We start from the raw sequence: 57,239 nt of genomic DNA on the forward strand, positions 1-57,239 counted from the left end.
TTCACGGTGAACGAGGTGGTGTCCGCGGCGCTGACGCTGACCCCGGCGATCGTCGGCACGCCCACCGTGCGGGGGTTGGCGGTGGCCGGGGCGCCCGGGCCGGCCTCGTTGACCGCCCGCACCTGGACGGCGATCGCCGTCCCGTCCGGCAGACCGCTGACCCTGGCCTTGGCCTCGGTCACCTCGACGTCCTTGCCACCGGCCTTGACCAGGTACTTGGTGATCGGCCGGCCGTTGTCGGCGGGTGCGGCCCAGGTCAGGTCGATGGTGCCCCGGGCGTTACGCACGGTGCTGGCGTTGAGGTCGACCGGAATGCCCGGCGTGGTGAACGGCACCACCGTGCCGCTGACCGGGGAGGCGGCCGAGCCGGCGCCCTTCTCGTTGATCGAGACGACGGTGAAGGCGTACTGGCTGCCGTAGGTGAGTTCACCGGCGGGGATGACCAGCTCGGTGCCGGTCGCCTCGCCGGCCGGTGCGTTCGCTCCGGCGGAGATGGCGGTGACAGCGTACTTGTTGATCTTGTAGCCCTGGCCGTTCGCCGCCGGCCACTTCACCACCACCGTGCCGTCCGGACGCGCCTCGGCGGTGACGCTGGCCGGCGGGTCCGGCACCTCGGAGGTCGGCGTCACCGGATTGCTCCTCCGGGACGGACCGGCACCCTTCGAGTTCACCGCGTGCACCGAGAACCGGTAGGTCTCGCCGTTGGTCAGGCCGGTGACCTCCAGCGACCGCTGGTCGGCGCCGACCTGGAAGGTCTTGCCAGCCCCCTCGACGACGTACCGGGTGATCGGGGCGCCGTTCGGTGCGGCCGGACGCCAGCTCACCCGGGCCTGCGCGTTGCCGGCGGAGGCGGTCACCGCGCGCGGCGCGCCCGGCTTGCTGACCACCGGCTTCTTCGGCGGCGGAGGCGGCGGCGGGGCCGGTGGCGGGTCCCCGCCGAGGATGTCGTTGGCGTACTTGTTGACGTCCCGGACCTGGTGGTGGTCGTCGATCACCTTGGCCCGGTCGGAGTTCGGCGCGTTGACGAAGAGGTGGTTCTCCCGGACCTCCAGCTCCAGCGGCCCGTTCGCGCCCGGCACCTCGATCGTCTCCAGCAGCTTGCCCGCCTCGTCGAACGAGTAGACCTTTCCGGTCTCCTCCTCCGCGCAGTAGAACCGGCCGGCCCAGGCGACCGCCGGACTGAGCTGGGTCCCCTCACCGGGGACGGTGAACCGCTGCCCGACGGCGGCGTCGACGCTCACCACGACGTTGCGGTCGTCGACCACCGTCACCGGGATCTGCTCGCCGGTGGTCCGGGTCGGCAGCGCACCCGGACCGGTGAGCGGCAGCGTGACCGGTTGCGGCGCGGCCTCGCCCTCCAGCGTGGTGAGCGTGTTGGTGGTCCGGTTCAGCACCGCGATGCCGTCGTCGAGGGTCGAAACCCTCAGGTCGTGGCTCGGCTCGGCGACCGCCTCGCTGCGGATCTGCTTGGGGCTGATCCCGCCGGTGGTGCCGCCGCCCTGGACGGCGTTGGCGTTGGCGTTCTCGGGAAGCTCCGCCGGGGTGATCGCGGAGACGGTGCCCTGGCTCGGTACGGCGACCCAGAGCTTGCCGGTGCCGTCGAAGGCGCCGCCGGTGATCCCCGGCGGATAGTTGATCTGCTCGCCGACCGGGGTGAGCGACCGGGGGTCGAGCTGGCGCACGATGCCCTGCACCGCGTCGACGACAAACGCGGAGTTCTCGTGCAGCGCGATGTTGACGCCGATCCCGGCGGTGCTCTTCGTGGTGGCCATGACCTGGAGGGTGGCGAGGTCGAGCGAGCTGATCGTGCCGGTGTTCAGGTCCCGCAGGATGAGCAGCCGGTCGGTCTGGACGACCTGCATCTGGTGGCCACGGCCGTCCGGCACCTGCATCCGGGTGTCGACCCGGCCGGTCACCCCGTTGACCCGGGCCAGCTCGCTCTTGGCCGCGCTCCACAGCCAGGAGCTGGCGTCGTAACCCGCCACCGCGTTGTCCGCCGCACCCAGACCGAGCACGGTCAGCCCCATCGCGGCGGCGAGCGCCGCCACGGTGGCGACGGTGACGAGCCCGCCCCGGAGCCGGCGGGACCGCCGACGTGCGGTGGGACCGCCCGGCGCGACCACGGCCGTCCCTCCGGCATTACCGTCACTGCCTGTGAAGCCGTTGCCTGTGGTGACCACAGCCGGCTGACCTCCCCATCGTGGCGGTGCTGTCTCCGACCGCCGTCGTCAGCGAATCTCCCCGAAACCGGGTGCCATCATATGGCCCGCCCTCTTCGGCCGGGTACCCGGAACGTGCCGTTGTGGACAGAGCCCGCGCGAATTGTGGACAAGCCTTCCGGCCACGGTTGTTTGGGCAGGTCAGCGGCGTGAAGCTGGTGTCGAATCGTGATCAGTTCGGGCTTGCGCCGGCGCCCCGGGTGGTACACACGAGATCCGACGGGGCGAATTCACTCGTCGAATACACCGCGAGCACGGTGAAGCAGTATTCGAGTCGGGGATTCAGCGCGTTCACCGTGAAACTCGTCGGATCGCCGGCACTGACCCGTCCCATCGCCTGCGCCTCCTTGTTGCGCTGCGCACCGGTGACCAGGAACGGCACCGTGCCGCCGCTGGGGTCCGCCCAGGTGATCGTGATCGCGGTTCCCTCGTCGAGCAGCTTCACCCCGGTCGGCGGTTCGCCGGAGATGACCACGCCGCCGGGCTCGTCCTGCGTGGCGGGCGGCGGCGGGGCGTCCTTGTCGGCCACCACGGCGACCACCACCACGATCGCGGCGATGACCGCGGCGGCCGCCGCGACCGCCGCCGCCACCGTGGACCCCCGGCCGGAGGACTGCGGTGCCGGTTCCGGGACGGGCGTCGGGGCCGCCACCGGCGCCGGCATGGTGACCACCGGGTACGTCTCCGGCGACGCCGACGACTGTGCCGAGTACGGCGGGTACGTCGCCGGTTCGTAGCCGGACCGGGCGGCGGTGGTCGACGGGGAACCCACGCCACTGGTGGGGTACGGGCTCCCGCTGGTCGGGAAGCCCGCCCCGCTCGACGGGTACGGCGTGGCACTGGCCGGCGTCGCCGACACCGGCATGCCGACCGGCGCCGACACCGGGTGCGGCGCGTGTGGTGCCGGGACTGGATGCGTTGTCGGCGCGTGTGGTGCCGAGACCGGGTGCGTTGTCGGGGCGTGTGGTGCCGAGACCGGGTTCGGGACGTGGGGTGCCGAGACCGGTGCCGGGGCGTACGGCCCCGACACCGGTTGTGCCTGCGGCCTGCTCGGCGGCTGCGCGTGCGGAGCCACCGGTGCGGGCATGGTCGGCGGTGGCTGGGCCGGCGCGGGGGCGGGCGTGGCCGCCTCCGGGGTCCCCGTGGCCGAGGGCGGGTCACCGAGATAGTCCCGGGCCGCCCGGACCTGCCAGTGGTCGCCGCCGAGCACTCCTGGACCGAGCGTCGCGACCCGGGTGAAGTTGCGGCGTGCCTCGTGCCGGTTGCCGAGATCCTCGGCGACGGCGCCGAGTTCGAAGGAGAGGGCGAGCATCAACGGATCGGCGTCGCCCCAGCGGTGCTGGCCGTCGGTCAGCGCCTCCTCCAGGGCCCGCCTCGCCGCCGCCGGGTCGTCGACCTGCCGGTGCCACTGCGCCAGCAGGAGCGCGGTGGAGAGCACCTCGGGGTGGTCGTTGCCGTACGCGGGTCGTGCCGCGTCGAGGGCCTGGCCGAGGAGGCGGCGGGCGCCCGCGATGTCGCCGGCACCGTGCAGCGCCCGGGCGCGGTCCTGGACGGCGGCGAGCTGTGGAGGCTGGGACACGCCCGTCATGCTGCCCTCTGTCGGGGGTGCCGCGCTAGCCGGGTCTCAGGTCGGTGAGGTGTCATGTCGTACCGTCACGCCCGGGTCCGGGCGCGTACCCGCGTCGCGGGAGCGCGCCCGGCCTCGGTGTGCGACTCCCGGGTCAGCGGGCCTGCAGCGCGTCCAGGGCGACGGCCATCGCGATGACCAGCCGGCGGTCGAGCTGCGGCTGGTGGACGGTGACGACGTACCGGTCGCGCAGGCCCCACTTCTTCACGACCTCGAACGCCGGCTGGCCGTTGATGGTGAAGTCGAAGTGGTAGGGCAGCCAGGAGAGCGACTCGATGAAGCGGCGCAGCAGCGCGACGGGAAGGCTGCGCTCCTGACCGGTGGCCTGGCCGAGGCCGGGCTGCTCCACGTGCCAGGTCGAGCGGAGCAGGGACGCCTTGAAGTCCTTGCGGAAGAGGCCGATCGGGTTGCCGGCGGCGTCGGTCACGTCGTACGTGGCACCGAGGTCGATCACCGCGCGGGCCTTGAAGCCGAGCACCGGCTGCTGCTTGGTGTCGTCGGTGTAGAGGGTCACCTGCTCCTTGAAGGCCATCCGCTTCTGCTGGGCGAAGGCGAGCAGTCCACCCTCGGAGCCGTCCGGGTTGACCGCGAGGACCTCGTACTGGTTGACCATCAGCCGGACCCGCTGCCGGATGTGGAACTGGGCCTGGGCCTGGAGCACGTCGGGTTGCATATTCGGGGGTTTCCTTCTGTGTCTGCGGCCTGCCCACGTCACTGGCGTACGGGCACGACCTGGGGATTTTCGTCCGTTGACGCAGCTAGGGAGTCTTGCACAGCGATGCGACACCCGGGGGACCTGCCGCTGTCGACCGGAGCGGCGTCTCCGCCCGGATGGGCCGACCCGGGCGAGCGGGCCGGGTGACCTCAGTTTGGGACATACATGGAGCCTTGCCGATGCTGGCGGGATGTCCCAGGCTGCCCGGAGGTGCGGTAAGCGTCATCATTTGGAGGAGCCGTTGAAAAGACAGATTCTCGCGTCCGGGTTGGCCCTGGTGGCGGCCGTCGGCACCGTCACCGTGCCGGCGGCCCCGGCCCATGCGGCCACCGAGGTCACCGTGATGAGCTGGAACATCGCCGGTGCCGTGGTCAACGCCGGCGCCGACAAGTGGGCCTCCCACATCAACCACAGCCTCGGCGAGGTGGTCGGCCTGCAGGAGGTCTGCGAAGGCCAGGTCCCGGAGATCGAGGCGGCGCTGGAGGAGCACATCGGCGGGGACTGGGTCTCCTTCTACGGCGCGGCCGAGACCTTCTCCTGGAGTTGCCCCGGACTCGACGGCTTCGGCCAGGCGACGTTCGTGCCGAGCAGCCTCAATCCGCGCAATCCGCTGCGCCAGCAGTACTCCCGGGAGAACTGCGACGGGGATCCGGAGGACCGGGCCTTCCTGGCGGTCACCGTCACACTCGGGTCCCGGAACGTCCGCGTCTTCAACACCCACATGAGTACCCGCAACACCGGGGCGGACTCCGCGTGCCAGGCGCCGCAGCTGGTGGCGGCCGCCCAGGGGTGGCCGAACGCGATCGTGATGGGTGACTTCAACGCGACGCCGGTCGACCCGGCTCCGGCGGTCCTGCGGAACGCCGGCTTCGTCGACGGCCATCCGGCCGACTACCTGACGGTCTCCAACGACCACGAGGACTGCAACGTGCAGCCCACGCTGAAGTTCGACTACATCTTCTTCCGGGGCGCCGTACGACCGGATCCCGATCCGCTGGTGCCGATGTGCAACGACGCGTCCGACCACCGCGCGCTGGTGAGCAGCGTCACGGTCTCGTAGGCGCGACCCAGAACCTCCGGTACGTGTTGGACGGCGGCATCACCCGCCGTCCGTCACGACGGCGCCCGCGCCCCCGGTTGGTCGCTACATCCCGGTACGAGGGGCGTTGAGCATCTTCTCAGCGGTCGACCGGCCGGCGGAGTCGGTGGTGGTCAGGGCAACGACGTAAATGTTCTGTTGCCCCCGGGCGGACTCACGCCGGCGGCAGCACGGGACCTGATGTCCGCGTGGTTGGCGTCGACCATGATCGTCGTACCGCGCGGCGCAAGGCCGGCCCTGCCGGGCAGCACCGAGGACTCGTGTTCCCGGACCCGTCACGTTCTCTCGGGCGAGGTGTTCTGGCCACCGTTGTTCAAGCGGCGCCGCAACCGGGGGATTTTGATCATCGGTGTGGACGCCGTTTCGGATGTGGACGGTGACGGGAACGTGCACACGCTGCCGCTCTCCGACGCGATGGTGGTCGAACGGGACGGCACCCTGTGGCTCGCCCACACCGGTCACGGGTGCCTGACCGACATCACGGACTTCTCCGGCGTGGCCGACAAGCTCCGGTCCGTCCTGCCGCCGCGACGGTACCGCCGGGCCTTCGGGTTGCCCTGACCCGCCGTCGTTGGCAGCCGTATCTGCGGCGCGAACGAGGACCACCCGGAGGCCGTGCCTCCGCGATGGCGCGTCCAGGCAGAGTCGCAGTCGTTTGGAAGGGCGCGATTGCCGTGGCGGGACGCCCGTTACGGAGTCGGCTAGGTGCCGACGTCTCGACGAGCACCAGCCGTACCCGACGTAATCCGGAAGTGGATCGTCCGCAATAGCTCGTACCATGGCTCGCATGGCCATCGCTCGCTTCCCCAGCATCGTGATCGACTGTCCCGATCCTGGTGCGCTCGCAGAGTTCTACGGCGCCATGTTGGATTGGAAGGTCGACGTCTCCTCCGACTGGGCGGAAGTTCGCGCGGAGTACGGTCAGTGCATTTCGTTCCAACAGGTGGACGGGTACACGCCACCGGTGTGGCCGGGGCAGGCGCTGCCTCAGCAGATGCACCTCGATGTGGTCGTCGACGACCTCGATGCCGCCGAGGCGGCAGTGCTCGATCTCGGGGCGACAAAACACCCGCACCAGCCCGGTACGTCGTTCCGGGTTTTCCTCGACCCGGCGGGGCACCCCTTCTGCCTCTGCGTGAACTGATCCGGACGGGCGTGTGGGACCCGCCGGCCCGATGGCGATACACCTACTGGCATACCCACCTGGCATTCCTCGCCGAATGCCGACCGAGGCGATCATGCCCGGTAGCTGACTTCTGAGCCGGGCAGTAGATTCGGATGCCGTACGGGGGACGGGACATTGGGATCATGATCGGTGACCGGTGGGGCGTGACGGACAGCGAGATGCTGCTGTCGTATCCGTGCGATGACTTCGTCGTGTCACCCGCGCTGCAGGCGTGGCGCGGAGTGGGAATCGAGGCGCCCGTCGCAGCGGTGTGGCCGTGGGTCGTCCAGGTGAGACTCGCGCCGTACGCCTATGACTGGATCGACAACCTCGGCCGGCGTTCACCTCAACAGCTTCGCGGGCTTCCCGAGCCTGAAGTCGGAGAGGCGTTCACCAGTGCGGGCGGACGGAAGTTGGGCAGGATCGTCTCGGTCGACTCCGGGGTACAGCTGACAGGCGCGATCATGGGTGGGTTCATGTCGTACGTCCTTGTGCCCCAGCAGAACGACACGACGCGCCTGCTGCTCAAGGTCGTCATGCAGACGACCCGCTGGGTGGCCCTCGGTCTGTCAGTCGGTGACCTGATCATGGCTCGACGGCAGCTACTCAACTTCAAGCAACTCGCCGAGCGTCAACAACGCCAGGGCACGGCCACGGACTGAAGTTCAGGGCGAGCCGCGGCCGTCCTCGTGAAGCGGTATGTCCGTTACGGCTACCGGGATGGGGAGTCCAGGCTGCAGTTGTGCAACTCGTCGTCGGTGAGGTTCTCGTTGGCGAGGATGCGGTACGACACGATCGTCCGGAGCTGGCCATAGTCTCCGGGGCCATGGTCAGCTGTACGGACTGTTCGAACACAGCTTTTGATCAGAGACTCCACGCTCGCAGCGTCGATCGGCGCGGATTTGTCAACGGTCTCGGCCCGCAGATCGGCTACGAACCTGATCACCTCGGCTTCGTCGTACCTGCCCTGGAAGCGCCTCTCGACGGCGAGGAAGAAGAGTGCGCTCAAGAAGGATGGCCAACCGTCCCAGCCTTCGGCGTCGAGCTTCGCTTCGTAGCGGTCGTTGGCCTCGAAGTCACCTCGGATCAAGGTATGGGCGAACTCGACAACATCACTCTTGATCGTCATTCTTTTCCTTTTGCTGAGTCGCTTCTTGATGTAGTCGATGCCGGCCCTACCGACCAGGGCGGCGCCGAGAACGGTGACCACCAACGCGGAGGCCACCTCGTGGGCGGGTGCTGGACCGGCGCAGGCTGGGTGCGAGAGTTGCTAGTTGTCAAGGCGGGACCGCGACCCGCTCCACCGTCACCCTTGATCTGCCGCAACGCAACCTTGGTGCCTTCCTCGACAGCCTTGGTCACCCCCGTGGCGGTGTCGTTGACGTCGTCGGCGCGTCTTGCGGTGCGGTCCAGGAAGCTGGTTGCCCGCCTGCGTCGGTTCATCGCCTCCGACGTGATGCGATCGCCGTCCGGCATCGCCTCGGGCGCCGACGATCGCGGGGCGACGGTTCCCGGCGCGATGGTGTTCACGTACGTCGTGAAATGCTCGGCAGCCTCGGCCAGCAGGGGTGCCGTCTTGCCCGCCCTTCTCTCCGGCGGTTCGGCAGTCCACCACGGCCTTGCGCACTGCCTGCTGACTCGGTCTGCGGTCAGCCGAGGACGCTGACGTACTCGCGGGCCGCGGCGGCGCTGCCCTGGATCATGGTGGCTGCTTCGGCGAGGCGCTGCTTCGTTTGCTCGGCGCGCTGGATGGCCTCGGCGACCTTGGGGTGGCCCGTACCGGCGGCGACAGCCCGGAGACGAGTGAGGACCTGCTCGGTTTGCTCGGCGGCGGCGCGAATCTGGTTCAGACTGTTCGATCCCTGTTCGGCGGCTTGCATGAGCGCCGCCTTGACTTCTTCGATGCTGGCCATGCGGTCCTCCCCGGTTACCGGCCATGCTGACGGCACAGCGGTGTCGACGCGCTTGTCCACGCCGCAAGGCATTGTCAGTGCGTGGTTGGTCGGACACTATCCGAGATGGCCACGGCGTGCAGCCCCTGGTTGGCGCAAACGGAGCGTCGCGGAGACCGGTCCGGGCGGCGTGCTGTTCAGCGCAACGAGAGGACGATGATGCGAGCATGGCGTTGTCGACGGAGTTCACGGAGTTGTTCGGGATACGGCATCCGATCGTTCTGGCCCCGATGGGCGGGTCGGCCGGTGGCGCCCTGGCGGCGGCCGTCTCCAGCAACGGCGGCCTCGGAATGCTTGGCGCGGCTTTCGGGGATCGGGAGTGGCTGGACCGTGAGGCGCGGATCGTTGCGTCGCGTACCGATCAGCCGTGGGGCGTCGGCTTTCTGACCTGGGGAATCGACGCCGCTGCGGTGGAGCGTGCCTTGGAGTACGGTCCCTGCGCGGTCATGTTGTCATTCGGCGACCCGAGCCCGTACGTGGAACTCGTCCGCGAGGCGGGGGCCGTCCTGATCATCCAGGTCACCGATCTGGAGGAGGCCAGGCAGGCCGTGGACCTGGGCGCTGACGTCATCGTGGCACAGGGCACCGAAGCCGGTGGTCATGGTGCCCGTCGGGGTCGGTCCACGCTGCCGTTCGTACCCGTGGTGGTGGATCTCGCGGCCTCGGTGCCGGTGCCGGTGCTGGCGGCCGGCGGCATCGCCGACGGGCGCGGCCTCGCCGCAGCCCTGGCCCTAGGCGCTGCCGGCGCCATGATCGGCAGCCGATTCCAGGCCACCACCGAAGCCCTGGTCGACCCCGCGATCACCAAGGCGATCATCGAAGGACGGGGGGAGGACACCGAGCGCAGCAGCGTGCTCGACATTGCGCGCGGCTCCCGATGGCCGTCGAAGTACCCCGCGCGCACCCTCGGTCACCTCTACCTCGACCGGTGGCGCGGCCGTGAGGCCGAACTCGTCGAAGACCCTCAGGTGAGAGAGGACTACCAGGCCGATGTGGCACGAGGCGTGATACCCCCACTGCCGGTCTGGGCCGGCGAAGCCGTCGACCTCATCACCGACCTGCCGTCGGCAGCCGATCTCGTCACCACCCTGGCCAACCAGGCGGAGATCGCCCTGGCCAGAGCCGGAAGACGCTGACCGAGGGCTAGGTCAAACGGGTACGGCTGGCGGCCCGCACTCTCGATCGAGCGGTGCTGGGTTTGGACTACCCGTCGGCCCGGCGGACGTAGGTGCCGCGCTGGGGTACGACGTACAACACGCCTTGCTCGACCAGAAGCGCTATCGCACGCCGGACGGTCGCGCGGGCGATGCCGTACTGCTGGACGAGTTGCTGTTCGCTCGGGATGGCGCGGTCGGGCTGCCAGTCTCCGCGCTTGATCCGGGCGGTGAGGATCGCCGCGAGCTGCTTGTACGGCGCGAGCGGGGCGCCGTGATCGATCTCGTCGTCCGGGCCGAGGTCCATAGCGCTGACGTTAGAAGTCTCCAGATAGCGCGAAACGTCCTTCTACGTATGCAGACGTAGGTAGACCAGTTGAGGTACCGTCCTCCCGGCGGGGACGTTCGGCTTGTACGGGTTGTCCGTCCCGGCCCCGAGTAACGCCCTGCTGCCGTGCGCGCCGCTGCTGGCTGCGGTGGTGGGGCGGGGTGCCCCCGGCCCGGAGCGTCCCCTCCAGGTTCCGGGCCGGGGCACCCGTCCATGTCCTGATCCACGACGCGGAAGTTGGTGAAGGTTGTGCGGGTGCTGCTGTTACGACGACTGAGGAGGGACCGGCGGCGACTCGGGTCGGCGTACCGGTCGGAGACGTACCGGCCGTTGTGGCCGTCGCAGGTGCGGGCCCGCCGGTTCACCCCGGTCGGCTTCGGGCGGCGGGGAGTCGACCCGGACGAGGTCGCCCAGTTCCTCGACCAGGTCGCCGGTGACCTGGCGCGGGCGTACACCGAGTTGGCGGGTGTCCGGGAGCAGAACGCCCGGATCAAGGAGGCGTTGCGACGCTGGCAGTCCCGGCAGGCGCCGACCGCCCACGATCTGGCGGGGCGCTGATGACGGACCGGTACGTCGTACACGTGCCCTTCACCGCGTCGAATCCGACCGCGGCCCGGCGGTTCGCCCGGACGGCGGCCCGGACCCTCGACCGACTGCCCCGGGTGGATGTTGCCGAGGCGACCGTCTCGGCGGAGGACAACCAGGGTGTGCAGTCCCGACTCTTCTGCGACCGACTCCTGTCCGGCGGCCGACGCTGCGTGCTGCGCGCCGAACACGAGACACCCTGCGGCACCGTCGAGTCGGAGGCGGATACGGAGGCGGTGTCGTGACCGCCACCGTTCCCGACGGCCCACCGGTGATGCTGTGCCGCGAGTGTGACGGGATGACGTTCACCCTCGTCGCGTGCCGCTGCACCTACTACGGCAACACCCTGCTGGTCAGCGACGAGGACCGGGCGCCGGGGGAGCCGTACCACAACTGCCTGGAGTGCGACGGGGTCGGCACCGTCGGACGGCCGTGCCACGACTGCCGGCAGACCGGCCGGCGACGCGCCCAGCTTGTCCTGACCGTGGCGAACCTCGACACCGGGGCGGTGGCCTCGGCGAACGTCGTACCCGGAGTGGTGGAACCGGCGCGCGGACCCGACGCCGACCCGGGCTGGTATCTGCGGCTCGCCCCGCTGCTGCGCGACCTGGCCGCCCGGGTCGGCGCCACCTCCTGGACCGACGTGAACGGGGCCGGCTCGCCGGACGGCCCGCTGGTCATGTTGCCGAAGCAGTGGCGGCCGGAGCTGCCCGCCTCCGACCGGAAGGTGCTGGAGGCGGACGCGATCGCGCGGTGCTCCCACGACCCGTGGCGGCTCTACCTCGGCCGGACGACGAGTGAACCGCCCCGCGACCCGGCCGCCGAGCTGGCCCGACTCTGCCGGCTCGCCGACCTGCTCTGCCTCGACCTGGTCATCGAGGCCCGCCGTGTCGAGGCCCGCCGTGTCGAGGCCCGCACTGTCGGGGCCCGCACTGTCGGGGCCCGCCGGGTCGATGGCCGTCCCGTCGACGCCGGCCAAGTGTGGACCGTCGACGACCTGACCTGGCACCTGCGGTACGAGGTCTCCGGCGGACCCGTCCCGACCGAGGCGCGCTGCCGCGCCGAGAATCTCACCACCGCGATCACCGGCACCAGCGACCTGGACGCCTTCTACGGCTTGGAGGAACGGGGCCGGACCGCACCCGCCCACCATCTGACCATTGGCTACCGGCCACCGGCCGAACCCCCGGACATCGACCTCGACCAGCTCGAACGGCGGATCCTCGCCGACTGCGTCGACGTCTCCACCGGCACGCCGACCTTCGGCGCGCAGGCGATCTGGCGCGACGACCGCTGGTGGCACACCAGCCTCCAGGTCGCCGACACCACCGAAACGCTCAGCGAATCGTCGACCGGGCAGATCCACCAGCGCCGCGGGATTGTCCTGCGGCGCGGTTGGCAGCCGCCGGCCCCGTCGTGGCAGGGCGAAGCGATTTCGTACCTCGAATGTCCCGACTGCGACCCGACGAGTCGGCTCCGCCGCTGCTACTGCCGAATCGGCACCGGCGTCGCCGCCCCCGACTGTCCACGGTGTGCCGGTGCTGGCCGTGCCCCGTCACCATTGCGCTGCGACACCTGCCGGGGCAGCCGTCGGCTGTACCAGGACGTGACGATAACCCTCACCGATTTGACCAGCCGGGTCGTCCACCTGAGCTGGCGAGTCGACGCGGCCGGCTGGTTGACCAGCGAACTCAGCTGGCAGGTGGACGATTCGAGGCAGCCTGTGGGAGAGCAGACCTGGCGGCTCGGCGATCGGGTACCGGCACCGCACGTCGGCACCCACCCGGGCGGCAAGCCGCTGCACCAGCTCCCCGCCCGGTTCCGGCTGGGGGAGCGGGCCCGCGACTTCGGCGTACGCCCCGACGACCTGACCGAGCTCGACGGCGGCGGCGACCTCGACCACAACCTGCGGTACGGCACCGTCACCCTGCACCGGGTCGGAGACGACCCGCTCACCGAGTACGTCCGCAGCGCCGCCCGGGGCCGGCCCGGTGCCCGGCTGTTCGTGCTGGCCCGCCGACCCGACGTACCGCCGCTGGCCGACCTGATCCGGCTCGCCCTCGGACTGCGGCTGGCCGTCACGGTCACGATTGTCGACCACGTACGGAACGCCGGTGACCTGCGGCTGATCCAGGATGAGTGCTGGGACGTCAGCGTCGGTGCACGCGGCGGGACGGTCGTTCCGGCCGATCCGCCGGCCCGGTCCACCCCGGAGGCCGCGACCGCCTTCTGCCTCGACTACCTCGAACTGGTCATCGCCGGTGCCGTACCCGACGATCCGATCGCGCCGATCCCGGTACTGCAGTGCCCGACCCCGACCGTCGTCGACGACCCGGTGCCGCTGCTCCGCCGACTCGCCCGCCACCACGCCGGCCAGCCCGTCGCCGCCCATTACACCGGCGACACCTGCCAGCTGCTGCTCCGCGAGCGGGACAGCGTACGCCCCCTCGCCACCGCCCCCACCCTTCCCGCCGCCGTCACCGTCCTTGGTCTCTTGTCTGGGCATGGCGATAGTGACGAGTAGACCAGGGGCCGAGCCGGCTTGCCGGAGGGCCTCCGGGGCCGCATTGACGAACGACGTCGTAGCCTCCAAACAGGCGCTCAGCCCGTGGGAAGCTTTCGTGGGGCGCAGTCCATGGGCTGTGGTGAGATCGCTTGACCACAGGAGTGCGCCAAGATGCGGGTGCTGCTTGACGAGGCCGACTTCAACGACGACGACCGGCTCACCTATCGTGGCGAACTCTTTACTGGCGTCGCCGCCGAGGTCGACTCGGAGGGGGTGCTCCTGGCAGAGTCCACCTATCGCAACGGTGTGCAGGACGGCCCCGAGCGCACCTTCCGCGACGACGGTAGCGTCCGGACGGAGGACACGTACCGCTTCGGCATTCTCGTCGAGTCCCGAGAGTGGCACCGCAACGGGCGGCTCGCCTACGAGTTGCGAAACGACGAGTTCGGCCGCCGGTTGAGCGAACAGAGGTGGAGGGAGACGGTACTCCCGAGGGTTGAGATGCCGGTAGGCGTATCCGGGGCCAAGGGATCGCGCCCGTAGGACTCCTTCCGCCGCCACGCGATCCAGCCCGTCGTCGCCCACCACATGGGTGACACCCGTCAGCTCGTGCTCCGCGAGCGGGACGGCGTACATCCATTCGCCACCGGGTCCGGGTTACCGGGTCCGACCGGGCTTGGACCACCTCGGCGGCAGCGTGTATACCGGTAACAACCGTGTCGAGGATCGGTGGACGTACCGACACGGATCCCCCTGGGAGCACCGGTGACACTACTGTTCGCCAGGCAACGCCGGTCGCCGCCGGCGACACTGAGGCCCACCGGGAGCGGGACGCCGTGACGGGTCGGTGGTGGTCGTGGCCGTCACCGTTGGCGCTCCGGCCGGCACCGGCAGATCTTCCGGCTGTCGGAGAGTCGGGTGCCACCGAGGACGGGTTGCGCCGGCTCGGTCGCCGGTATGCCGTCCTCGTACGTACGGCGGTGCTGCTCTGCGCGAGCGGTGCGGCGCTGGTCCAGGCGGCTCCCGACCGTCGGACGCTGGTCGCGGTGGTGGTCGTGGCGCTCGCCGCGTGGAGTGTGGTGTACACGCGCTTCGGATCCGGTGGCTGGCTGCTCCTGGTGGACACCGCCGTGATCATGCTGCTGGGTCTGACCCAGCGGTGGACGGTGCCGCCGGACGCGCTCGGCGACAGTACGAACTGGGTCCTCGCCGTCGTGACGATCACGGTCGTCGCACACCAGTGGCTCACCAGCGCGGCCCTGGGCGCGCTGCTCACCACGGCGATCGTGGCCGCACACCTGACCGGGAACGTGCTCGCTGCGGCCGATCCGCCGGCCGGGTCCGTTCCACTCGGCCTGTGGACCTTCGCCGAGGCCGGACTGTCCCGGGTGTTGTACCTGCTCGTCCGGACCGGTGCCCGACAGGCCGACCTGGCTGTCGCGGTCAACGAACAGGCCCGGCGCGAGGCGGCGGTCGCGGCCGCCCGGCGCGCGGAGGAGCGGGAACACCTGGCGGTGCTGCACGACACGGCGGCGAGCACGCTGCTCGCGGTCGGCTCGGGTCTGGTCGACGGCACGGAACCGTGGCTCGTCGAGCAGGCCGCCCGCGACCTGGAGATCCTCGCCGCACGACCGGACCCCGACGGCGGTGACACCGACCTGGTACGGCTGCTGCAGCAGGTGGTGCGGCAGGCGCCGATCGCGGTGGAGGTGTGCGCGCCGCCGGCGGTGCCGATGCCGGCCTTCCGGGCCACGGCGGTCAGCGCGGCCGTCCGGGAGGCGCTGACCAACGTGGTGCGGCATGCCGGGACCAATGCGGCCGATCTGACGGTACGGCGCACCGGAGGGTGGACCGTGGTGGAGGTCGCCGACCGGGGCAGGGGCTTCACGCCGGAGCGGGTGCCGGTGCAGCGGCGCGGACTGTCGCACTCGATCGCGCAGCGTATGACCAGGGTGGGTGGGCGGGCGGTCGTGACGTCCCGTCCCGGCCACGGCACCCGGGTGAGTCTGGAGGTGCCGGATGGGTGAACCGACGTCGTACGTGATGGCGAGCCGGCTGATGCGGGGCCTGCGGTTGGCGACGTTGGCCATCACGGTCGCCGTGTTGTTCGGCTTCGCCCTGCCGTTGCTGCTCGGCAGTCCGGAGACCTACCGCAGCCTGGCACAGCAGGTGGTGGCCTTCACGCTGTTGACGGCGGTCGCCGTGGTGGCGGGTGTGCAGATCCTGCGGGACAGGCCGCTCGGCCGGCCACGCTGGGTGATGGTGGCGGCGGTGTGCGCGGCGGCGGTACTGGCGACCACCGGGATTCCGCCGGCCGAACTGATGTCGGAGGAGGAGTGGTCCTACGGTGTGATCGGCTGGTTCGGCCTGCTGGTGCTGATGGATTACAGCACCAGGGCCGCGGCCGTGTTCCTCGGGGCGCACACCGTCGCGAGTTTCGGGCAGTTGGCGCTGGTCGGGCAGGGGCACGAGACCGCCGACCTGGTTGTCGTCGCCGCCATCGTGCTCGGCGGCGAGCTGCCGGTCCTGGCCGGTGCCATGGCGCTGCGCGGCCTGGTCGAGACCGCGTCGACGGCCGCCGCCGCCGCGGAGCGGGTGCGTACCGCCGAGGCCGTCGCGGAACACGTGCACGCGGACCGCCGGGGGCGGTACGCCGAGCTCGCCACGACCTCCGTACCGCTGCTGGCCGCCCTGGCGGCCGGTTCGGCTGACCTGGCCGACGAGCGGGTCCGGGCCGACTACGCCGTGGCCGCCGCACGGTTGCGCCGACTGTTCGCCGAGCACGACGAGGTGTCCGACCCGTTGGTGCACGAGCTGCGCGCGTGTCTCGACCTCGCGGAACGCAACGGGGTGGCGGTCCACCTCGGCACCTGCGGCGAGTGGCCGACGCCACCGTTGGCGGTACGGCGCGCACTGACCGAACCGGCGTTGCGGATTCTGTCGGTCGCTGTCTCCCGGGCACGGGTCACGGTGCGCGGATCGCCGACCAGCGTGACAGTCAGTGTTCTCGCCGACGCTAGGATCGGTGGGTCGGCCGGTTATGCCGCGGAGTCCACGGCAGTCGACCGCGGCGGGGTCGTCGTGACCAGGCTCGTGGACGGGCCGAAGGTGTGGGTAGAGGCCACGTGGCAAGCGAGGGACTGAACACGGTGGTGGTCATTGACGACCACCCGGCGATCGTCTCCGGGATCGCGGCCTGGTGCGCGGCGGCCGACCCGCCGGTCCGGGTCGTCGACTCCGGCCGCACCCCGGCGGTGGCGTGGGTCGATCCCGGCCTCTCCGCCGACGTGGTCGTGTTCGACCTCCTGCTCGGCGGGCAGGTTCCGGCCTACCCCGACCTGCGACGACTGGTCGACTCGGGCCGGCAGGTGATCGTCTACACCATGCGCGAGGACCGGGAGACCATCCTCACCTGCCTCGACCTCGGCGCGTTCGCCTGCCTCGCCAAGTCCGAGGGGCCGGAACACCTGGTCCACGCGATCCACGCGGCGAGCCGAAAGCTGCCCTACACGTCCCCCGCCATGGCCGGTGCGATCAGTACGGACACCCGGCCGGACCGTCCCCGTCTGACTCCCCGCGAACTCGACGTGCTGGCCAACTGGTTCGCCTGCGAGTCCAAGGAGATGGTGGCCCGCAAGCTGGGGCTCTCCGTCCGTACCGTCAACAGCTACATCGACCGGGTCCGCATCAGGTACGCCGAGGCCGGCCGCCCGGCCTCGACGAAGGCAGCGCTGGTCGCCCGGGCCATTCAGGACGGCCTGGTCCGGCTGGACGAGCTGTAGCCGCACCCGACCGGGCGTGTGGGGCGAACGACCGTCACGGCGACACCCGTCCCCGCCCTAGCGTGGGTGGCAGGTACCGAGCGAAGGCGGAACGAGGAAACGGCCCGTCGGCAGGCACGACCGATTGCCGATATCGGTGGTGGGGGCTTTGTGTGGTGCCCGGGCAATCTGGCGTTCACCGACCGCGCTCGTTCGAACTCGTGGGAAGGACCATCCGATGCGAAGGAAATCTGCGTACGCGGCGGCACTGGTCTTCGCCGCGATCCTGGCACTGACCGGCTGCACCGGAGAGGGCGAGCAGGGCGGATCCCGAGACGCGCAGCGGATGACCGACGAGTCCGGCCCGCCGCCCGGGGTGCCGAGCCGCTCCGGCCAACTGGGAGCCGTGGTCGCCACACGGCAGGGATCGGTGTCCGGCACCAACTGGTCCAAACCGATCCGGGTAGAACTCTACGAACTCCGACGTGACCAGGGCTTCGTCACGGTCAACGTCCGGATCACCGACACGACTCCGGAGGGCGGCGGGGGCGTCTTCGGCTGGCGCGCGGCGGACTTCTTCAGCGTCGAAGGCTCGGCCGGGGCCGACGGCTTCGACAGCGTCTATCTGCTCGACCGGAAGAACCGTAAGAAGTACCTGGTCGCCCGGGACGCGCAGAAAGTGTGCCTGTGCTCCACCAAGCTGGGACTTCACGTGCAACCCCAGCAGACGATCGGCCTCTACGCCACCTTCGGGGCCCCGCCGGACGACGTGACCGTTGTCGATGTCTACGTGCCGCAGGTGGAGGCGTTCGAAAATGTTCCGCTCGGCTAGCCGCGAGCGTCCCCTGCCACGCGCCTCGGCGGCCGTCGTCGGACTGCTCGTTCCGCTGGGGCTGTTCGGCGTGACGCCGACCGAAGCAGGTGCCGCACCGACCCCGACTCCGGTTCCGGCGGAATCGGTGCTCGAGTTGACCGGGGAACCTCCCGTCGGTCCGATCACCACACCCGTGGTCGAGATAGCGGCTCCGACGCTCGACGTGTTCTCGGTGATCGGGACGGTGCAGGGGGACGAGAGCGAGGCCGACTCCACCCGGGAGGTCGAACTGACCCTCGCCGCCGACGTGCTCTTCGCCTTCGGCAAGGCGCAACTGACCCGCGCCGCCCGTCTACGGCTGGATCGGGCCGCCGAGCGGCTGCGTACCCAGGCGGCGGGGGTGGTGTACATCGCCGGCCACACCGATTCGATCGGCAGCGAAGCCGGCAACCTGGCGCTGTCCCGAGCCCGGGCCGAGGCCGTCCGGGTCCACCTCGCCGACCTGCTGGCCGATACGCCGCTCACCTTCGAGGTCACCGGCCACGGGGAGAGCCGGCCGGTCGCCGCGAACGTCACGGCGAACGGTGCGGACAACCCGTCGGGCCGAGCCAAGAACCGACGGGTGGAAATCCGCTACCAGAAATGAGCGGCGTCCGGTCCGGCCGCCACCCTCGGCGCCCTCGACCTCCTGTCCCGGCACGGCGAGAGTGACGAGCGGGGCAAGGGCTGAGCCAGCTCGCCGGATGGCGTACGCGACGGCACCGACACCGAGGATGTTCCCGCCTCCACATTCTCCGGGCTCCGTGAACGCCGTAGCCCACGGCGTGAACTCCGCGAGACGAGTTCGGTCGGGTGTTGTGTCCGGCTGCTGCTGTTGCGACGTACGCTGGCGGGGTGACTGTCGCGGCCGGCCGGATGTCTCCGAGGCTGCTGCTGCGCTGGCTGCTGGTCGTCGGGGCGCTGACCGCCGTTACGTTGTTCGGCGGTGCCTCATCCGGTGACGGAAACCTCTCGCCCGTGTCGGCGGTCGGGCACAGCGCCTGCCCGAACGTGATCCTGCAGGCCTCGTTGCCGGGCGCGCTGGTGGCCGGGACCGGTGCTCACACACCGGACGGCGGGCACGGTCCGAGCGAGGCTGTCGCGGGCGCGTGCCTGTTCGTGGTGGTGGCGCTGGCGGGGCTGGCCATGGCCGGACTGGTTCGCCGGCCGCTGCTGGTGCACCTGGCGTACTGGTGGGCACGGCTGCGCGACCCGCTGCCCTGGTCGCCGGTGTCCGGTCTGACCCAGCCGGACGTGCTGCGCATATAGGCGCGGCGTAAGACTCTTGTCGCGGTAGCCCTTCCGGGGCGCGTCCGGCGCCTTTCCGTCGCCGGACCCTCGGTGGCTCCCGCATATCCACCCAACCGTTGATCGCGCGCAGGCGTATCCGGTGGGTTCGCCTGCTGCTACCCGGTACCGGTCCGGCACCTGGCCGGGGTATCGGCCTGTGCCGCAACCAGTACCGCCACATCTGAGCTGTGAGAGAGGAAATGACCGTGCCACCGCACAAGACGAGAACGAATCGTGGTTCAGCGGGCAGGCGACGCCCCGGACGCGGGTCCGGCGGCTCTAGGCCCGCTGGCCCAGCCAACCCGCAACTGAAGGCCGCCGGAAAGGCGGTACGCAAGGTACGGCAGGGCGGGATGAGCACCAATCTGAAGGTGACACTGAGCATTGTCGCGGTCGCGCTTGCCGCGCTGGTTGTCGCCGTGGTGGTCAACCGTTCCGGTGAGGGCGACGTTCCGGCCGGCGAGGTGGCGCAGACGGTGGTCCGGGCGGACAGCCACCGTCTCTCTACCGCCGTGGACGGAAAGGTGACGGTGGTCGAGTTCCTGGACTTCGAGTGCGAGGCGTGCGGCGCCGCGTACCCGGGGGTGGAGCGGCTCCGTGCCGAGTACCGCGACCGGATCACGTACGTGGTGCGGTACTTCCCGATCACCAGCCACCCGAACGCGTTGAACGCCGCCCACGCCGCGGAGGCGGCCGCGCGGCAGGGCAGGTTCGAGCAGATGTACGTCAAGATGTTCGACAACCAGGCCGCGTGGAGCCACAAGCGGCAGTCCCAGGCAGAGACGTTTGTCGGGTACGCCAGCGAGCTGGGCCTGGACGTGGCCAGGTTCCGCGCCGACATGGCCAGCCCGGAGGTGGCCGCCCGGGTCCGCGCGGATGCGGAGGACGGCCAGCGACTCGGCGTCCAGGGCACACCCACGTTTTTTGTCAACGGCGCACGGTACGAGCAGGACCCGACGTACGAGGCGCTGAAGAAGACCGTCGACGACGCCTTGGCGCAGTGAGGAAACCGCCGTGTCCAGCACCATCGTCACCCGAACCGACCCTGGCGACGGCGCCGCGCCGAACCTGGGCAACCCGATCAGCGACCGGCTGGTCGGCTGGGTCCTGAGCGTCGGCGGGCTGCTCGGCGGCGTCGCCGCGTTCGTCCTGGTCGTGGAGAAGATCGCGCTGCTCCGTGATCCCGACTACACGCCCAGCTGCTCGATCAATCCGATCCTGTCCTGCGGCTCGGTGATGAACACGCCGCAGGCCGAGGTGTTCGGCTTTCCCAACCCGCTGCTCGGGGTGGCCGTGTTTCCGCTGGTGGTAGCCACCGGTGTTGCTCTCCTCGGTGGGATCCGGCTTCCCCGCTGGTGGTGGCTGGGCCTGCAGGCCGGCACGATCTTCGGAATCGGGTTGGTGCACTGGCTGTTCTTCCAGAGCGTCTACCGGATCGGTGCGCTGTGCCCGTACTGCATGGTGGTGTGGGTGGTCACGATCACCGTGTTCAGCTACACCACGTTGTACAACCTCGACCGCGGACACCTTCGCGTCCCGGCCGCCTGGCGACGGGCGGTTGCGGTGGCCACCCGTGTGCACACCGCGGTCCCGGTGGCGTGGCTGCTCGTCCTGACCCTGCTGATCGGCGAGGCGTTCTGGACGTACTGGCGCACCTTGCTGTGACGGCGAACGTCCGTTGACCCGGCTCGGTCATGGTCACATGGCCGAGCCGGGCCACTACTGGGCTGAATCGGCGGTGAGAGAGGGGTTCGTCAGGTGTGAGTTTTCTGGTTGGGGTTTCCTCAGGTGTCACGTCGCGTGGTGTAGGTGCCGGAGTCGACTCCGGTGGCGGACGCGGGCGCTCGACGCCCTTCACCGACCGAGGGTCAGCCGTCCGGGTTTCGGACGTTGACGGGGGACTGGGCGTCAGTTCTGGCCACGACGTCGGCGGCGGGCCGAACGCGCGACGACCAGCCCGCACCGCCAGAGTAGCGAGGGCGGCGTTGGCGCCACCACCAATCACGGCGCCGATACCGAACGGTGCCACTCGACCGAGAACGATGATTCCCTGCTTGGTCCCGTACTTCGTGATGAAGTGTTTACCCAGGATCTTGTTGATCTGGCGCAACGTCTGGAGGGGCACCTTGGCGACGACCTGACGCCCCCAGTGCTGCCCCGTACGCTCGGCGACCTTGGTAATGGTGGCGGCGCCGGAGCCACCGAGCATGATGCCCATCACGATCGTTCGGCGGCGCTCGACCTCGTCGATTCGGACCCCGTGGACTTCGGCGAGCGAGAGCGCGAAGAGGGCGCTCAGCTGGAGAGAGGTGAGCGCTTCGCCTCCCGTCAGCGCCAGTGCGACGCCCGTGCCGACGCCGGGTGCCGCCGCAGCTCCGCCAACCGCCGCACCCGTCCCGGTCAGGGCGCTGACGTACATCCGCTCCAGGTTGCGGATCACCTGTGCCGGCGTCGCCTCGGGGTTGCGCTGGCGGGCCCGGGCGATGTTCTTGCGTACCAGTGGGCTCTGAAGGGCGATTGCCTTGTCCAGGAGGTCGAGGACTCGCTGCCCAGGCACGGCTGTTTCCGGAAGCGGTTCGTCGAAGTCATCTGGTGCCATGCCTCAAGCTCCTTAGGTCGTCACGTCCCAACTGAGTCCCCGCATGGTCCTTAGCTCGACGGGCCTGCGCCATGAGAGGGGCCGAGTTTTGTCCACGTGGGATCGCGGCCGGACGGGTTACGTCGTGGTAGGCGGTCCTCGTCAGATCTGAAGTGGCATCCAAACCGTGCCGACGACCACGTGGCAACCACTGATCGGCCTGCCTGTACCACCGGCCGGGTCATCTTGTCGGAGGCGGCGGATACGGTGCGACCGTCGATGCGCCGGTGACCGGCGTCGACCATCTACGACCCCTCGCCGGAAGGTTCCGCCGATGCCTCAGGAGACGACCTACCTCGAACTGTCCGAAGAGGACGGTAGTGCGCACAAGTTCTACGAGGTGACCGTCGACGACGCCCAGTTGACCATCCGGTACGGCCGGATCGGCGACGCCGGCCAGGTCAAGAGCAAGGCGTTCCCGGACAACCAGCGGGCCCGGGCCGAGGCGTCCAAGAAGATCGGCGAAAAGGTCCGCAAGGGGTACGCCCCGGCCGTGCCCGGCGTACGGCAGAAGCGCAGTGTCTCCCGGCGGCAGATCGTCAGTACCCGGTCCACCGCGCGTACCGCGCCGGTGCTGTGGCGGTACAACTCCGGTGCCCCGGCGTTCGGCATCTTCGTCGACGACGACCGCTGCATGGTCGGCAACGAGAGCGGGCTGATCACCAACCTGAGTCACGACGGTCAGGTGATGCAGCAGTTCGGCCTGCCGGACGGGGTGAAGTGCATCGTCGCCGACGACGACTGGCTCTACGCCGGCTGCGACGACGGCAACGTCTACGACCTGTCCGGCAAGGTGCCCCAGTTGGCGTACCGGATCGCCCCGGACATCGACATCTACTGGCTGGACATCCACGACGGCGTACTGGGCGTCTCCGACGCGGGCGGCGGCATCGCCGCGATCGACCACGAGGACGAGTTCCTCTGGCGGCGGCGGGGCAACGGCACCTCGGGCTGGATGGTCCGCTGCGACGCCGACGCCGTACACCACGGTCACTCGCGCGGGGTGACCAGCTACGACTGGCGTACCGGGCGGGAGGTCTGGCACCAGCCGACCGGCGCGGTGCTGTTCGGCTGGCAGGAGCCCGGCATGCTGTACGCCGGTACGGCCACCCGCCAGGTCGTCCGGCTGGGCAAGGACGGCCGGTCGGAGCGGGTCTACCGGTGCGACGCCCCGGTCTACTCCTGTGCCACCGCCGAGAACGGTCGGTACGTCTTCGCCGGGGACAGCCACTCCTCGGTGTACTGCTTCGACGCGGCCGGCAACCGGCTCTGGAAGCTCGGTACCGGTTGCGGCTCCGCGTACTCGATGCAGTACCACCAGCAGCGGCTCTACATCGTCACCACCGACGGCTCGCTCGCCTGCATCGACGCCAGCGAGGCGGCGATCCGCGCCGCCGAGCAGGGCACCGTTCCCGACGTGGTCGACGTCAAGGCGCCGCCGATGCGGACCGTCGTCCCGTCCACGACGGTGGAGGTGACCAGCGACCGGGGGAGCGGCGTCGTGGTCGAGTGCGTCGAGCTCGGTGGCCGGCTGCGAGTGCACGTGGTCTCGGGCGGCTACCGGCAGGACTGGTCGGTGCAGTTCCCGAAGGGCATTCGGGAGCCGGGGGTGCGGTACCTGGTGACCGAGGTACGCGAGGCCGGGCGGGGCGGCTTCTACCGGGCGTACGGTGACATCCGCCGCCTGGTCTGAACCGGTCCACGCCGCGCGACCGGCCCCGTCCCTCCCGTCACCCGGTCCCTCGCCCGGCCCGGCCTCCGGTCGGACGGTGGCCGGACGACGACGTCACGGTCGTCGGCGATCGCCCCGGCCAGGGGCTGGGACGCGCACTGCGCGATGCCAACGGTGAGCCGTCGTTCATCTCGCCGCACGCAGGCGTTCGACGGCCTTCGCGGCCAGTAGTCGGAGCTCGGGCTCGCTGCCGCCGGCGTTCTCCCAGCCCAGGTCGGCGACGACGGTGACATGGTCACCAACCCGGGCGATCACGGCCGGAGTGGTCACGACGTGGACGTCGTCTCCGTAGTTGAACCGTTCGGAGACCCGGAGAAGCAGCGACTCGTCGCCGGCCACCCCGGTCCCGGCCACCTCCCACCGCTGCTGTCCGGTGCCGAGGCTGCCGGGACACTGTCGTACCGCATCGACGATCTCGTCGAACGCCGTCTCCGCGTGCCCGGGATGCAGACCGACGTACTGCAGCACCACGTGTGACGTGTAGCCGTCGCCCTGGCTGACGTACGCCCGCATCGCCACGGCGGCGGTCCGGGTCCTGTCGCTCGGATACCGCGCGTCACAGGGCCGGGCCGGCCGCAGGTGCGCGCTTTCACCGTCCGGTACCGGCTCGAGCCTCGCCCCGTTGAGATCCTCGGGTTGCAGCAGCGCCGATCCGGCGATCACGTCCGTTGTGCCCGGTGACGGGGAGGGAGTCGACGAGCTGGGTGATGTCGCGGCGGCAGCGGGGGTGGCGGGTGTCGTCGACGGGCCACCCGTGGCGGCGGGGCCGACGCCGCTGTCGGTCGTACAGCCGGCGAGCATGATGAGGCCCAACGCCACGGCGACCGGGGCTTGCAGACGAGTACGGCGCACCGCGTCCTCCGGGCTAATTCGGACCCTTTGCCGCAAACTACCCTACGGATCGCGTCGGTGACCGTCACCCGGACGGGTGGATGTGCCGGTGGCACTGTCGACGAGAGGTGTACGAGAAAATCACTCCTGCTCGGTCCTGCGCCGGTCGAGATTGCGCGGGCGGCGGTGGAATGAGGACTGCGGCCCACGGTTGAGCCTTCGGCGTGCGGGCCGCCGACCTCGGGCAAGCCGGACGATCATCCCTGCGCGCGCAGGCGTTCGACGGCCTTCGTCGCGAGCCGGCGGACATCGGACTCGTCGCCGTCGGAGTTCTCCCAGCCCAGATCGGCGACGACCGTGACGTGGTCACCGACCCGGGCGACCACGGCGGGGGTGGTCACGACGCTGGTGTCGCCGTAGGTGACGCGTTCGGAGATCCGGACGAGCAGCGACTCGTCGCCGGCCACCCCGGTCCCGGCCACCTCCCACCGGTGCTGTCCGGCCTTCAGGCTGCCCGGACACCCGCGTACCGCGTCGGAGATCTCGTCGAACGCCGTTTCCGCCTGCCCGGGGTGCAGTCCGACGTACTGCAGTATCACCTGGGGCGTCTGGCCGGCGCCCGGGCTGACGTACGCCCGCATGGCGACGGCGGCGGTCCGGGTCGTGTCGCTCGGATACCGCGCCTCACACGGCCGTAGCGGCCGCAGGTGCGCGCTGTCGCCCTCCGGGACAGGTTCCAGGCGTACGCCGTTCAGATCCTCGGGTTGCAGCAGCGCCGACGCGGGAATCGTGTCCGCCGTACCCAGTGACGGTGACCCGGTCGGTCGTCCGGTCGACGCTGTCCCGGTGGTGTCAGCTGATGCCGTCGTCGAAGGACCGTCCGTGGCGACGGGGTCTGGGTCGCCGTTGCTGGTGCAACCGCTCAGCACGATGAGGCCCAGCGTCAGCATCGCGGGGACCTGCAGAGGAGTACGACGCATGGTGTCCTCCGTCGGAATTCGGACCCTTCGCCTCGAACTGCCCAATCGTCGCGGCAGGCAAACGTCGCGGGCTCGGCGCACCGGCTCAGGTGTTGAGCTGCCAGATGGTGAAGTTGAGCGCGGCGGCGAAGGTGACCCAGGCCCAGTAGGGCAGGAGCAGCCACGCGGCCGGTCCGGAGCGTCGGCGGAACAGTACGACGGTCAGCCCGATGAGCAGCCACAGCACGACGATGTCGGCGAAGGCGAGCCCGTACCGGCCGGCGCCGAAGAAGAGCGGGGTCCAGATCGCGTTCAACACCAACTGCGCCGCGTAGACCAGCAGCGCCCGGTCGAAACCGGCCCGGCGCCAGTAGAGCCAGCCGGAGATCGCAATGAGCACGTAGAGCACCGTCCAGACCGGGCCGAACAGCCAGGACGGCGGAGCCCAGGCCGGCTGCCGGAGGTTCTGGTACTCCTCGCCGGTGCCCTGCACCGCGAGCCCGCCGATCGCGGCGGTGATCGCCACCGCGACCAGGAACCCGAGCAGGACCAGCCAGGTCCGGGCTCCCGGTTGGCGCTGGGGCTGGACGCGGGTCGTCATCCGGCAGGTGTTCCCGACAGTGGCAACGGACAAACCGCGTAGCACGACAAATGGTGCATGTTCCGGTCGCCAACGGGGCGGCGGGTCGTCTCGCCGGGGAGACTCCGGGGTGGGCGCTCGCCGGGGAGGGACGCCGGGGTGTGCGATGGTGGGCGCCATGACCACGCTGGCCCAGCTCCGCAAGACCGCGTTGTCCTATCCGGAGACCGTCGAGCGGGGCGGCCTCCCCGGCGTGGCCGCCTTCGCGGTCGGCGACACGGAGTTCGCCTCGGTCGACGCCGAGCACCGGGTCTGCCTGCAGCTTCCGAAGGCCGACGCGGACCAGGTCCTCGCGGAGCATCCGACCGCCGAGCGCCTGACCCGGGGCGCGACCGCGATCGGCGTCCGTGTCCCTTTGCGGGACATCAACGGTCAGCAGCTCAACCACTGGGTACGGCGTGCCTGGCTCGCGTACGCCCCCGAGCCGCTCGCCGCGCGGGTGGCCGCCGCCGAGACCGCGATCCCGGGCCAGGTCGGTGACCTGCCGAGAGCCATCGGTGGACCCGCCACCCGGGCTCTGGCCGGTGCGGGCATCACCAGTCTCGCCCAGGTCGCCGAACTGACCGGGGCCGAGTTGGCGGCACTGCACGGTGTCGGCCCGAAGGCGGTACGCATTCTCCGCGAGGCGCTCGGCGCGACCGGCCGTACGCTCCGGGACTGACCGGTACCGCCGCCGGCACCACGCCATCCTCCGGCACCGCCGATCCGACACCCGTCGGACCGTGCCGGTCAGCGACGGTCGGACAACTGGCCGCTGACGTGATCCGGCTTGTTGTCGTGTGCCGATACGACCCGGCACAGCAGGGCCGCGACGGCGCCGGTGACCACGCCGACGAAGGTGCCGGTGACGAGGCTGGACAGCACGGCGGCGGTACGCATGATGCCCTCCCGCGCCCCGGAGTCGAGGTCGGTGAGGTTGCCGCCGAGCGCCGGTGTGCTCCCGTCGAAGGCCGCGTCCCAGAGCAGTTGGTGGCCGACCGCGAGGAACACGCCGTAGAGCGCGCCGATGAGCAGCACCGTCAGGAACGGGCGTGGCGGACGTCGCCACAACACGGCCGCGATCCAGCACAGCGGTGGCAGGAAGACGAGCAGGCCGTTGACGAGGCTGCCCTCCTCGACGACACCGAGGTCGTGGACCACCACCCGGGGTGCGGCCAGCGCGGCGAGCCCGACCAGCACCGGCCACGGAAACCCGAACGTCCGGACGGCCCGGCTCATCGCCCCGCCCCCGTGTCCACCCCTGCGGCCGTCACCGCGCCCGTCTCGACAGCCGTGGGCACCGGTTCCGCCGCCACCGTCCCGGGCGCCGGTTCCGCCGCCACCGTCCCGGGCGCCGGTTCGGCCGCCACCGTCCCGGGCGCCGGCTCGCGGGCGAACCGCAGCAGCGCGGTGAACGCGAGCACCGCCGTCACCAGGCCGCCGGCGAGGCGTACCCGGTGTCCGGCGACGAACTCGCCGGCGACCTGGCGCAGGTACCCCGGAGAGTGGGTGCCGACCGGGTCGACGAACATGATCTCGTTGCGCGGCCAGAAGAAGAGTACGGAGAACAGGAACTCGCAGGCGACGAAGACACCGGCCGCGCCGGCGACCCACCATCGCAACCGACGGTCGCGCCAGGTGAGCACCGTGGCGGCGAGGCTGCTCAGCACCACGGTGGCGCCGAGCGGCGGGAAGTAGTCGCTCGGGCCTCCGGCGACCAGGAATTCGCGTGCCCGGTCCAGCGACGCGGGCGCGTCACCGAAGATGTTCGGATAGAGCATCACGGTCTCGGCGGCCACGCCGCCGAAGGACATCATCGATGTCCAGACCAAGGCGATAAGTACAGTCCATGTCAGTCTGGCGCGTAACACTACAAAAGTCCTCTCTGAGGGTGCAGGGCAGGGGGTTCGTCGAGTCGCCATCGACGCTAGGGAGCCGTGCGTCGACCGTCTGCCGCACAGCGGCGTGATCCGGGGTCGCCTCTCGACGTACGCGGCGGCCCCGGCCTGTCGCCCGTCGGCGACAGCGGGTCCACCCGGGGCCGGCCTAGGCTCGGCCACGTGCAGGTCACACCACCCACCCGGACCGACGCGCTGCTCGCCGCGGCCACCTTCTGCCTGGTAGCAGCGGCCGTGGCGACCGACGGCGGCCCACCCGGACGGGCCGCCCTCGCCTACTGCTTCGGGGTCGGGTTCGGCGTGCTGCTGCTCTGCGCCCGGGGATGGCCGGTGCCCGCGCTGCTGGCGACGGCGGTCGGCATCGTCGGGTACTACATGCTGGACCTGCCGCCGATCGGGCTGGCCGCGCCGGCCGCCGCCGTGCTGTACACGGTCGCGGAACGAGGCCGGGTGGTGCCGGCGGCCGTCGTCGGCGGGGCGCTGCTGGCGGTCTCCGTCGGCGCGCGGTTGACCGAGGGCGACGACGTCTCGATCGTCGTGGGTTTCGACCTCGGCTCCGAGGCCGCGCTGATCCTCGCGGTCATCGCCCTCGGCGACGCCGTGCGCAACCGGCGGGCACTCCGGGCCGAGTTGGCCCGGCAGGCCGCCGTCGCCGTCGAGGAGCGCCGCCGGGAGGCCGCCCGCCAGGTCGAGGCCGAACGGCTGCGCATCGCCCGGGAGGTGCACGACACCCTCGGGCACACCATGTCGGTGATCACGCTCCAGTCCGCCGTCGCGGAGGAGGCGTTCGCCGACCGCGCGCCGGACCGCGCGCGGGACGCCCTGGCGGCGATCCGCTCGGCGGGCGGCAGTGCGATGGCCGAGCTGCGGGCGACCCTCGGCACGCTGCGCCGCGACCCCGGCACCCGCGAACCGGCACCGGGCCTCGACCAACTGGGTACGCTCCTCGACGGCGTCCGCCGCAGCGGGCTGCCGGTCGACCTGCGGGTCACCGGTGACGTCGACGCGCTCCCCTCGGTGGTGGGGACCACCGCCTACCGGGTCGTGCAGGAGGCGCTGACCAACGCACTGCGGCACGCCGGAGCCACCCGGGTCGAGGTCACGATCCGGGTGACGGGTTTCCAGCTGTCGCTGGAGGTCGTCGACAACGGCCGGGGCGTGGTTGTCCCGGACGCGTCCACCGAAGGGACGGACGGGCTGTCCGGAGCGAGAGGTCAGGGACTGCGGGGAATGTCCGAGCGGGTCACCCTGCTCGGCGGGACCGTCGACGCCGGCAACACCGGGACCGGCGGTTTCCGGGTACACGCCCGCCTACCGCTGCCAGGAGGCAGGGCATGACCCCGATCCGGGTCGTCCTTGTCGACGACCAGCACCTGGTCCGCACCGGGCTCCGTGCGCTGCTCGAACGTACCCCGGAGATCACCGTCGTCGGCGAGGCCGGCGACGGCGCGACCGGCCTGGCGGTCGTCCGCGAGCAGCGGCCCGACATCGTCCTCATGGACGTCCGCATGCCCGGCACCGACGGCCTGACGGCGACCCGGCGGATCCTCACCGACCCAGGGCTGGCCGACGTGCGGGTGGTGATGCTGACGACCTTCGACGACGACGAGTACCTCTTCGAGGCGATCCGGGCCGGCGCCGCCGGTTTCCTGCTCAAGGACACCCCGCCGGACGCGCTGCGGGAAGCCGTCCGCGTCGTGGCGGACGGAAACGCCCTGCTGTCACCGGCGGTCACCCGGCGGGTCCTCGCCGCGGTGGCCCGTACGCCGCTGGCGGACCCCGGCCGGCTCGCCGGGCTCACCGAACGGGAACGGGACGTCCTCGCGCAGGTCGGCGCCGGGCGGTCAAACGCCGAGATCGGCGCCGCCCTGTTCCTCAGCCCGGAGACCGCCCGCACCTACGTCAGTCGGCTGCTGGCCAAACTGCACGCCCGCGACCGTGCCCAACTCGTGGTCATCGCCTACGAGACCGGCCTGGTACGCCCCGGCGAAACCTGACCGCCGCGCTCCGGGCTCCCGCTGCCGGTCCGATACGGCACCATGGCCGGAAGACGGTCGAGAGTGACGGAGGTACCGATGGTGGCGGAGAGGCATCCCGCGCTCGCCCGGCTCGACGTGCTGGTCGGGCGCTGGACGGTGCGGCCGCAGGTCGACGGCGTCGGGCCGGCCTGGACCGAGTTCGCCTGGCAGCCGGGTGGACTCTTCCTCACCCAGGTCACCGACGTCGACGAGATCCCAGACGGGACCCCGCGACAGTGGCGGGAGAACGCGCCGTTCCCGATGTGGTCGCTGATCGGGCTCGACGACGCGACCAGCGAGTTCACCATGCTGTACGCCGATGCCCGGGGCGTGCACCGGGTCTACCGGATGACGTTCGCCGACGGCCGGTGGCGGATCTGGCGGGAGGCACCCGGGTTCAACCAGCGTTTCACCGGCACGCTGAGCGCGGACGGGAACACGATCGACGCTCGGTGGGAGATGTCGAAGGACGGCGTGACCTGGGATCTCGACTTCGCGCTGAGCTACACACGCCAGCCGGGCTGACCCGGCCGGAGCGGCGGCCGTCAGGTCGGAAACCCGGCCGGCTCCGTCTCGAACGGGCCGACCAGGACCGCCGCCGGGAACCGTTCCGGCTCGAAGTGCCGGAACGCCCCGGTCGACGGGCCCGGATCCAGGTTGAGCGCCGCCAGGATCTCGTGGTGCCGGCACTCGGCGCGTACCCGCGACGGATCATCGTCCGGCACGTCGCCGCGGAGTGCGGCGTGCAGCCGCACCAGGTCGACGTCGCCGACGCCGAACGGTACGAACGCGGCCGGGTCGTCGCCGTCCGGCCCCGGCGAGGGCAGCGGCCCGTCCAGCGGGTACACCGTGCCGTCGAGGCTGACCAGGCACTCGTTGTCGTCGTCGTCCCACCACTCGATCAGGTACGACCGGTCCGACAGGTAGGAGTGGGCCTTGTCGCCGCCGCGGTACACCACGGCGGTCAGCACGTCGGAGTCGTGGACGTCGAAACTCGCGGCGGAGCACTCCGGTACCAGGCTCAGCAGCCGGGCCAGCTCGTCGCTGTCGGCGTACCCGTGCTCGTCCCCCCGGGGCAGGACCACCCAGCGGCCCTCGGCGACCGGCACCACGTACGCCTCCCGCCGGAGCAGGGTCAGCGCGTGGCGGAGGTTGTCGAGGGTGCCGGTCGCCAGCACGGTCTGATAGGTCGTCCCCATGGCACGGGATGCTAGACGGCGGCTACGACAGAAGCCGACCGAGGCGTTCGGCGACCACGGCGGATCAGCCCTGCGCGCCCCGATCCCACTGCTCGCCCCGGTGACGAGAACGATCTTGCCGTCGGTGTTCATCGGGTTGCTCACGAAAACTCCTGGTCGCTGGTGCTGTCGCCGCGTCGGTCGCGGCCAGGAGCAATCGTGGATCGGTGGTGGGGCCCGGAGAAGGGCGTCTTCCTGGGTGCCGCACACCCTGGTCGCGTCTCCCGCCCAGGTCAGCCGGGACGGGACGGCCGCGGACGGCGGCGCGGGTCAGCGGAGGGTGGCGTACGCCAGCGGCAGCGGCGTCGACAGGCCGTCCCAACGGCCGGTGAGTACGGCACCTGTGCCCGCCGGCGGTTCGGTCGCCGTGTCGAGACAGCGGACGACGGCCAGCTCCACCGGGTCCGTCACGATACGGGTCGGTTCACCCTCGACGACCAGACGGTGTTCGCCGAGGTGCGGCACCGGTGTCCCCGGATCGCCGCTGCTCATCACGGCCATGCTCGGCGTGCGGTGCTCCCGCCCGCCGTCCACCTCGAAGTACTCCTCCGCCTGACCGGCGCCGGCCAGGACCGCGTTCGCCAGCGCGGCGGCGTAGACCGGATCGCCGCACCCGTCGTAGACCCAGCGCCGGCCGAGCACCGAATGGTCGGCGGTGCCGATCAGCCACCCGTCGGCACCGTCCAGCGGCGCGTCACGGTAGGTCAGCGGCACCTGAAGGACCGGCCCGTCACCGAAGCTGACCAGCATCGTCTCGATGCCCACCGCGTCGGCCGGGTCGTCGAAGCGGTAGGCGGCCACCCGGACCAGCTCGGCGCCGGGTCGTCCGTGGTACCAGTCGCGGCCAGGAAGCCAGCCGGCCAGCAGTTCGAGCTTCGTGGGGTGCAGTTCCGCCCGGTGCAGCAGTGCCATGGCGGGATCCTAGTCCCGCCGTCCGACGCTGCCACCGGCCCCGGTGCTAGCCGGTGACCCGCATCGCCGCCAGGTAGGCGAACGCGTCCGCGCTGCGACTGCCCGGCTCCGGCGTACCGACACCCGGCGCTACCACCCGGGCGCGCACGCCATCGAACTCCAGGTCAACGGGGTCGGCTCCGGGCGTACCGAGTTCACCCTGCTGCCGGGCGTCGACGCCGTACCCGGGGGACGGTGAGCATCCGCGGCCCGGGCCGCCGGGACCGGCCCGGCACCGGACGGACAGGCCGCGTCGCGCTCAGCGGTCGAGGTACCGGGCCAGGATCGTCGCGGCGGTCGGTGTCACCCGTACCTCGGTGGCGTGCAGCCTGGGATGGGTCAACCAGTACAGCCGGGCGGTGTCGGGCCGACCACAGTGCAGCGGCGGCCAGTCGGTCGTCGGCGTGAAGTCGTCGAGCACCACCACACCGCCCGGACGTAGCCAGTCGCCGGGGTCCAGCGGTGGCTCGACACCCTTGCCCTGGCCGCCGCCGTCCAGGACGAGCAGGTCGAAAGGCCCGTCGTCGCGCAGGTCACGCCAGTCCCCGTGGCGTACCCGGACCCGGGGCTCGGCGGCGAAGACCTCGGCGGCGATTCCGGCCCGCTCCGGATCACGTTCGACGCTGACCAGCCGGGCGTCCGGGGCGGCGCCGCTGGCGAGCCAGGCCAGCCCCACCCCGCATCCGGTACCGGTCTCGCCGATCGTCCCGGCCCCGATTCCGCCGGCCAGGGTGTGCAGCAGCCGCCCCTGCGCCGGCAGGCAGGACTGGGCGAAACCGGCCCGGCGGGCCACCGCCACCGCGGCGGCCACCAGCGGCGGCAGATCCGGACATTCGTCGTACGCGGTCGTTCCGGACGTGGTCATCGATCGACGAGGATACCGGACCCTTCGGATTGAGGACGTGACCAGCGGGTACGCGCGGAACTCGGACGACTGGAGGGTTTCTCATGGGGGAACGGCACACGATGCTGCGCTCGATGCACGACCTCGGCCTGGCGGCCTGGTTCGGAGGCACGCTGATGGGGGCGGTCGGCGTCAACGGCGCGGCGGAGAAGGTCACTGACAAGAAGCAGCGGCTCGGGGTGGCGTCGGAGGGCTGGGCCCGGTGGACGCCGGTCAACGCGGCGGCGATCGGGGTGCACGTGGCGGGTGCGGCGGGGGAGCTGATCACCGAGAGTCCCCGGGTGTTCGCCCAGTCCGGCGTCGGCAGGATGAGCGCGGTCAAGACCGGGCTGACCTTGGCCGCGCTGGCGGCCACCGGCTACAGCCGGCTGCTCGGCATGAAGCTGCAGAAGACCGCCGAGGCCCCGGTGGTCGCCGGTACCGCGCCGATGAACGGCACACCGCCGGACGTCGCGGGCCGGCAACGCCAGTTGCGGGTGCTGCAGTGGGTGATCCCGGCGCTGACCGGTGGTCTGATCATCGTCACCGCGCTCGCCGGCGAACAGCAGAAGCCCGGGCAGGTTCTCCGGGGCGTGATGCAGCGGTTCGGCGGGCTCAACCAGGCGACCAGGGGTGTACGCCGGGTTGTCGGCATGGGTGTCGGCAAGCAGACGCTGGGTATGCGGAAGATGGTGGGTATTCGGGTCGGACAGCAGGCGCTGGCAAAACTGCGCCACTGACTCCGGTCGACGCGTCGGCGCGGCGCGGTCAGTCGTCCTCTCGGCACACCGTCGGAGGCGCGGCCGGTGCCGCGCCGACGTCCTTTCCGGTCGTGGCGGCTTCCGGAAGCCCACCGGAGTCGGCACCGACCCGGTTTCGGACCGGCGGGTCGACGCCACGGACCTGTCGCCGAGGGATGAGCGCGCGTAGCCGATCCGGTTTCCCGGCCGGGACCAGCGGGTGCGCCACGGGCGCCCCGTCCATCGATGTTCTTGTCCCGACGCTGGGACGGGCCCGCAAGAGGCGTCTCCCGGGAAAGTCGGTTGATCACGCCCCGCCCGGCCCGGCACAATCGCCGGCCATGCGGGACAGACCAGCCGAGATGGCGGAGTCCGAACTGGTCGGGGCGTTGTCGACCGGCTGGGGGCTGGACGTACCGGAGGTCACGTACCGGCCGGTGGGTGCGGGAAGCTACCACTGGTCGGTGGTCGACGACGTCGACCGGAGGTGGTTCGTCACCGTCGACGATCTCGGTGTGGAGTCAGCGCGGCGTGACGCCGTATTCGTCGACCTCACCAGAGCCCTCGACACCGCGCTCGCCCTGCGCCGGGACGCCGGGCTCGAGCCGGTGGTCGCCCCCGTGCCGACCCGGACCGGCGCGTCGGCGTACCGGCTCGGCGCCCGGTACGCCGTCTCGGTCTTCCCGCTGCTCGACGGCGTGGCCGGCGAGTTCGGTCCACACCGGCCGGCCGACCTGCCCGAGGTGCTGGCACTGCTCGGCGCGGTGCACCGGGCCACCCCGGTCGTCGCCCGGACCGCCGGGCGCTTCGTACCGGACCTCCCCGGTCGGCAGCGGCTCACGGCGGCCCTCGACGACCTCGACCGACAGTGGGCCGCAGGCCCGTACGCGGAACCGACCCGGAAACTGCTGACGGTCCATGCCGGACGGGTCGCCGAGTGGCTGGCCGACTTCGACCGGCTCGCCGCGCGGGTGGCGGCGAGCGGTGTCGAACCGGTCGTCACGCACGGCGAACCGCATCCCGGCAACCTGCTGCGTACCGCCGACGGGCTGCGCCTGATCGACTGGGAGACGGTACGGGTCGCCCCGCCGGAACGGGACCTCTGGCTGGTCACCGACGACCCCGACCTGCTCGCCGAATACTCCCGGGCGACCGGCCACCCGGTCGACCCCGCCGGGCTGGCGTTCCACCAGCTGCGGTGGAGGCTCGCCGACGTCGCGGAGTACGTCGACGAGCTGCGCCGGCCGCACGGGGAGAGCGCGGACAGCGCCGCCTCGTGGAGCTACCTCACCAGCTACTTCGACTGACCGGACGACACCCCGCCCTCCGGCGATCTTGTCAGTCGTCGGCGGTGGCCGGGGAGGCCCGCCGCCAGGCGGCCAGCACCGTCCGCTCCTTCACCGGATCAAGGCCGGGTCTCGGCTGCCCGGCCGGGACCGGCGGCGGGACCCGGCCGGCCGCGACCAGCCACGCCCAGGTGTCCGCCACGGTCTCCGCGACCGGCCGGCAGCGCAGCCCGGTCGCGGCGGCCCGCGCCACGTTGGTGGAGAGCAGCCCGGCGTACGTCGGCCCGGGCGGGACCCAGCACGGCAGCTCGGTCCACCGGTGGAAACCGTGCGCCTCGATTGTTTCCGGATCGACCCAGACCAGCCGGGCCGCCGCCCCGGTGACCTCGACGGCGGCCTCCAACAGCGTCCGCATGCTGGCGTGCCCGGCCGGGTTGACCACGTTGACCGCCCCCGATACCCCGCCTCCGGCCGCGTCGAGCAACCAGGCGGCGAGGTCCCGGACGTCGATGTACCGCAGCGGCAGGTCGGGTGGGCCGGGGGCGAGCACGTCGCCGCCCCGTTCCATCCGGAGCAGCCAGTGCGGCAGTCGACCGGAGTCCTCGTACGGGCCGAGGATCAGGCCGGCCCGGGCAAGCACCGCCCGCTCGCCGAACGCGGCCTCCACCGCGAGTTCGCCGCCCCGCTTGTCCGGGGCGTAACCGGTCGCCCCGGCGTCCGGGGACGCCTCGACGGTCGGACCGGACTCGTCGAGGTCGGGTGGGGGAGGCGAGGCGTACACCGCCCGGCTGGAGACGTACAGGTAACGCTCGGCCCGTTCGGCGAGCAGGTCGGCGCTGTTCCGGACCGCGCACGGCGCACCGGACCAGGTGTCCACCACCGCGTCCCACCGGCCATCGCGGAGTTGGCCGAGGTCGGTGGGACGGAGCCGGTCACCGGTCAGTCGCCGGGTTCGCGGGTGCGCCCAGCCGCCGAGGCCACGGTTGAAGGTCGTCACCGACCAGCCCCGGTCCACCGCCGTGGTCACCACCCAGCGCCCGACGAACGACGTCCCGCCGAGCACCAGAAGTCGCATGACGACATTCTGCCGGGTGACGGCAGCGATCGCCGACAACGGACGGTCGGCTGACCCGACGGACCGCGAAGCACATTGTCACGAGATTATCGGGCTGCCGCGCCCGACGATTCGGATGATTCGTGGACGCCGATCGCCTCGTTTCCGTATCCGGAAACTGGTGACCCGGACAAGAATGGTCCCGCCTGCGGGACCGGATCTTCCCGCCATGCGGGAGGAACTGTGCGGCCGCGACCCCTTCGCGCGCTTTTGGTGGAGCCGCAGGATCTGCGGCCGAGTCGACCTCCAGCCCCGTTCGGGTACGCCCCCGCCGCCGATGCCCCCTGCGCCGGGCCACAACCGCGTACGCTCACCAGCGGAAGTGGTGCCGATCTCCGGGGCGGCGTAAACGGACGGGATGCGGCCATAGATTCCAGGTGCCTTGCTGTCAATGGACTGATGACCGCTTTTAGTTCGCCCTGATCGGTCTGGCATCAATAACGGTCTACGCGGTTATCTCGGCACAGGCTTTCCGCTGCCCCCGGAGGTGCCGTGTGCCGATCCATTCTGTCCCGGAACCATCCGCCGCCACCAGACGTGCCACAGCCGGCCCGGCTGCACTTGTCGGGCGGGACGACGAGTTGGCCCGGATGGTCGGGCTGCTCGACGAGTCGTCGCAGCCACGCATCCTGACCCTGGACGGCGAGCCTGGCATCGGCAAGAGCCGCCTCCTCGCCGAACTTGTCAAGACCGCCGGTGCCCGGGGGCGCACCGTGCTGTCCGGCCGGGCCACCGAGTTCGAACGCTCCCTCCCGTACGGGGTGGTGCTGGACGCCCTGGCCGGTGTGCCCGACCAGCGGGCCGAACTGCAGGCGTTGCTCGACGCCGTCGCGGGCCGGGACCTCGACCCGGTCGCCGACGGGCCGGCGGCGGCGGTCGAGCGGCACCGCCGGCACCGCCGGTTGTGTGAACTGCTCACCGCCCTCGCCCGGCCGGCCCGGTTGTTGCTGGTCTTCGACGACGTGCAGTGGGCCGACGACGCCTCCGTCGAGTTCTTCGGCTACCTCCTGCGGCATCCGCCGGGCAACGGTGTGCTGGTGGTCTTCGCCTTCCGGTCGGACCAGTGCCCGGACCGGCTCGCCGACGGACTCGCCCACCTCACGCCCGCGCCCACCCGGGTACGGCTCGGTCCGCTTTCCGGCCCGGACCTCGACCGCTGGCTGCCGGCCGAACCACCGTCCCGTCGCCGGCTGCTCCACCAGGTCAGCGGCGGCAACCCGCTCTATCTGGAACTGCTCGCCGGCACCCCGACCCACGTGCTGACCGCGTTGCGTCGGGGCGACTGCCCGGACGAACCGGTGAGCACCGCCCTGCACGGTGCGATGGCGGTGGAGGTACGCGGCCTGAACCCCACCGAGCGGCTCGTCCTCCAGGCCACCGCGGTCGTCGGCACCGGACTCGACGTGGCGGCGGTGGCGGCGGCGGCCGAACTCGACCTGTGCCGCACCGGCGTCACCCTCGACGCGCTGGTGGCCCGGGATCTGCTGCGCCAGTCCGGTGCCGAGTTCGACTTCCGGCATCCGCTGGTGCGGGCGGTGGCGTACTGGATGGCCGGCCCGGCGTGGCGGCTCGGCGCCCACCGTCGGGTGGCCGCGCACCTGCAACGGCGGGGCGCGCCGCTGACCCTGCGGGCCCACCACCTCGGCCGGGCCGTCGAACCGGGGGACGAGGCCGCCGTCGAGGTGTTGACGCTCGCCGCCCGCAGCACCATGGGTACCGCGCCGAGCACCAGCGCCACCTGGCTGCGTGCCGCGTTGGCGGCGCTGCCCGACGGGCCGGACCAGGTCGACCGGCGGGCCGAACTGCGGTTGCTGTTCGCCAAGGCGCTCAGTGTCACCGGTCAGTTCGACGAGTCCCGGGCCGTGCTGCACGAACTGGTCGCGGTCGCCGGACCGCACCGGCACACCGCGGTCGAGCAACTCGCCGTGCTGGAGCGGCTGGCCGGCCGGCACGACGTCGCCAGTGCCCTGCTCAGCACCGAGTTGGAGCGGCTCGGTGTCGCCGGCGCCAGCCAGGCGATGCTCCGGCTGGAGCTGGCGGTCAACGAGATGCTCGCCGGCCGGTGGCGGGCCGGCGCCCGGCACGCGGCGAAAACCGTCGAACGCGCCCGGCACGGCGGGCACCGGGGGATCGAGGCGGCGGCGAGTACCGTGCTCGCCGCCTGCGCCCTGGCCAAGGGTCCGCTCTCCACCGCCCGGGTCCGGATCTCGTTCGCCGGCCGGATGATCGACGCCCTCGGCGACGTCGCACTCCGGGACGAACTCGGGGCGATCGCCCTGCTCGCCTGGATCGAGGCGATGGTGGACCGGTACGCCGACGGGCTCGCCCACGCCGAACGCGGCATCGAGGTGGGCGTGCGGTTCGGTCGGATCCACGTCCTGCCGGTGCTCTACGCGGCACGTTCGGTGCTGTACGGCGCGACCGGCCGGGTCGACGAGGCGCTCCGGGACGCGGAGGAGGCCGAGGAGATCGCCCGCTGGCAGGGCAGTGCCGAAGCGGCCACGCTGGCCACGGCGGTCCGACTCCGGCCACTGCTCTGGGTCGACGGTCCGGAGGCGGTACGCCCGGTCCTGGACCGGCTGCGGGGCAGCGCACCACCGCGCTCCACCCTCTACCGGGCGGTCGTGCAACTGCACCTGGCGGAGGCGTGTCACGCGCTCGGCGAGTACGACGACTGCCAGGAGCTGCTGGCGGACGCGGACGCGTACCGCTGCCTCGGGCCGGCCGAGGCCACCATCCTGGCCCTGCGCGCGCTCTCGGCGGTCGGCGCGGCCACCGCCTCGTACGGGCCGTCCGGCGTCGGCCCCGGCACCGCTGGCACGTCCGTCGCCGGTACCCCGACACAGCTGCGCCGCTGGTTGAACCGGGCCAACGACGTCGCCGCTGGGATGCCGGCGCGACTCGGTCACGTCGGGCTGGCCCGCGCCGGCCTGTTGATGGCACAGGGCCTGCCCGCCGCGGCGGTGTCGGAGATCGCCCCGACGATCGGCTGGTTCACCCGGGCCGGCACGCCGGTGGCCGAGGGACAGGCCCGGATGCTGCTCGCCGAGGCGGAGTTCGCGGCCGGACGCCCGCAACCGGCCCGGGAGCAGTTGGGCCGGGCCAAGAAGCTCTTCGCAGGTAGCGGTGCGCGCTGGCTCGCCGGACAGGCGGACCGGGCCCAGCGTCGACTCGCCGCGCGGCTGCCCCGGCAACGTACCGAGGGCTCGGTGACGCTCTCCGCCCGGGAGCGGGAGGTTGCCGAGCTGGTCGCCCAGGGCCTGACCAACCACCAGATCGCCGGCCAGCTCGTGCTGAGCCCGCGGACCGTGGAAACCCACGTCACCCGGATCATCGCCAAGCTCGGCGTCCCGTCCCGGGCCGCGGTGGCCCGCCAGCTCGGCGACCGTCAGTGACGGGAAGGGGCCCTGCCGACCCACAGCTCGATGGGCTGCTCGTACACGGCGGTCACTCGCCCGGCTCCTCGTCGTCCCCGTCCTCGGCGGTCAGCCCGTGCCGGTCGAGGAACTCCCACCACTCGTCGTCGGTCGCGGCATCGAGGTACAGGGGACCGAACACGTAGCCGGCGAGAAAGTACTCGAGGTTCGGCATCAGCTCCTCGAACTCGTCCCGGGCGTAGAAGGGGTCGCCGCTGGTCCGCGGGAACCACCAGACCGCCCCGGTGTCGCGCCGCAGCAGCAGCGGCTCCCGGGCCAGGTCACCCAGGTAGTACCAGTCGGCGGGCTCGTCGGACACGCCGGTGAGCTCTGGCATGCTGCCGAGCATGACCCGCCGGTAGTCGACGTCGGCGGTGCCCCACAGTTCGACGTCGCCGGCCCGGACGCCGTCGGCGACCTCCAGCAGCTCCCGGACCGGCCGCGGCACCTCGGCGGGAATCTCGTGGGCCGGCGCGGCCTGGTGAATCTGCGCCCACAGCAGGGTCGCGGGTTGGTCTGCCTCCAGATCGGCGCGCAACTCCGCGATGAGCTCCCGCAGGTCGGGGTCCAGGGGATCACCTCTGTCCGAATCGGGATTCGGTCGGGCAGGTTCCGGATCAGCCGCCAGATCGACGACTCAGCGTGTCGAACCCGTACGGGTTCCGTGTTTCCCCGGATCCTACGGCGGCCGACGACGGGCAGAGTGGGGCACCTACTCGTCGAAGGAGGTGAATCTCATGTCCCACCCGCAGACCCGGCCGTTGAAGAAGCTCGTGGTGCGCAAGGCGGGCCCGGTCCGGCTGACCGCCGCCGCTTCCGCGATCTACGGCGACACGTGCGGCCCGTCCCTGCCCGGTCCGATCTGGCCCTGGGTGAACTGACCCGCCCGAGTCGCCCGGCCGGGCCCGGCCCGGACGGTGACGCGGCCGGGCGACGCGGCGGTGCGGTGGTAGCCCGAGGTGCCGACGTCGCGGGCCGGTGGGCCCGGATGACGTCGCGAGGGCGGAGAGGAACCGATGGAGACCGAGCAACTCGACCGCGTGGTGCGCCTGCATCCGCTCGTCTACCTGGAGGAAGCCGACGCGGTCACGGTGGGCCGGCCGGACGTCGACTCGTACGCGATCTTTCCGCCGGACGGCGCGGAACTGGTCCGTCGGCTCGCGGCCGGGACGACGCCCCGACAGGCCGCCGAGTGGTACGCCGACACCTACGGCGAACCGGTCGACGTCGCCGAACTGCTGGAGACCCTCGCCGAGCTGGACTTCATCCACCCGCCCGGGGTCGACGGGCCGTCCAGTGCGGACAACCCGTCCGAGCTGGACGTGCCACCGGATCCGGTGCGCTGGCAGCGGCTCGGCCGGGCCCTCTTCTCCCCGGTCGCCTTCGCCGGGTACGCGCTGCTGGTGGTCACCGCCGTCGCGGCGATGGTGGCCCAGCCGGACCTGGCACCGCACTACGACCACATCTTCTTCACCGACTACTACTCGGTCATCGAACTCACCCTGTTCCTCGGACAGATCCCGCTGATGCTGGTGCACGAGGCGGCACACGCGCTGGCCGGCCGTCGGCTCGGGCTGCGGTCCCGGCTCTCGCTGAGCCACCGCCTCGGCCGGCTGGTGCTGGAGACGTCGCTGGACGGCCTGGTCGTGGTGCCCCGCCGGCGGCGCTACCTGCCGATGCTCGCCGGAATCGGTGCCGACGTGCTGACCGTGGCCGGGTTGACGCTGGTCGCGGCGGTGCTGCGGGAACCGGACGGCAGCGTACCGCTGGTCGGCCGGATCTGTCTGGCGCTGGCGTTCGGCACGGTGCTGCGGACCGTCTGGCAGTTCTACTTCTTCCTCCGTACCGACCTCTACCACCTCTTCACCACGGTCTTCGGCTGTGTCGACCTGCACGGCACGGCGATGCGGATGCTGCGCAACCGGGTCGACCGGTGGCTCGGGCGTCGGGACCGGCTCTACGACGAGTCGCTGTTCCACCCGGTCGACCGCCGGATCGGCCGCTGGTACAGCTGGCTGGTGGTGGTCGGTTACACGGTCGGCCTGGCGACGCTGGTCTACATGCTGCCGGCGGTGTACCGGTTCGCCAGTGGAGTGCTCGGCCGCTTCTTCACCGAACCCGACCTGGCGGGACTGGCCGACTCGGTCGTTTTCCTCGGACTCAACGTCGGGCAGCTGGTCCTGCTCGTCGTGGTGATGGTCCGGGAGCGCCGGAGCCGGGTCCCGTCACCCCGTCACGTCATCGCCTAGGGAGGCGGCAGCATGCCAGACATCCGACCGGCCGGCGCTCCGGACGGGCCGCCGGACCCGCCGCACCGCTGGATCCGGGCTCCACACCGGCACGACCGGCGGCGGTTGCTCGCCGCCGCCGTACCGGCCGGTCCGGTACTGGCCGACGTGGACGCCCACCGGCGGCGGCGGGGACCGTACACCGCCGGTGGCGAGCTGCTGCGGACGGTGGTCCCCGAGGCGTGGCGGCACTGGCCGGAGCTGGTCAGCCGACACGAGGTGGAGGTGCTGTCCCTCGCCCCGGAAATGCGGGACCTGATCCCGGCGACCCGGCACACCCTGACCTCGCTCGCCGTGCCCGAGGAACGGACCCGGTTCTACTCCCGGCTCCGTACGCTGCGGATCGCCCACGGCGTGGTCGAGTTCCTCAACGGCTATCTCGGCCGACTCGACGGCGGACCCCGTTACCTGCTGGTCGACAATTTGCACGAGGCCGACCCCACCGACCAGGAACTCTGCGCGGTGCTGCTGCGCCGCGCCGATCCGGGCCTGCTCCGGTTGGTCGTCGCCACCGGCACCGACGACCCCGTCGTACCGCCGGGCCCGCTGGCGGTGTCGCTGGCCGGGGCGATGCGTCGGTACGCCACCGAGGTGGTCGTCGCCCCGACCCCGGCACCGGACCTGCCCGAGTGCTCCGACCTCGAACTGGCCCGCCGGTACGTCGCCGCCGACTGCGTCGACGACGACCCGCGGGTGCTCGCCGCGTACCGGCGGATCGACCCGGGGGAGCGGGCCCGGCTGCACGACCAGCGGGTCGCCGAACTGGCGGAGGAGCCCGACTGGTCGCTGCGGCTCGGCGCGCTGCCGTACCACGCCGAGCACGGCGCCGACCCGGCCGGCGCCGGGGCCGACGCGCTCCGGGCGGCCCTCGACTACTGCGTCGACATGGGCTTCTACCACGCCACCGTCGACTATGGAGAGCGTGGCCGCGCGGTGGTCGACTGGACCGCACAACTGGACCACTGGTGGGCGTTCACCACCAAGCTGACCACCTCGCTGGCCGCGCTCGGCCTGCCCGAGCTGGCCCTGGCGCTCTACCACGAGGCGCGGGCCCGGACCACGGCCCCGATGGTGCACCTGCAGGCGGCGTACGCGACCGCGATGCTGCACACCCGCTACCTGCCGAAGGAGAGCCAGGACCACCACACCGCCCGGGGCTGGGCGAACCTGGCGATCGCGATCGCGCAGTGTCTGCCGGACCCGAAGACCCGGGCGTTCAAGACCGTCTTCAACCAGAACGGGCTGGCCCTGGTCGCCGTGCACGAGGGCCGGCTCGACGAGGCGTTGACGCTGGTCAGCAACGGGATCGAGCGGCTGGAACGGGACCTCGACGACACCGAGCACGCGCTGCACCGCTCGGTGCTGCGGCACAACCGGTCGCAGGTGTACGCCGCCCTCGGCCGGTACGACGACGCGCTGGCCGACCTCGACGCGGTGATCGCCGCCGACCCCCGCTATCCGGAGTACCACTTCGACCGGGGCAACCTGCTCCGGCGGCTGGGCCGGCCCGCCGAGGCGGTCGACTGCTACGAGCGGGCGTTGGCGCTCTCCCCGCCGTTTCCCGAGGTCTACTACAACCGGGGTGACGCCCGGGTCGAACTCGGCGACCTCGCCGGGGCGCTCAGCGACTTCAGCTACGTGCTGGAACTGGACGAGACGCATCTGGACGCGTACGTCAACCGGGCCGGGCTCCGGTTCGAGCTGGGTGACGCCGAGGGTGCCTGGCACGACGTACGGGAGGGACTGGCGCTGGACCCGGACAACCCGCACCTGTGCTGCGTCCAGGGACAGCTGCTGATCGCCGACGATCCCGCGGCGGCACATCGGGTGCTGACCGGACTCGTCACCGCACATCCGGGGTTCGCCGACGGCTGGGCGGCCCGGGGCGCCGCCGCGTACGACCGGGGTGACCTGGCCGACGCGGTCGCCGACTTCGGTCGGGCGCTGGCTCTCGTCGACACCCCCGCCACCCGGTTCAACCGAGGCACCGCGCTCGCCGAGTCCGGCCGGTACGAGGAGGCGCTCGCCGACTTTACCGAGGTCCACGCCAGCACGGGCGACCCGGAGGCGCGGACCCAGATCGGAATCTGTCTGGAACGGCTCGGCCGGACGACGGTGCGGACGGGGTGAGTGGCGGTGACGCTGACGGTCGACTACCCGCGTCCGGTGCCGTTCGTGGGCCGGGCGGCGGAACTCGCCCGGATCGAGGCGGCGGTGCGGGGGCTTGACGCCGGACGGCAGCGGATCGTCGAGGTGGTCGGCGGCCCGGGTACCGGCAAGTCCCGGCTGATCGTCGAGGCGCTGAGCCGGGCGGACCGGCCCGGTACGACGGTCTGCGCCGGTTCGGCGGCCGAGGCCGAGCGGCGGATCCCGTTCCACGTCTTCCTGCACGCCCTCGGTGACGAGGTCGCCGAGCACCTCGGCGCGAAGCACCCACTGTGGGCGGTGGTGGCCAGGGAGGGGTGCGGCGAGCGGCTCAGCGTGGCCCGGTACCAGCTGCACCGCGCCTGGCGGCGGGCGGTCGCCGCCCGGGTCGGCTCGGGGCTGGTGCTGGTCCTCGACGACCTGCACTGGGCGGACCCCGCGTCGGCGGAACTGATCGACCACCTGGTCCGGTACCCGGTCCGGGGTCCGCTGCTGCTGGTCCTCTCCGGCCGGCCGGCTGCCGGACCGCCCCGCCGGGCCCGGTGCGCGGTGGACGATCCGGTGCCCCGGTGCCGGATCACCCTGGACGCCCCGCCGCCGGTCGCGGCGGATCCGCTGGCGGTGCTGACCGACCGGGAACGTGAGGTCGCCGAGTTGGCCCTGACCGGGGCGACCACCCGGCTGATCGCCCGTCAGCTGCAGGTCAGCCCCCGTACCGTGGACGCGCACCTGATGCGGATCTACCGCAAGCTCGGGGTCGCCTCCCGGGCCGCCCTGGTGTGCCTGTTGGCACGGACCCGGGGGCCGGCCGGATGACCGGTCCGGGCTGGACGCGGCCCGCTCAGCACCGGGTCGCCGGGACGGGACACCCGGCGACCCGGTCCGCCCCGACCGGGTCCGCCCCGACCGGGTCCGCCCCGACCGGTTTCGGTGCCGGGGACGGGCCGACGATGGCATCGATCCGTGACACGGTTCCGGGGCGTCGGCACGGTCCGGCGCCAACCGAAGATCCAACCCCGCGACCGGCCGATACTCGCTTCGACGGTGGTGCATTCCGGACGCCACCGCCGGGGTGGTGGGAGGCCAGCGTGGAACGTCGGCGACAGGGGTGGGCGCTCGGACTCGTCGTGCTGCTCGGCCTCGGCGGCTGCGGCGGGGATCAGGCGGTCTCGGCGGGTGGCACGCCGGCGGCGGGCGCCGGGGGATTCGGCGTGGCGCAGGCGGCCGAGGTGCTGGCCGCGTTCGACGAGGGCGACTCGGCGGCCTCCACCGCCGGTGACCCGGACGCGCTCGCCCGGTACGAGGTCGCCCCGGCCCTCGACGCCAGCCTCGCCGGCATCCGCCGGGCCGAGTACCACAAGCGCACCCAACCGAAGTTCCAGCACGTCGACCCGAAGTTCGCGGTGCCCGGCACCGATCCCCGGTGCTTCCTGGCCAGCGCGACGCTGCGGATCACCGGCGAGGAGTCGGCCTACGTCGACTTCAGCCAGTTCGTCCGTACCCCGGCCGGGGACTGGAAGTTGAGTCATCACGTACAGGTGAGTCGCGAGGCGGTGCCCTCCATCGGTGACCTGTCGGCCAGCCCGGCGGTGTCGTCGACGGAGGCGGTCGGGGAACGCAGCCGCAAGGCGCTCGCCACCGAGTTGTTGGCCCGGACCACCGCGACCGACAGCGCGGACACCTCGCTGGTCGCCTCCAGCCCGCTGCTGGACCAGCAGTTCGCCGCCGGTTGGACCATCTACCAGCAGCAGATGGCCGCGGCGAAGCTGACGGTCGAGCGCACCATGCAGAGCGCCGAGTGGTCGGCCTGTGCCGCCCGCACCCCGGGCGGCACCCTCACCCTGCTCACCATGTACGTCACCGACCGGGTCGCCCCGGCGGCCGGCGGTCGCGGACCGGTCGTCCTGCCGGCCGAGAGCCCCGACATGATCGCGCTCGGTGAGCGGAAGGGGGTACGCGGGCCCGCCGTGTCGGTGTCCCGGGTGGAGGTTTTCCTGCTGCTGGTCCCGGACGCCGAGGGTTCCCCCGCACGGGTTCTGGGGCTCAGTGACGCCCCGACGAAGGTGACCACGTCCTGACCGCGACGGGTACGGCGACCGGGAGGCATGATGCGACGACCACGGTTCCGAGCCGACTACCAGCCTGTGCCGGTCTCCGGCGACGACGGCGACTACCTGGTCGTGCTCGGTGAGGAACGGAACCTGCTGATCGAGGACCCGGTCGCCGCCGAGTTGGCCCCGTTGCTGGACGGCACCCGGGACGTCGGGGTGCTCACCGCCGCGCTGGCGCCCCGGCACCCGGTGGCGGCGGTGGCCGGCGCGCTGCGCCGGATGGCGGAGCTGGGCCTGCTGACGTACGGGCCGACCGGGGCGGGGACCGCCCGGTCCGCCGGCTGGGACGCGCGGGGGATCGCCCCGGACGTCGCCGAGCGGTGGGGCCGTACCGGGCACGTGCTGCTGGTCGACGCCGGCTCTCCGGCACTGCGCGGCCTGGCCGCCGCGCTCGCCGGGTGCGTCGGCCGGGTCGAGGTGGTCGACGTGGCGGCCCGGGACCTGACCCGACGACTCCGGGACCTCGCCCCGGCCACCGCCGGTGCGTCCGGTCCGACGGGTGCCACCGGCCCGTCCGGCCGGACGGACGGGACCGGGCCGTCCGACCCGACGGACGGTTCCGCCGTGGCGGTGCCGGGGCTGGTCGTCGCCGTACCGGGAAGTGTGCTGGACCCCCGGCTGGCCGCGCTGAACCGGGCCTGCCTGGACGCCGGAGTGCCGTGGACACTGGTCCGACCGCACGGCACCGTACTGGTGCTCGGCCCGCACCTGGTCCCGGACGAGACCGGCTGCTGGGAGTGTCTGCGCCAGCGCTGGACGGACAACGAGCAGGTGGAGAGTTTCCTGGCCGGCCAGGCACCGGACCGGCCCCGTCCGGTCGCCGGACGGGCCGCGCTGCCGGCGACCAGCCTGGTCGCGGCCGGACTGCTCGCCGCCGAACTGCCGGTGCTCGGCCTCGCCGGCCGGTCGCCCCGGCTGACCGGCCGGATGCTGACCTTCGACACCCGCGACCACACCGCCACCTCGCACGAACTGGTCCGGCAGCCGCAGTGTCCCGCCTGCGGCGACCCGGACCTGACCCGCAAGGCCGACGCCCGGATCGTGCTCACCGGCGGCACCCCGACCGGCGAGACCGACGGCGGTACCCGGCTGCGGGCGACGGCCGAGACCTACCGGCTGCTCTCCCGGCACGTCAGCCGCTATCTCGGCGTGGTGACCCGGCTCGACGCGCTGGACGAGGAGGAGAACCTCACCTACAGCTACCTGTCCGGGCACAACTTCGCGCTCGCCCGACACCCCGTCGGGCTGCGTAAGAGCCTGCGCGGGCTGTCCGGCGGCAAGGGACGGACCCGGGCGCAGGCCAAGGTCAGCGCGATCGGAGAGGCGATCGAGCGGTACAGCGCGGTGTGGCGGGCCGACCGCCCGGTGCACCGGGCCAGCTACGACCAGCTCGGGCCGGACCGCGCGGTGCACCTGCGCGACCTGCTGCTCTTCTCCGACCGTCAGTACCGGGACCGGGACCGGCTCAACCGGGTCGGCGGCCACTTCCACCAGGTGCCGCGGCCGCTGGCCGACGACCGCGAACTGGACTGGAGCACCGCCTGGTCGCTGACCTCCGACGCGCCCCGGGAGATCCCGGCCGCCTACTGCTGGTACGGCCATCCGGAGGTCGGTCTCGGGGTCTGCGGACCGGACTCGAACGGCTGCGCCGCCGGCGGCACGGTCAGCGAGGCGATCCTGCAGGGCTTCTGCGAACTCGTCGAGCGGGACGCGGTCGCACTGTGGTGGTACCACCGCTCCCGGATGCCCGGAGTGGACCTCGACTCGTTCGACGACCCGTGGATCGACGCGCTGCGCCGACACTACGCCGACACCCTGGCCCGGGACCTGTGGGTGCTGGACGTCACCGCCGACCTCGGCATCCCGACGTACGCGGCGGTGTCCCGGCACCGCGCCCGCCCGACCGAGGACGTCATCGTCGGCTTCGGCGCCCACCTGGAGCCCCGGGTCGCGCTCGGCCGGGCACTGACCGAACTCAACCAGTTCCTGCCGATCGTCTCCCGTTTCCTCGACGGCCGGACCCGGTACGGCGTCACCGACCCGGACACGGTGCGCTGGTACCGCACGGTCCGGGTCGCCGAGCAGCCGTGGCTGGTCCCCGACCCGGCGGTACCGCCGACCGACGTCTCCACCCGACCGTCGCTGGGCACCGGCGACGTCGCCGAGGACGTCCGACGCTGCGTGACCCTGGCCGCCGACGCCGGGCTGGAGGTCATCGTGCTGAACCAGTCCCGTCCGGAGCTGGAGCTGGCGGTGGTCAAGGTGCTGGTACCGGGACTGCGGCACTTCTGGCGGCGGCTCGGCCCGGGACGGCTCTGGACGGTGCCGGCCCGCCTCGGCCGCACGCCGTACGCGGCCGACGAGGACGCGGTGAACCCGCTGAGCGTTTTCTTCTGACCGACGGTGTGGAGCGTGGAAGATGAGGGATCCCAACGGTGCCGGTACGGCCACCGACCGACCCCGGATCCGGGAGAGCTACCGGCTGCGGGCGGACGCCCAACTGCTCGCCGCCGCCGACGGTGGGCTGGCGTTGCGCCAGACCCGGTTCCGGCTGCCGTTGGACGCCCTCGGTGTCGGCGGCCGGGCGCTGGTGCTCCGGCTCGCCGAGCGGTGGGTCGACGACCTCGAACTGCACCGGCTGGTCAGCGGCCTCGAGGGGGAGCGGCAGGTGCTCCGGGCCCAGGTCCTGCTGCGTCGTCTGGTCGCCCACTCCTGGCTGCGGCGCCGGCTGACGCTGGGTGACCGGGTACTGCTCGACGTCGTCCCCCGGGGACTCGGTGCCGGCAGCGCCCCGGCGTCCCGCCGGCACGACCCGGCCACCACGTACCGGCTGAGCCGTTTCGCCACGCTGCGGCCCGGCGACGGCGGGTTGACCGCCCTGACCCCGCTGGGCGGCGCGGTGCTCGACCACCTCGACCCGGCCCTGGCCACCCTGCTCGGACTGGCCGCCCGGGGGATCGCGCCGCCGGGCGCGGCGACCGTACTCGACGTCGACGAGCAGACCGCGGGACGGGTCATCGACGAACTGCTCACCGCAGGTGTCCTGGTGACCGCCGCCGAGCAGGTCAAGGAACACGCCGACCCTCGGCTGGCGTACTGGGCGCCGGAGGAACTGGCGGTGCACGACCGGTCCCGCCCCGGCGGGCACGTGGCACCGGTCGGCGCCACCTACCCGTTCCGGGACACCTTCGACCCGGCGCCGCTGCGCCGGGTGTTCCCCGGTGCCCGGGTCGTGCCACTGGCCGTACCGGACATGGAGCTGGCGGCGAAACGGGACGAGTCGTTGACCGAGGTGGTCCGGGCCCGGCGCAGCATCCGGGAACACGACGACGGCCATCCGGTCACCGTCGAGCAGCTGGCCGAGTTCCTCTACCGGGTGCAGCACACCATGCACCTCGGCGAGGCCGCCGGACAGCAGGTGGGCCGGCGACCGTACCCGACCGCCGGCAGCCTCTGCGAGCTGGAGATCTATCCGGTGGTGACCCGGTGTGCGGGGCTGGCCGCCGGGCTCTACCACTACGACGCGGTCGGGCACCGGCTGGAACTGCTCACCGAGCGCGGGGTCGCCGGCAGCAAACTCGTCGAGTACGCCCGCAGCGCCGGGGCGATGACCGCGTCCCCGCAGGTGCTGCTCGTGGTCACCGCCCGGCTGGAGCGGTTGAAGTGGAAGTACGAGGGGTTGGCGTACCCGCTGCTGCTCAAGGACGCGGGCGTGCTGACCGGCCTGATGTACCTGGTGGCGACCGCGATGGGACTGGCGCCGTGCGCGCTCGGCGCCGGCCAGTCCGCCGCGTTCGCCGAACTCGCCGGGGTCGACCCGCTGGTCGAGCCGAGCGTCGCCGACTTCCTGCTCGGTTCCCGTCGCACCGGGACGCCGACCGACGAATCCGCATCGCGGGAGGGACAAGCATGAAGTACCGACGTCAGGCGCTGCGCCGGCTGGAGGCACCGGAGCAGCTGGACGAGGCGGTCCGGCTGGCCGGGGTACCGACCTGGCTGACCGCGGTGGCACTCACCCTGGCGGTGGTCTTCGCCGCCGGGTGGTCCACCACCACGGAGGTGAGACGGGTGGTGGAGGCGGCCGGCGTGCTGATCCACTCCGGCGGTGTCTCCCCGCTGGACGCCGTCGAGGGCGGGCAGGTGATGGAGGTGTGGGGGGCGCTGAACCACCGGGTGGCCAAGGGCACCCCGCTGTACAGCCTGCGCTCCGCCGACCAGCGGATCGTGATCGTCAACGCGCCCTGGGACGCGTACGTGGTGACCTGGATGATCTCCGAGGGGCAGCTCCTGCAACCCGGTACCCGGATCGCCGACATGGAACGGCTCGACTCGCCGGACGACAACCTCCAGGCGGTGGTCTACGTCGCCGCCTCCTCCGCCCCGCTGCTGCGCCCCGGCAACCAGGTCGAGGTCATCGCCGAGTCGGTGCCGAGCACCATCTTCGGCAACCTGCGCGGCACTGTCGCCACCGTCGGCGCGTTCCCGGAGACCGAGGAGTCGCTGCGGGCGTTCCTCGGCAGCGGTGCGGACGTACGGCGGCTGCTGGCCGGCGGCAGCGTCATCCGGGTCGCCGTGCCGCTGGAACCCGATCCGGACTCACCCACCGGTCTGAAGTGGTCGAAACAGTCGCCGCCGTTCCAGCTCAACTCGGTCAGTGCGGTGACCGCGAGCTTCACCGTCGCGGTCGAGCACCCGATCGACTGGTTGTTGAAGCGGTGAGCGCGCCCACGATCGACCTCGGGGACATCGCCGCCCCGACGCCGCCCCGACCGCGCCGACGGCGGGTCCGCACCCCCACCCTGATCCAGATGGAGGCGGTGGAGTGCGGCGCCGCCGCGCTCGGCATCGTGCTCGGCCACCACGGACGGCACGTGCCGTTGGAGGAACTGCGCGAAACCTGCGGGGTCAGCCGGGACGGCTCCACCGCCGCCAGTGTGCTCAAGGGCGCCCGCCGGTACGGGATGGAGGCCAAGGGCTTCCAGATGGAGACCTCCGGGCTGGCCGACGTACCGCTGCCCGCCGTGCTGTTCTGGCGGTTCGAGCACTTCCTGGTCCTGGAGGGACTCGGCCGCAAGGTCTGGCTCAACGACCCGGCCACCGGGCCCCGGGCGGTCGGCTGGGACGAGTTCGACGGTTCCTTCACCGGAATCGTGCTGACCATGCGTCCCGGGCCGGACTTCGCCCGGGGCGGCAGCCGGTTCCGGGTGCTGCGGGCATTGGCCCAGCGTTGGCGCAACCTCGGCTCGGTGCTGCCGCTGACCGTACTGCTCGGGCTGCTGATCGCGGTGGTCGGCCTGACCAGCCCGGCCCTGGTGCGGGTCTTCGTCGACCGGGTGCTGCTGGCCGGCGACGACTCCGCGTTCGCCGGACTGGCCGCCGCGATGGCGGTCGCGGTCGGATTCACCCTGGTCGCCGGGCTGGTCCAGCAACGACTGATGGTCCGGGCGGAGACCGCGCTGGCGTTGTCGGCCAGCGCCCGGTTCTTCCGGCACCTGCTGCGGCTGCCGATCTCCTTCTTCAACCAGCGGCAGGCCGCCGACCTCGCCCAGCGGGTCCGCGGCAACGAGGTGGTCGCCGAGGTGCTCACCCGGCGGGTCGCCACCACCGTGGTCGACTGCGCGCTGGTCGGCGCGTACGGGATCCTGCTCTGCCAGTACGACCTGCTGCTCGGCCTCTGCGCGGTGGCGTTCGCCGGGCTCAACGTGCTGGTGCTCCGGCAGGTCTCGGCGACCCGGTCCACCGCGGTCGCCAGCCTGCAGGCCGATCGCGGCAAGCTCTTCGCCAGCGTCTACACCAACATCCAGATGATCGAGACGATCAAGGCCGGCGGTGAGGAGGAGGTCGGCTACCAGCGGTTCGCCGCCCGGGGCGCCGCGGTCGCCTCCGGTCAGCAGCGGCTCGGGGTGCCGACCGCGGTGCTCTCCGTGGTGCCCGCCCTGCTGGCCGCGCTCAACACCGCGGTGCTGCTGGTCCTCGGCAGCGAGCGGGTGGTGGAGGGCGCGCTGTCGATCGGCGTACTGGTTGCGATGCAGGGCCTGGTCACCGCGATGAACAGGCCGGTGGCCAACCTCACCGCACTCGGCTCACGACTGCAGGACATGAGCGCCGACCTGAACCGGCTGCGTGACGTGGAACGGTATCCGCTGCCCGCCCAGCCGGCGCACGTCGGCCCGCTGGCTCCGCTGGAGGGCCACCTGCGGATCGAGAAACTGACCTTCGGCTACAACCCGCTGACCACGCCGCTGCTGGTCGACTTCGACCTGGACGTGCCGCCCGGCAGCCGGGTCGCCCTGGTCGGCGGCTCCGGCAGCGGCAAGTCCACCATCGGACGGCTCGTCGCCGGCCTCTACCAGCCGTGGTCCGGACGGGTCACCGTGGACGGCCGCCGGCAGCTGGACACCGACGTGGAACTCTGGGCCGCCACGGTGGCCATGGTCGACCAGGACCGGCTGCTGTTCGAGGGGACGGTCCGGGACAACGTCACCCTCTGGGACCCGACCATCGACGACCGGCAGGTGGTCGCCGCGTTGCGGGACGCCGCGATCCTCGCCGAGGTCGCCGGCCGGCCGGGCGGACTGGCCAGCATGGTCAAGGAGGGCGGGAAGAACTTCTCCGGCGGCCAGCGGCAGCGGCTGGAGATCGCCCGGGCCCTGGTCCGCAACCCGAGGGTGCTGATCCTCGACGAGGCGACCAGCGCGCTGGACGCCGAGACCGAGCAGCTGATCGACCGGAACCTGCGCCGAAGGGGCGCCACCTGCCTGATCGTGGCGCACCGGCTGTCGACGATCCGCGACTGCGACCTGATCGTCGTGCTGGACCGGGGGCGGGAGGTCGAGCGCGGCACACACGACGAGCTGATCGCCCGCAACAGCGCGTACGCGCGACTGGTCCGCGAGCACTGAGGTGACCAGACGAGAGGGAGGGATCGCCGTGCACACCGTCAACTCGCCCAGGATCGCCGGCTGGGAACGACTGATCGGTTTGGGTACGCCCGCACCGGTCGGCACCGTACGACTCGACGGCGGCCAGGCCGCGTACGTCGTGCTGGGCGGCGAGGCGGACCTCTTCGCGGTACGGGCGGACGGGTCCGGCACCGCCGCCGACGGGAACCCCGGCACCGGGGGCGCCTCCCGGCGACACTTCGTCGCCCGGCTGCCCGAGCAGGCGATGGTGCCCAGCCCGGCGGTACTGGGCCAGTGGCGACTGATCCTCGTACCGCTGCCCGGCACCGAGATCCGTTGCCTCGACGAGCCGGGCCGGCGGCGGATCGAGGAGGCGGCCCGGACCGATCCGACCCGGGACGGCGGCGCCATCCAGACCGGGCGGGCGGCCGTGTTCGCCCTGGAACGGGCGCTGACCGCGATCGCCGACTCGCTGCGCCGGGGGCAGGCCCCGCGTACCGCCGCGACACTGCGTCCCCGGGAGATCTCGTCGCTCGCCGCCGGCACCACGCTGACCGGCGCCGCCGGACTGTGGTGGCTGCGGGTCATCGGCGGGACGGTGGTCCGCAACGACGGCGGGCAGACCGACACCTGGGGCAACGACGGCCTGCTGCTGCTCGCCCGCCGGGACTGGATCTCGGCGGGGGAGGACTGCACGGTCGAGGCGCTCAGCGGCTGGCAGCTGCTGCGGGCGGGACAGCTCTGGGACGCGCTCGACGACCACTTCGTCCGGCTGGTCGGGTTGATCGGCGTACGGATCGCGGCGGCGGACGTCGACCTGGTCGCCGGACTGGACCGACGCAAGCGGGTCAACGCGGCGGTGGTGGCCGGCGCGGCCCGCCAGGCGTACGGGGTGGTCGGCGCCGGCGGTCGGGGCGCGCCGACCGCCGAGGTCGCCCACCTCGACCTCTACCAGCGGGCCGCCGCCGTGCTCCGGTTGCTGACCGTGGAGACCGGGGTGGCGGTGACCGAGCCGGCCGACCGTCGGCTGACGGTCGCCGACGAGCGGGAGGCGATGCGGGCGGTCGCCCGCAGTTCCGCCCTGCACCTGCGGGACGTACGCCTGCCGGAGCAGTGGTGGCGCCGCGACCTGGGCCCGTTGATCGGCTGGTGCCGGCCGCCGGCCGCCCTGTCCGCGTCGGCGGAGCTGGCGGTCGGCCCCGCCGCGTCGGAGAGGCGGGTGGCCGGCGCCGCCGTACCCGATGATCCGGCGGCGGACGACGAGCCGGGGCCACCGACCGCGGTCGCGCTGCTGTTCCGGGGCGGCCGGTACCGGGCGGTCGATCCGCAGACCGGCGCGGCGGTCGCGATCGACGCTGGGCAGGCCCGCCGGTACGAACGGGCGGCCACGGTGATCCAGCTGCCGCTGCCGCAGCGGGCCGGGTTCGGTCACCTGGTTCGTTCCGCGACCCGCAGCGGCCGGCGGGACCTGACCGGCCTGCTCGGTGCCACGGCCGTCACCGCGACCCTCGGGCTGGCGGTACCGATCGTCACCGGGAAGGTGCTCGGCTCGGTGGCCAGCGACAACGCGCCGATCGGGTTGGTCCAGCTGGCCACCGTGCTGGTCGCCTGCGCGCTGCTCGCCGCGCTCGCCGCGGTCGTGCAGAACCTGCGACTGCTGCGGTTGGAGGGCCGGGCCGAGGTCGGCGCGCAGCTCGCGCTCTGGGACCGGTTGATGCGGCTGCCGGTCCGGTTCTTCACCCGAAGCTCCAGCGGCGAGCTCGCCAACTCGATGCTCGGTGTCACGTTCGTCCGGGAGTCGCTCAGCGGTATGGCACCGGCCGCGGTCACCGCGCTGGCGACCGTCGTCGCCGACCTGGTGCTGCTGGCCGTGGTCAGCCCGCCGCTCGCGGCGGGCGGACTCGCCATGGTCGCGCTCGCGGCGGCCTTCACCGCCGGCATCGGCCGGGCGGTGATGCGCCGGCAGCGTCGCGCGCTGCCCGCCGAGCACCGGGCCGCCGCCCGGACCAACCAGCTGCTCGGCGCGATCAGCAAGATCAGACTGGCCGGTGCCGAGGACCGCGCCTACAGCTGGTGGTCGGACGCCGCCTCCGCCGCCCGGGCCGAGCTGCAACGGGTACGTCGGGTGCAGGCCACCCTGGCCGCGGTGGCCGGCGCGCTGCCGATCGGCGGCATGTTGGCGATGTTCGCCCTGCTCACCGGTCCGCTCGACGGAGAGGTGGACGCGGCCGGGTTCTTTGTCGTCAACATGGCCTTCACGTTGCTGCTCGGCGCCCTGCTGGTGCTGGTCATGACCGGTGTCGAGGTGGTCGCGGCGCTGCCCCGGCTGGAGAACCTGCACGACATCCTGGCGGCGGAGCCGGAACGGCAGCCGCAGCGCACCGATCCGGGCGAGTTGCAGGGCGGCGTCGCGATGCGCGAGGTGACCTTCGGCTACCAGCCGGACGCGCCGCCGGTGCTCGACGACGTCTCCTTCGAGGTCCAGCCCGGCGAGTTCGTGGCGATCGTCGGGCCGAGCGGCTGCGGCAAGTCCACACTGCTCCGGCTGCTCCTCGGTTTCGAACAGCCGCGCAGCGGCGCCGTGCAGTACGACGGGCAGGACCTGACCGAACTCGACATGCAGGCGGTCCGGCGGCAGTGCGGTGTCGTACTGCAGGACGGCATGCTCTTCGCCGGTACGTTGCGGGAGAACATCTGCGGCGCGTCGAGCTTCACCCTGGACCAGGTCTGGGAGGCGGTCCGGCTGGCCGGCCTGGAGGAGGACATCGGCCAGCTGCCGATGGGGCTGGGCACGATGGTGCCGGTCGGCGGCGGCACCCTGTCGGTCGGCCAGCGCCAGCGGATCCTGATCGCCCGGGCGTTGATCCACCGGCCCCGGATGCTCTTCTTCGACGAGGCGACCAGCGCACTGGACAACCGGACCCAGGAGGTGGTGACGGCCAGCACCCGCGAACTCGCGGCGTCCCGGATCATCATCGCGCACCGGTTGTCGACGGTGATGGACGCCGACACCATCCTGGTGATGGACCGGGGTCGGATCGTGCAACGGGGCAGCTACCGCGCCCTGATGATGGACGAGGACGGGCTGTTCCACCGGCTCGCCTCCCGACAGCTGTTGCAGGCCAGCTCCCAGGCGCTGGACACCCCGGAGGCGATCGACCGGGAGTTGGGCGAGGAGACGTGAGCCGACGCGGGGGAGGCCGGATCGCGGCCTGAGCCGGCGTCCGCCGTACCTTGGGGCGGCGGGCGCCGTGGCGGTCGGGGTGCCGGTCCGACCGTGCCGGCGGGACGCGGATCGGTCCGGGTGACTGCGGGTCAGCCGTTGTCGACCGTGAGCTCGTCCTCGATCTGCAGGTCGAGGGCCACCGGGGCGGCGACGAACTCGGCGATCGCGGCCTCCCCGGAGTTCTCCGCCACCACCCGGAACGCCTCGCTGAGCAGTCCGATCAGGCTCCGGGTCAGCGCCGTCGTCTCCTGGTCCAGTTGCTCCCAGGAGGTCGCGGTCGGGCCGGTGCGACGTAGCGACAGCATCCGGGTGCCGGTGCTGCGGACCAGTTCCTCGGCGACCACCCGGAGCTTGTCCAGCACCTCGGCGAGCAGGGCCAGCGCGGCCGGGACCGGCACCCCGGCGTGCCGCAGTTCGAGGGCGGGCTGGACCACCCGGGCCCGGGCGACCCGGATCGCACCGTTCCCGTCCCGCTCCAGCACGCCGTGCCGGGCCAGGGTGTAGACCAGCGAGGGGTGTTCGGCGGCGAGCCGGGCGAGCGCGGCGGTCAGCGGTTCGGCGGGCGTCACGGTGGGACGGCGTACCCCGAGCATCGCCTCGATGGCGACCAGGTTGAAGCCCTGGCGCTGCAGCAGTTTGATGCTCTCCAACCGGCGTACGTGTGCCGGCGTGTAGTAGGCGGTCCGACCCACCCGGGTCGGCGGGGCGAGCAGCCCCCGCGCCTGGTGCGCCCGGATGTTGCGGGGTGACATGCCGACCGCCCGGGCCAGGCCGTCGATCGTGTACCGCTCGGGGACCGGCGCGGAACCGGCGCGGTCGCCGACGGGGGACAGGCTCGCCGTCATGGCACTCCTCCGGTCGCGCGGGCGATGCCAACCTATCAATGCGTACGACCGGCGGGTATAGGTGAAACTACTACTGCCGGACGTCGGGGCGTACCTCGTACAATCCCAGCACGGGCGACCCGTGTGGTATGGGCGTGGGTAAATC

53 protein-coding genes (1 of these 53 only partly in view) are annotated in these 57,239 nt (G+C 72.0%); 36 read left to right on the forward strand and 17 right to left on the reverse strand.

What is annotated here, in order from left to right; translation table 11 throughout:
• The 3 genes from V1633_RS23825 to V1633_RS23835 form a co-directional block, all read right to left on the reverse strand.
• Positions 1-2,123 carry the 5' portion of a fibronectin type III domain-containing protein gene (locus tag V1633_RS23825; RefSeq protein ID WP_331216602.1) on the reverse strand. The gene continues 517 nt to the left of window position 1, outside the view, so the window shows 2,123 of its 2,640 coding nt (coding positions 1-2,123); the start codon lies at positions 2,121-2,123; its stop codon lies beyond the left edge, outside the window.
• Between the two features lie 268 nt (positions 2,124-2,391).
• Entirely contained in the window at positions 2,392-3,798 is a 1,407-nt protein-coding gene (locus V1633_RS23830) for a tetratricopeptide repeat protein (RefSeq protein ID WP_331216603.1), read from the reverse strand.
• A gap of 142 nt (positions 3,799-3,940) precedes the next feature.
• Positions 3,941-4,519 carry an LURP-one-related/scramblase family protein gene (locus V1633_RS23835; RefSeq protein ID WP_331216604.1) on the reverse strand — a complete coding sequence of 193 codons (579 nt, stop codon included), beginning with the start codon at positions 4,517-4,519 and terminating at the stop codon, positions 3,941-3,943.
• A 283-nt stretch (positions 4,520-4,802) separates the two neighbouring features.
• On the opposite strand from V1633_RS23835, the gene V1633_RS23840 reads away from it, so the two are divergent.
• The 4 genes from V1633_RS23840 (at position 4,803) to V1633_RS23855 (ending at position 7,487) form a co-directional block, all read left to right on the forward strand.
• On the forward strand, positions 4,803-5,621 hold the full coding sequence (locus V1633_RS23840; protein WP_331216605.1) for an endonuclease/exonuclease/phosphatase family protein: 819 nt from the start codon (positions 4,803-4,805) through the stop codon (positions 5,619-5,621).
• A gap of 219 nt (positions 5,622-5,840) precedes the next feature.
• On the forward strand, positions 5,841-6,221 hold the full coding sequence (locus V1633_RS23845) for a hypothetical protein (protein ID WP_331216606.1): 381 nt from the start codon (positions 5,841-5,843) through the stop codon (positions 6,219-6,221).
• A gap of 226 nt (positions 6,222-6,447) precedes the next feature.
• A complete protein-coding gene (locus tag V1633_RS23850) occupies positions 6,448-6,804 on the forward strand; it encodes a VOC family protein (protein ID WP_331216607.1) in 357 nt (118 codons plus the stop codon).
• Between the two features lie 164 nt (positions 6,805-6,968).
• A complete protein-coding gene (locus V1633_RS23855) occupies positions 6,969-7,487 on the forward strand; it encodes a polyketide cyclase (RefSeq protein ID WP_331216608.1) in 519 nt (172 codons plus the stop codon).
• Positions 7,488-7,537: 50 nt separating this feature from the next.
• On the opposite strand, the gene V1633_RS23860 is transcribed toward V1633_RS23855, so the two are convergent.
• Both V1633_RS23860 and V1633_RS23865 read right to left on the reverse strand, forming a co-directional pair.
• The gene (locus tag V1633_RS23860; RefSeq protein WP_331216609.1) at positions 7,538-8,035 is read right to left on the reverse strand and encodes a hypothetical protein; all 498 of its coding nucleotides are present in this window, start codon (positions 8,033-8,035) and stop codon (positions 7,538-7,540) included.
• Positions 8,036-8,474: 439 nt separating this feature from the next.
• The gene (locus tag V1633_RS23865; protein ID WP_331216610.1) at positions 8,475-8,738 is read right to left on the reverse strand and encodes a hypothetical protein; all 264 of its coding nucleotides are present in this window, start codon (positions 8,736-8,738) and stop codon (positions 8,475-8,477) included.
• A gap of 206 nt (positions 8,739-8,944) precedes the next feature.
• Here V1633_RS23865 and V1633_RS23870 point away from each other — a divergent pair, with 206 nt between their 5' ends.
• Entirely contained in the window at positions 8,945-9,913 is a 969-nt protein-coding gene (locus tag V1633_RS23870) for a nitronate monooxygenase (RefSeq protein ID WP_331216611.1), read from the forward strand.
• 67 nt (positions 9,914-9,980) lie between these two features.
• Here V1633_RS23870 and V1633_RS23875 read toward each other — a convergent pair whose 3' ends face one another.
• Positions 9,981-10,238 (reverse strand): GntR family transcriptional regulator, encoded by a 258-nt coding sequence (locus V1633_RS23875; RefSeq protein WP_331216612.1) that lies wholly within the window; start codon positions 10,236-10,238, stop codon positions 9,981-9,983.
• Between the two features lie 276 nt (positions 10,239-10,514).
• Here V1633_RS23875 and V1633_RS23880 point away from each other — a divergent pair, with 276 nt between their 5' ends.
• The 13 genes from V1633_RS23880 (at position 10,515) to V1633_RS23940 (ending at position 23,585) form a co-directional block, all read left to right on the forward strand.
• Positions 10,515-10,817 (forward strand): DivIVA domain-containing protein, encoded by a 303-nt coding sequence (locus V1633_RS23880; protein WP_407952092.1) that lies wholly within the window; start codon positions 10,515-10,517, stop codon positions 10,815-10,817.
• Positions 10,817-11,089, forward strand: coding sequence for a hypothetical protein (locus V1633_RS23885; protein ID WP_331216613.1), 273 nt, complete (start codon positions 10,817-10,819; stop codon positions 11,087-11,089). The genes V1633_RS23880 and V1633_RS23885 overlap by 1 nt, the downstream gene beginning before the upstream one ends.
• A complete protein-coding gene (locus V1633_RS23890; RefSeq protein WP_331216614.1) occupies positions 11,086-13,368 on the forward strand; it encodes a hypothetical protein in 2,283 nt (760 codons plus the stop codon). The genes V1633_RS23885 and V1633_RS23890 overlap by 4 nt, the downstream gene beginning before the upstream one ends.
• Positions 13,369-13,521: 153 nt before the next feature.
• Positions 13,522-13,893, forward strand: coding sequence for a toxin-antitoxin system YwqK family antitoxin (locus V1633_RS23895; protein WP_331216615.1), 372 nt, complete (start codon positions 13,522-13,524; stop codon positions 13,891-13,893).
• Between the two features lie 293 nt (positions 13,894-14,186).
• Complete coding sequence (locus tag V1633_RS23900; RefSeq protein ID WP_331216616.1) at positions 14,187-15,377, forward strand: sensor histidine kinase; 1,191 nt, start codon at positions 14,187-14,189, stop codon at positions 15,375-15,377.
• The gene (locus V1633_RS23905) at positions 15,370-16,494 is read left to right on the forward strand and encodes a hypothetical protein (RefSeq protein ID WP_331216617.1); all 1,125 of its coding nucleotides are present in this window, start codon (positions 15,370-15,372) and stop codon (positions 16,492-16,494) included. Before V1633_RS23900 ends, V1633_RS23905 begins: the two co-directional genes overlap by 8 nt.
• Positions 16,476-17,132, forward strand: coding sequence for a response regulator transcription factor (locus V1633_RS23910; protein ID WP_331216619.1), 657 nt, complete (start codon positions 16,476-16,478; stop codon positions 17,130-17,132). Before V1633_RS23905 ends, V1633_RS23910 begins: the two co-directional genes overlap by 19 nt.
• 217 nt (positions 17,133-17,349) lie before the next feature.
• Complete coding sequence (locus tag V1633_RS23915; RefSeq protein ID WP_331216620.1) at positions 17,350-17,943, forward strand: hypothetical protein; 594 nt, start codon at positions 17,350-17,352, stop codon at positions 17,941-17,943.
• Positions 17,927-18,571 (forward strand): OmpA family protein, encoded by a 645-nt coding sequence (locus V1633_RS23920; protein WP_331216621.1) that lies wholly within the window; start codon positions 17,927-17,929, stop codon positions 18,569-18,571. The genes V1633_RS23915 and V1633_RS23920 overlap by 17 nt, the downstream gene beginning before the upstream one ends.
• 248 nt (positions 18,572-18,819) lie before the next feature.
• Positions 18,820-19,233, forward strand: a complete 414-nt coding sequence (locus V1633_RS23925) for a hypothetical protein (RefSeq protein WP_331216622.1) — start codon at positions 18,820-18,822, stop codon at positions 19,231-19,233.
• A 374-nt stretch (positions 19,234-19,607) separates the two neighbouring features.
• Entirely contained in the window at positions 19,608-20,258 is a 651-nt protein-coding gene (locus V1633_RS23930; protein ID WP_331216623.1) for a DsbA family protein, read from the forward strand.
• Between the two features lie 10 nt (positions 20,259-20,268).
• The gene (locus tag V1633_RS23935) at positions 20,269-20,919 is read left to right on the forward strand and encodes a vitamin K epoxide reductase family protein (RefSeq protein WP_407952093.1); all 651 of its coding nucleotides are present in this window, start codon (positions 20,269-20,271) and stop codon (positions 20,917-20,919) included.
• Positions 20,920-22,166: 1,247 nt separating this feature from the next.
• On the forward strand, positions 22,167-23,585 hold the full coding sequence (locus V1633_RS23940) for a WGR domain-containing protein (RefSeq protein WP_331216624.1): 1,419 nt from the start codon (positions 22,167-22,169) through the stop codon (positions 23,583-23,585).
• 165 nt (positions 23,586-23,750) lie between these two features.
• Here the strand turns inward: V1633_RS23940 and V1633_RS23945 are convergent, their stop codons facing one another.
• The 3 genes from V1633_RS23945 to V1633_RS23955 form a co-directional block, all read right to left on the reverse strand.
• Positions 23,751-24,476, reverse strand: coding sequence for a hypothetical protein (locus V1633_RS23945; protein ID WP_331216625.1), 726 nt, complete (start codon positions 24,474-24,476; stop codon positions 23,751-23,753).
• 236 nt (positions 24,477-24,712) lie between these two features.
• Positions 24,713-25,435 carry a hypothetical protein gene (locus V1633_RS23950; RefSeq protein WP_331216626.1) on the reverse strand — a complete coding sequence of 241 codons (723 nt, stop codon included), beginning with the start codon at positions 25,433-25,435 and terminating at the stop codon, positions 24,713-24,715.
• Between the two features lie 85 nt (positions 25,436-25,520).
• Entirely contained in the window at positions 25,521-26,015 is a 495-nt protein-coding gene (locus V1633_RS23955) for a TspO/MBR family protein (protein ID WP_331216627.1), read from the reverse strand.
• Positions 26,016-26,172: 157 nt separating this feature from the next.
• Here V1633_RS23955 and V1633_RS23960 point away from each other — a divergent pair, with 157 nt between their 5' ends.
• A complete protein-coding gene (locus V1633_RS23960) occupies positions 26,173-26,715 on the forward strand; it encodes a hypothetical protein (RefSeq protein ID WP_331216628.1) in 543 nt (180 codons plus the stop codon).
• Positions 26,716-26,783: 68 nt separating this feature from the next.
• Here V1633_RS23960 and V1633_RS23965 read toward each other — a convergent pair whose 3' ends face one another.
• A complete protein-coding gene (locus tag V1633_RS23965) occupies positions 26,784-27,272 on the reverse strand; it encodes a hypothetical protein (RefSeq protein WP_331216629.1) in 489 nt (162 codons plus the stop codon).
• Positions 27,269-27,865, reverse strand: coding sequence for a DUF1772 domain-containing protein (locus V1633_RS23970; RefSeq protein WP_331216630.1), 597 nt, complete (start codon positions 27,863-27,865; stop codon positions 27,269-27,271). The genes V1633_RS23965 and V1633_RS23970 overlap by 4 nt, the downstream gene beginning before the upstream one ends.
• Before the next feature lie 228 nt (positions 27,866-28,093).
• Between V1633_RS23970 and V1633_RS23975 the strand changes: the two genes are divergently transcribed.
• From V1633_RS23975 to V1633_RS23985, 3 genes are all read left to right on the forward strand, one after another.
• Positions 28,094-29,269 carry a sensor histidine kinase gene (locus V1633_RS23975; protein WP_331216631.1) on the forward strand — a complete coding sequence of 392 codons (1,176 nt, stop codon included), beginning with the start codon at positions 28,094-28,096 and terminating at the stop codon, positions 29,267-29,269.
• On the forward strand, positions 29,266-29,928 hold the full coding sequence (locus V1633_RS23980; protein ID WP_331216632.1) for a response regulator transcription factor: 663 nt from the start codon (positions 29,266-29,268) through the stop codon (positions 29,926-29,928). The genes V1633_RS23975 and V1633_RS23980 overlap by 4 nt, the downstream gene beginning before the upstream one ends.
• A gap of 78 nt (positions 29,929-30,006) precedes the next feature.
• On the forward strand, positions 30,007-30,474 hold the full coding sequence (locus V1633_RS23985) for a hypothetical protein (RefSeq protein WP_331216633.1): 468 nt from the start codon (positions 30,007-30,009) through the stop codon (positions 30,472-30,474).
• Between the two features lie 20 nt (positions 30,475-30,494).
• Here the strand turns inward: V1633_RS23985 and V1633_RS23990 are convergent, their stop codons facing one another.
• Together V1633_RS23990 and V1633_RS23995 are read right to left on the reverse strand one after the other, a co-directional pair.
• A complete protein-coding gene (locus tag V1633_RS23990) occupies positions 30,495-31,148 on the reverse strand; it encodes a hypothetical protein (RefSeq protein WP_331216634.1) in 654 nt (217 codons plus the stop codon).
• 309 nt (positions 31,149-31,457) lie between these two features.
• Positions 31,458-32,099, reverse strand: a complete 642-nt coding sequence (locus tag V1633_RS23995; protein WP_331216635.1) for a CG0192-related protein — start codon at positions 32,097-32,099, stop codon at positions 31,458-31,460.
• Positions 32,100-32,142: 43 nt separating this feature from the next.
• Here V1633_RS23995 and V1633_RS24000 point away from each other — a divergent pair, with 43 nt between their 5' ends.
• On the forward strand, positions 32,143-32,337 hold the full coding sequence (locus V1633_RS24000; protein WP_331216636.1) for a hypothetical protein: 195 nt from the start codon (positions 32,143-32,145) through the stop codon (positions 32,335-32,337).
• Positions 32,338-32,397: 60 nt separating this feature from the next.
• Here V1633_RS24000 and V1633_RS24005 read toward each other — a convergent pair whose 3' ends face one another.
• Positions 32,398-33,003, reverse strand: a complete 606-nt coding sequence (locus tag V1633_RS24005; protein WP_331216637.1) for an O-methyltransferase — start codon at positions 33,001-33,003, stop codon at positions 32,398-32,400.
• A gap of 83 nt (positions 33,004-33,086) precedes the next feature.
• Between V1633_RS24005 and V1633_RS24010 the strand changes: the two genes are divergently transcribed.
• Together V1633_RS24010 and V1633_RS24015 are read left to right on the forward strand one after the other, a co-directional pair.
• Complete coding sequence (locus V1633_RS24010) at positions 33,087-33,761, forward strand: hypothetical protein (protein ID WP_331216638.1); 675 nt, start codon at positions 33,087-33,089, stop codon at positions 33,759-33,761.
• 341 nt (positions 33,762-34,102) lie between these two features.
• The gene (locus tag V1633_RS24015) at positions 34,103-35,068 is read left to right on the forward strand and encodes an aminoglycoside phosphotransferase family protein (RefSeq protein ID WP_331216639.1); all 966 of its coding nucleotides are present in this window, start codon (positions 34,103-34,105) and stop codon (positions 35,066-35,068) included.
• Between the two features lie 31 nt (positions 35,069-35,099).
• On the opposite strand, the gene V1633_RS24020 is transcribed toward V1633_RS24015, so the two are convergent.
• Positions 35,100-36,122 (reverse strand): NAD-dependent epimerase/dehydratase family protein, encoded by a 1,023-nt coding sequence (locus V1633_RS24020; RefSeq protein ID WP_331216640.1) that lies wholly within the window; start codon positions 36,120-36,122, stop codon positions 35,100-35,102.
• Positions 36,123-36,655: 533 nt separating this feature from the next.
• Between V1633_RS24020 and V1633_RS24025 the strand changes: the two genes are divergently transcribed.
• Positions 36,656-39,556, forward strand: coding sequence for an ATP-binding protein (locus V1633_RS24025; RefSeq protein WP_331216641.1), 2,901 nt, complete (start codon positions 36,656-36,658; stop codon positions 39,554-39,556).
• Between the two features lie 52 nt (positions 39,557-39,608).
• Here the strand turns inward: V1633_RS24025 and V1633_RS24030 are convergent, their stop codons facing one another.
• Positions 39,609-40,115, reverse strand: coding sequence for a hypothetical protein (locus V1633_RS24030; protein WP_331216642.1), 507 nt, complete (start codon positions 40,113-40,115; stop codon positions 39,609-39,611).
• A gap of 199 nt (positions 40,116-40,314) precedes the next feature.
• Between V1633_RS24030 and V1633_RS24035 the strand changes: the two genes are divergently transcribed.
• The 10 genes from V1633_RS24035 (at position 40,315) to V1633_RS24080 (ending at position 56,207) form a co-directional block, all read left to right on the forward strand.
• A complete protein-coding gene (locus V1633_RS24035; RefSeq protein ID WP_331216643.1) occupies positions 40,315-40,458 on the forward strand; it encodes a hypothetical protein in 144 nt (47 codons plus the stop codon).
• A gap of 135 nt (positions 40,459-40,593) precedes the next feature.
• Entirely contained in the window at positions 40,594-41,826 is a 1,233-nt protein-coding gene (locus tag V1633_RS24040) for a hypothetical protein (RefSeq protein ID WP_331216644.1), read from the forward strand.
• Positions 41,827-41,838: 12 nt separating this feature from the next.
• Positions 41,839-43,995 (forward strand): tetratricopeptide repeat protein, encoded by a 2,157-nt coding sequence (locus tag V1633_RS24045; RefSeq protein WP_331216645.1) that lies wholly within the window; start codon positions 41,839-41,841, stop codon positions 43,993-43,995.
• Positions 43,996-44,001: 6 nt separating this feature from the next.
• Positions 44,002-44,826 carry a LuxR family transcriptional regulator gene (locus V1633_RS24050; protein WP_331216646.1) on the forward strand — a complete coding sequence of 275 codons (825 nt, stop codon included), beginning with the start codon at positions 44,002-44,004 and terminating at the stop codon, positions 44,824-44,826.
• A gap of 272 nt (positions 44,827-45,098) precedes the next feature.
• Positions 45,099-46,088, forward strand: coding sequence for a hypothetical protein (locus tag V1633_RS24055; RefSeq protein ID WP_331216647.1), 990 nt, complete (start codon positions 45,099-45,101; stop codon positions 46,086-46,088).
• A 30-nt stretch (positions 46,089-46,118) separates the two neighbouring features.
• Positions 46,119-48,518, forward strand: coding sequence for a TOMM precursor leader peptide-binding protein (locus V1633_RS24060; RefSeq protein WP_331216648.1), 2,400 nt, complete (start codon positions 46,119-46,121; stop codon positions 48,516-48,518).
• Positions 48,519-48,540: 22 nt separating this feature from the next.
• Positions 48,541-50,034: a SagB family peptide dehydrogenase gene (locus V1633_RS24065; protein ID WP_331216649.1), complete on the forward strand. Its 1,494-nt coding sequence runs from the start codon at positions 48,541-48,543 to the stop codon at positions 50,032-50,034.
• Positions 50,031-50,840, forward strand: coding sequence for an HlyD family efflux transporter periplasmic adaptor subunit (locus V1633_RS24070; RefSeq protein ID WP_331216650.1), 810 nt, complete (start codon positions 50,031-50,033; stop codon positions 50,838-50,840). The genes V1633_RS24065 and V1633_RS24070 overlap by 4 nt, the downstream gene beginning before the upstream one ends.
• Positions 50,837-53,023, forward strand: coding sequence for an NHLP family bacteriocin export ABC transporter peptidase/permease/ATPase subunit (locus tag V1633_RS24075; RefSeq protein WP_331216651.1), 2,187 nt, complete (start codon positions 50,837-50,839; stop codon positions 53,021-53,023). The genes V1633_RS24070 and V1633_RS24075 overlap by 4 nt, the downstream gene beginning before the upstream one ends.
• A gap of 1 nt (position 53,024) precedes the next feature.
• Complete coding sequence (locus tag V1633_RS24080; protein ID WP_331216652.1) at positions 53,025-56,207, forward strand: ATP-binding cassette domain-containing protein; 3,183 nt, start codon at positions 53,025-53,027, stop codon at positions 56,205-56,207.
• Positions 56,208-56,338: 131 nt separating this feature from the next.
• Here the strand turns inward: V1633_RS24080 and V1633_RS24085 are convergent, their stop codons facing one another.
• Positions 56,339-57,094, reverse strand: a complete 756-nt coding sequence (locus V1633_RS24085) for a helix-turn-helix domain-containing protein (protein WP_331216653.1) — start codon at positions 57,092-57,094, stop codon at positions 56,339-56,341.
• Positions 57,095-57,239: the final 145 nt, after the last annotated feature.

The sequence above is a fragment of the Plantactinospora sonchi genome, from assembly GCF_036422035.1.
In the GTDB taxonomy this organism is placed as follows: Bacteria; Actinomycetota; Actinomycetes; order Mycobacteriales; family Micromonosporaceae; genus Plantactinospora; species Plantactinospora sonchi.

What these genes read in the sequence shown, in the direction of transcription:
- V1633_RS23835 (WP_331216604.1), bottom strand. Translation starts at nt 4,519, where the DNA reads ATGCAACCCGACGTGCTCCAGGCCCAGGCCCAGTTCCACATCCGGCAG.
- V1633_RS23845 (WP_331216606.1), top strand. Translation starts at nt 5,841, where the DNA reads ATGTCCGCGTGGTTGGCGTCGACCATGATCGTCGTACCGCGCGGCGCA.
- V1633_RS23850 (WP_331216607.1), top strand. Translation starts at nt 6,448, where the DNA reads ATGGCCATCGCTCGCTTCCCCAGCATCGTGATCGACTGTCCCGATCCT.
- V1633_RS23855 (WP_331216608.1), top strand. Translation starts at nt 6,969, where the DNA reads ATGATCGGTGACCGGTGGGGCGTGACGGACAGCGAGATGCTGCTGTCG.
- V1633_RS23865 (WP_331216610.1), bottom strand. Translation starts at nt 8,738, where the DNA reads ATGGCCAGCATCGAAGAAGTCAAGGCGGCGCTCATGCAAGCCGCCGAA.
- V1633_RS23870 (WP_331216611.1), top strand. Translation starts at nt 8,945, where the DNA reads ATGGCGTTGTCGACGGAGTTCACGGAGTTGTTCGGGATACGGCATCCG.
- V1633_RS23875 (WP_331216612.1), bottom strand. Translation starts at nt 10,238, where the DNA reads ATGGACCTCGGCCCGGACGACGAGATCGATCACGGCGCCCCGCTCGCG.
- V1633_RS23885 (WP_331216613.1), top strand. Translation starts at nt 10,817, where the DNA reads ATGACGGACCGGTACGTCGTACACGTGCCCTTCACCGCGTCGAATCCG.
- V1633_RS23895 (WP_331216615.1), top strand. Translation starts at nt 13,522, where the DNA reads ATGCGGGTGCTGCTTGACGAGGCCGACTTCAACGACGACGACCGGCTC.
- V1633_RS23905 (WP_331216617.1), top strand. Translation starts at nt 15,370, where the DNA reads ATGGGTGAACCGACGTCGTACGTGATGGCGAGCCGGCTGATGCGGGGC.
- V1633_RS23915 (WP_331216620.1), top strand. Translation starts at nt 17,350, where the DNA reads ATGCGAAGGAAATCTGCGTACGCGGCGGCACTGGTCTTCGCCGCGATC.
- V1633_RS23920 (WP_331216621.1), top strand. Translation starts at nt 17,927, where the DNA reads ATGTTCCGCTCGGCTAGCCGCGAGCGTCCCCTGCCACGCGCCTCGGCG.
- V1633_RS23930 (WP_331216623.1), top strand. Translation starts at nt 19,608, where the DNA reads ATGAGCACCAATCTGAAGGTGACACTGAGCATTGTCGCGGTCGCGCTT.
- V1633_RS23940 (WP_331216624.1), top strand. Translation starts at nt 22,167, where the DNA reads ATGCCTCAGGAGACGACCTACCTCGAACTGTCCGAAGAGGACGGTAGT.
- V1633_RS23950 (WP_331216626.1), bottom strand. Translation starts at nt 25,435, where the DNA reads ATGCGTCGTACTCCTCTGCAGGTCCCCGCGATGCTGACGCTGGGCCTC.
- V1633_RS23955 (WP_331216627.1), bottom strand. Translation starts at nt 26,015, where the DNA reads ATGACGACCCGCGTCCAGCCCCAGCGCCAACCGGGAGCCCGGACCTGG.
- V1633_RS23960 (WP_331216628.1), top strand. Translation starts at nt 26,173, where the DNA reads ATGACCACGCTGGCCCAGCTCCGCAAGACCGCGTTGTCCTATCCGGAG.
- V1633_RS23965 (WP_331216629.1), bottom strand. Translation starts at nt 27,272, where the DNA reads ATGAGCCGGGCCGTCCGGACGTTCGGGTTTCCGTGGCCGGTGCTGGTC.
- V1633_RS23980 (WP_331216632.1), top strand. Translation starts at nt 29,266, where the DNA reads ATGACCCCGATCCGGGTCGTCCTTGTCGACGACCAGCACCTGGTCCGC.
- V1633_RS23985 (WP_331216633.1), top strand. Translation starts at nt 30,007, where the DNA reads ATGGTGGCGGAGAGGCATCCCGCGCTCGCCCGGCTCGACGTGCTGGTC.
- V1633_RS23990 (WP_331216634.1), bottom strand. Translation starts at nt 31,148, where the DNA reads ATGGGGACGACCTATCAGACCGTGCTGGCGACCGGCACCCTCGACAAC.
- V1633_RS23995 (WP_331216635.1), bottom strand. Translation starts at nt 32,099, where the DNA reads ATGGCACTGCTGCACCGGGCGGAACTGCACCCCACGAAGCTCGAACTG.
- V1633_RS24005 (WP_331216637.1), bottom strand. Translation starts at nt 33,003, where the DNA reads ATGACCACGTCCGGAACGACCGCGTACGACGAATGTCCGGATCTGCCG.
- V1633_RS24010 (WP_331216638.1), top strand. Translation starts at nt 33,087, where the DNA reads ATGGGGGAACGGCACACGATGCTGCGCTCGATGCACGACCTCGGCCTG.
- V1633_RS24015 (WP_331216639.1), top strand. Translation starts at nt 34,103, where the DNA reads ATGCGGGACAGACCAGCCGAGATGGCGGAGTCCGAACTGGTCGGGGCG.
- V1633_RS24020 (WP_331216640.1), bottom strand. Translation starts at nt 36,122, where the DNA reads ATGCGACTTCTGGTGCTCGGCGGGACGTCGTTCGTCGGGCGCTGGGTG.
- V1633_RS24035 (WP_331216643.1), top strand. Translation starts at nt 40,315, where the DNA reads ATGTCCCACCCGCAGACCCGGCCGTTGAAGAAGCTCGTGGTGCGCAAG.
- V1633_RS24040 (WP_331216644.1), top strand. Translation starts at nt 40,594, where the DNA reads ATGGAGACCGAGCAACTCGACCGCGTGGTGCGCCTGCATCCGCTCGTC.
- V1633_RS24045 (WP_331216645.1), top strand. Translation starts at nt 41,839, where the DNA reads ATGCCAGACATCCGACCGGCCGGCGCTCCGGACGGGCCGCCGGACCCG.
- V1633_RS24060 (WP_331216648.1), top strand. Translation starts at nt 46,119, where the DNA reads ATGCGACGACCACGGTTCCGAGCCGACTACCAGCCTGTGCCGGTCTCC.
- V1633_RS24065 (WP_331216649.1), top strand. Translation starts at nt 48,541, where the DNA reads ATGAGGGATCCCAACGGTGCCGGTACGGCCACCGACCGACCCCGGATC.
- V1633_RS24070 (WP_331216650.1), top strand. Translation starts at nt 50,031, where the DNA reads ATGAAGTACCGACGTCAGGCGCTGCGCCGGCTGGAGGCACCGGAGCAG.
- V1633_RS24085 (WP_331216653.1), bottom strand. Translation starts at nt 57,094, where the DNA reads ATGACGGCGAGCCTGTCCCCCGTCGGCGACCGCGCCGGTTCCGCGCCG.